Origin of the sequence: Thalassotalea sp. ND16A, assembly GCF_000764205.1 — a bacterium.
In the GTDB taxonomy this organism is placed as follows: Bacteria; Pseudomonadota; Gammaproteobacteria; order Enterobacterales; family Alteromonadaceae; genus Thalassotalea_A.
In genome coordinates this window covers 1-57671 of record NZ_JQDZ01000053.1, presented here as the reverse complement: position 1 = coordinate 57671, position 57671 = coordinate 1, and the positions used below count along the sequence as shown (strand labels likewise).

The following is a 57671-nucleotide window of genomic DNA, read 5'->3' as shown; positions in this document are numbered from 1 at the left end:
GTTTCAGTGAATCGCAAGGCTTAGTGGTAAATTATCAGGGCAAAGCGCAATGCTTTTATCCGGCATTTACCCCTAAATTGCCGATACTGCCGGCTTGGCGAATGCTAATTATGGTGGATGCCATTTTAGGGCAGGGGCTGTTGCAGGCCAAGCTAGATAAGCTTCAGCGAGGGAATGACAGAAGTTCTCAAATCCAAAACCTAGAGCAAAAGCAACGGTCAGGCACGGCCAATAGCAACGATTTTTGGCGAGTATTACAAAGCATTGAACCGCAATTTCCAGATACCTCGGTGTTTATTGCCGAACAATTTTTGCTAAAAACCGCAAGGCAAACGCATCGAGCTTCGGGCCGCACTGCGATGATGGCCAATCAAACGGTACATGAAAGCAAAGCCACCATAGATAATAATTCGCCCTATAAATTCTCAATGGAAGGCGCAGCTATTAGCAACAATAGCGCGGCAAGTAGTCTGGGGGGAAGTAGCGCCATGCCATTTACCTGGGCACCGGGGTGGAATTCCAATCAATCGGTCAGTAAATACCAACAACAAGTTGGCGCTGAATTAACCAATAAATCACCGGTTGTACAAATATTTGATCCCGCAGCTCCGAACACCATTAACCAGGGCGTTGACACCGCAGATAAAAAACAAATGGGGACGGAGCACGATACCAATAATGTGAACGACTCGCTAATTGGAGATCCCGGCTTAACCTTTGTGGCTGCAGCTCATATTTACGGTAATGATTATTTAGGGTTAAAAGGCAGTCAATTTAAACTGCTATCGCCCATCCCTTTCTTAAGCTTACATCCGCAAAATGCGGCGGCGTTACAATTAAGTGAATGCTCGCATATTTGCTTAACGGTGCAGCAGCAGTTATATGTTTGCCAGTTTAACACCAGCAATCGCCAAGCTGATAATTGCGCGATAGTGCATTTAGCTGAAAGCCCAGCCCAGCAATTTGACCTGGAAAGTCTGTCGGCAGCCAGTATTAGTCCAGCAAGTAATGAACAAATTCAACAGTTCAAGCAAGGCTTAAGCGAGCAATTGCAACAGGCTGAACTAGACCAGCAGCAGCTCCTGGAGCGATTACAACAAAATGATCAATTGATCCCCATTCGTTTAGTGGCCGGAGGTTTGGATGATCTTTAAGCTGATCGAAATTGCCGTTATTTTAGGCTTGCTAATTCCTATCGCCGCGATGTTGGTGTGGGTAGAACGGCGGATGATAGGAATTTGGCAAGACCGTAAAGGGCCAAACCGGGTTGGCCCGTTTGGCGTATTACAATCGTTGGCCGACTTATTAAAAATACTGGGAAAAGACGAATTCACCCCCAAATTTGCCGATACTTTCACCTTTATTGCCGCTCCTATTATTGCCGCGGCCACGGTGTTGATGAGCTTTGTGGTGGTGCCATTTTCTGACACTATCGGCATTTCTGATCTTAATATTGGCGTGTTGTTCTTTTTGGCGATGACCTCACTGGCCGTTTATGGAGTGGTACTGGCGGGTTGGGCGTCGAAAAATAAATACGCGCTATTAGGCAGCATGCGTGCCGCCGCGCAAACCATTAGTTATGAAGTCTTCATGGGTCTGTCGGTAATGGGCGTAGTGTTACTGAGCGGCAGTTTTAATTTACGCGATATTGTTATTGCCCAACAAGATGGCTGGTTTATCGGCTCACAATTTATTGGTTTTATCGTATTTTTAGTGGCGGGCATTGCCGAAAGTCACCGTTTGCCATTTGATTTACCCGAGGCCGAAACCGAGCTCACCGCCGGTTTTCACACCGAGTATTCCGGCTTAAAATTTGCCTTGTTTTTTTTAGGGGAGTACTTAGGCGTCACCTTAATTTCGGCAATGTCGGTTACCTTGTTTTTTGGTGGCTATTTAGCACCGGCATTTTTACCCGCAGACATTGGCCAGATGATCCCGGCAATGGTGTGGTTTATTGGCAAGGTGTTTGTGTTGATCATGTTCTTTATCTTGCTGCGTACCTCGCTGCCTCGGCCACGATTTGACCAATTACTCGAATTTGGCTGGAAGGTCATGTTGCCGTTAGCCTTGTTTAATTTATTACTCACCGCCGTATTGAAACTCACCGGTGTTATCGGCGGTATTAGTGGCGGTGGTGGTATGGGAGGTATTAGTGGTTAAGCTATTTTACACGCAATTTCGCACGATGTGGCTGGTGTTAAAACATACCTTCAGCAAAGCCGATACCGTGGAATACCCAGAGCAAAAACCGTATCTGGCACCACGTTATCGCGGCCGAATCGTGTTAACCCGTGATCCCGATGGTGAAGAGCGTTGTGTGGCCTGTAATTTATGTGCTGCCGCCTGTCCGGTGGACTGTATCGCCTTGCAGCAAACCATCGATGATGACGGCCGCAAGCGCGCCGAATTTTTTCGGATCAATTTTTCTCGTTGTATTTTATGTGGCTTTTGTGAAGAAGCGTGCCCAACGTATGCCATCCAATTAACGCCGGATATCGAACTGGCCGAATACGACAGACAAAACCTGGTGTACGAAAAAGAAAACTTATTGATCTCCGGCCCGGGTAAATACCCGGATTATAATTTTTATAAACAATCCGGCGTTGCCGCCGGAGTAAAAGCGAAAGGCACGGGGGAGCACGAGCAACCTCCGGTAGATGTAAAAGAGCTGATGCCGTAAGAAAGCTGCGGGCTAAAAATAAAAAGCTACGAGCTACGAGCTACGAGCTACGAGCTACGAGCAGCAAGCATTAGCGACGAGAAATGAGTAACGAATAAATAGAAACTAGCAACGAAAGGTTGTGGCTCAATTGAAACAATGGATGAAGATTAAGTAAGACGACATTAATTTAAACATTGCGATGAGTTAACACGGACTGCCAGCAGCTAATTGCCAGTGGCCCGTAGCCAATATTTTATGAATTAACACGGACTGCTAGTAGCTATTCGCCCGTAGCTCGTAGCGATGAATTAACACGGACTGCCAATAGCTATTTGCTCGCGGCCCGAAGCCATGAGTTACCACGGACTGCCCGCAGCTATTTGCCCGTAGCCCGTAGCTTTTGAACACAAAAAAGAGAATGATAAATGACCATTGAAATACCATTTTATCTTGCCGCTGGCATTGCCATCATTGCCTCAATACGGGTAGTGACCGGCGCCAATGCCATTCATGCCTTATTGTATTTAGTGGTATCGCTGTTGGCGGTCGCGGTATGTTTTTATTTTATGGGGGCCCCGTTTGCTGCCGGTTTGGAAGTTATCGTTTATGCCGGCGCCATTTTAGTGCTGTTTGTGTTTGCGGTGATGATGTTTGATTTACAAGGGGATAAAGATCCGGAGCACTATTATGGTGACAGTAACAGCGGCAATAATAGCAGCGGCAGCAGTCACAACAGTTGGTTTAGCCGTTGGTTCGGCCCGGTGTTGTTAGCGTCGGTATTACTCATTGAAGTCATTTATGTAATCATTAATTCCAGCAACAGCGAACAAAGCACATCAACCATTGTCAGTGCCAAACAAGTCGGCATCCTGCTCTATGGCCCCTATTTACTCGCCGTCGAAATTGCCTCTTTCCTACTGCTTGCCGGATTAATAGCCGGTTACCATTTTGCCAAAGGCCAAGACCTTCCCGGGAGAAATTTATGAGTCATATCCCCTTAAGCCACGCCTTTATTTTAGCGGGCATTTTATTTGTTATTGGTTTTATCGGCGTTATCGCCCGGCGCAATACCTTATTTATGCTGATGAGTTTAGAAGTGATGCTAAATTCTGTTGGCATCGCCTTTATCGCCGCAGGTTCAGCCTGGCAAGAAGCCGACGGACAAATCATGTTTATCTTAATCCTAACGCTGGCTGCTGCCGAAGTGGCGGTGGGCTTAGCCTTGCTCATTCGTTTACAGCAACAACGACAATCGCTTGATATCGACGAGCTCAGTGATATGAGGGGCTAACCATGCAAGCAACTATCGAGGCAACAATGAACCAGATGCAAGTGCTCGCCTATTTACCATTTTACCCCTTGCTCAGCTTTATTTTATTGGTGCTGTTCGCCAAACGCTTGTCTTGGCTTACAGCCAGTATCCTCTCAGTGGGGGCGGTGTTGTTAAGTGCGTTAAGTAGTGCGTACTTACTGCAAGTGGCAATGTTAACCCCCAACAGTGTGGTTGATGTTCATCTTTGGCAATGGTTCAAATTAGGCGATATGGCGGTTAATTTTGCCTTTCGTTTAGACAGTTTATCTATGGTGATGAGCTTGGTCGTTAGTGGCGTTGGCTTGTTAATTCATGCCTACGCTGCCGCTTACATGAAAGACGATGAAAACTTTTCCCGGTTTATGGCCTATATGAATTTGTTCATTGTTGCCATGTTGTTACTGGTGTTAGCCGACAATTTAGTGTTGCTCTATTTAGGTTGGGAAGGCGTAGGCTTGTGCAGTTTCTTGTTGATTGGTTTTTGGTATCAGGATAATGACAATGCCATGGCGGCGAAAAAAGCGTTCATTGTTACCCGGGTCGGCGATACCTTTTTGGCCATCGGCTTGTTCTTATTATTTAGAGAAACTGGCAGTTTGGCTATCAATGACATTACCGCGCTGGCCGGCAGTGGTGAAATTGCCAATGAAATGGCCTTTTGGATTTGTTTGCTGCTGGTGGGCGGTGCCGTGGGTAAATCGGCGCAATTGCCGCTGCAAACCTGGCTGCCCGATGCCATGGCCGGGCCAACCCCGGTTAGTGCCTTAATTCACGCGGCGACTATGGTTACCGCCGGTGTCTATCTGATCGCCAGAATGCAGGGGGTATTCGTACTTACCCCTGAGGTGATGACGATAGTTTCCTGGATCGGCGCATTAACCCTGTTATTGGCCGGTATTGCCGCGCTGGCGCAATCCGACATTAAGCGCGTGCTGGCTTATTCTACCATGAGCCAAATTGGTTATATGATGCTGGCCTTGGGGGCCGGAGCTTTCAGTGCCGGTGTGATGCATTTAATGACCCATGCATTTTTCAAGGCCCTGCTGTTTTTAACCGCAGGCTCGATTATATTGGCGCTGCACCATCAACAGAACATCTTTAAAATGGGCGGCCTATTTAAAAAATTGCCGCTGGTTAGCATCTTATTTTTTATTGGCATCGCCGCGCTAATTGCTTTTCCCGGTACTTCCGGCTTTGTTTCCAAAGAGGCGATACTGGCGGAGTTGTATTCGTCGAACACCGCCGGGCCAGTATTTTGGTGGCTGGCAATCATCGGCGCCTTAATCACCAGTATTTACAGTTTTCGCTTGTTGTTTATCACTTTTTTTGGCGACTATCGCGGTGACGTTAAGGTGCATCCGGTAACCGATAAACTGCAACTGTTGCCGCTTGTTATCTTGGCGCTGCTGGCGCTTGCGGGCGGCTTAATCGGCTTAAATTTAACGGCCCTTTTTCCGGCACCGCCAACCGAGCTTAATCTGGTAACCGGGCACAGTGATCCCGCCTGGTTACATAACGTCGCCATTGCCACGCCATTTGTCGGAATCGTGATCGCCTATTTACTTTACTTCCCTAAAACCGGACAAGCGGTTGTCGGGTCAGATTCGTCATTGACTAAATTCGCGCACGGCGGCCTGGGTTTTGACCGGTTGTACGAGTGGCTGTTAGTAAAACCGTTTGTCTTTATTGCCAAAGTAAATCGTCGTGATGTCATTGAGCAACTGGTAACAGGCATTAGCTGGAACGTACAAGCCTGGCATGAGGTGTTAAGAGCCAGTCAAAATGGTCAATTGCGCTGGTATGGCGCGGTGATCGGGGTGGGAGTGGTGATGTTGTTGGCGATATTGATCTTTAGCGGTACCAGCGAACCTTCCCTGCAGGTGATGAATGGGGGGGCGCAAGGATGATATTAACGCAGATGGTATTGGTGCTATTTGTTGGCGGTATTCTTGCCTGGGCCGGAGAAAATCATCGCCCTAATATGGGGCGCTGGATCAGCTTGATGGCGATAATTTTTGCTTTTGCCTTATTGCTCGATTTTGCCCACAGCAACAATGAATTGTTTCACCAATATCTCACCATCGCCAATATCCCCTGGATAACCACGTTTAACATTCACTATGCCACCGGTATTGACAGCTTAAGCTTTATCCTTATTGCCCTGACCTTATTGCTTGGCGTTATTTGCGTGTTGGTGTCATGGCAAGAAATTACCGACAACACCGGCTTTTATTACTTCAACCTGATGGCATCGATTGCCGGCATCGTTGGCGTTTTTATCGCCACCGACTTATTCCTGTTCTTCTTTTTCTGGGAAGCCATGCTGTTGCCGATGACCGCATTAATTGCCATCTGGGGCCATGAAAACCGTCATTATGCGGCGATCAAGTTCTTCATTTTCACTCAGGTGAGCAGTTTGCTAATGCTGATCGCCATTATCAGCCTGGCACTGATCCATCATCAACAAACCGGCAGTTACAGTTTCGATTATTTTGCGCTTAAGCAAATGCTGCTCAGCGCTGACGTAGAGTTTTATTTAATGTTGGCCTTCTTCATTGCCTTTGCGGTGAAGTTGCCGTCTTTTCCGGTGCATACCTGGTTACCCGATGCCCATACCCAGGCGCCTACCGCTGGCAGTGTGTTGCTGGCCGGGGTGTTATTAAAAACCGGTGCCTATGGCTTAATTCGTTTTGTCTTAGAGTTGTTCCCCAAGGCGAGTGCTGAATTTGCCAATGTTGCGGTACTGCTTGGTGTGATCAGTATTTTATACGGCGCCAAAATGGCCTTTGCCCAAACCGACTTTAAACGTTTGGTGGCCTACAGCTCTATTTCGCATATGGGTTTTGTCATGCTGGCATTATTTTCCTTCCAGCAAATTGCCTACCATGGCGCCTTATTAACCATAGTGGCCCATGGGCTTAGCAGCGCCGCGCTATTCTCCATGGCAGGCATGCTTTACAGCCGGTTGCACAGCCGCGACTTATCGCAAATGGGCGGTATGTTTAGCAGTGCACCGCGCATGGGCGGCATGTTACTGGCGTTTGTTGCCGCCGCGTTTGGTCTGCCCGGGTTATTAAATTTTGTCGGCGAATTTATGATTTTAACCGGCAGTTTTAAAGTCTACCCAACGTCGGTGATCTTTGCCGCCATTGGCCTTGTTGGCTCAGCCATTTATGGGATGTACCTGTTTCAACAAAGTTTTCAGGGGCCAAGCAAACAAGTGATTGTTGACTTGAGCAAACGTGAAATCATTATCTGTTTGTCATTATTGGCATTATTGATTTCCTTAGGTTTATTTCCGGAAACCTTGTTAATGCATTTTCCCGAGCAATACCGCGTAGCAGCTAATGCCACTGCGACTGCGACTGCTAGTGCGTTAGTGCCGGCTGATAGTGTCATCAACTTAGGAGCAAATTTATGAGCAGCTTAGAGTTATTCGCCATTGCCCCACAGCTGATATTGTCCCTGGCTATCGTATTGCAATTATTGTTAATTGCAGTGAAACGCAGCACGGCGTTAATCCAATATTTTACCGCCATCAGCATAGTGATTGCCGCCGGTGCCACCCCATTGGTATTGCCGGCGGTTAACACACAATCGACCATTTTATTTTATCTTGACGGCTTTTCTATTGGCGTTAACCTGCTGATTTTCCTGTCGGCGGTTATTGTTTGTTTGATCAGTGGCCGTTATCTCGCCATCAGCCAGGAAGTGCACGACGAATATTACGTATTGCTGTTACTGGTGGTGCTTGGCGCAAGTTTAGTCAGCATTGCCAACCATTTTGCCAGTGTATTTCTCGGCCTGGAATTACTGAGCATTGCCTTAATTGGCATGGTGGGCTATTTACGCAGTCGAACGCAATCGCTTGAAGCAGGGTTTAAATACCTGATCTTAAGCGCGACCGCGTCCAGTGTTTTATTGTTTGGCATGGCAATGATTTACGGCTTTAGCGGCGATATGCATTTTAATTACGTATCGTTAAGTTATACCGGCGCGGTAAATGAACAAATGCGGCTGTTGTTTAGTGCCGGCTCGGTGTTATTGATTGCCGGTATTGCCTTTAAATTGTCCCTGGTGCCGTTTCATTTTTGGACGCCTGATGTCTATCAGGGGGCACCTGCACCGGTAAGTATGCTACTGGCCACTGTCTCGAAAACCGCGATGTTTGCGGTATTGGTGAAATTTTGGTTCTTCGCCCAGTTATACGCCAATGAGCAATTAATGCTGATTATTACCGTGATCGCCTTTGCGTCGATGTTGGTGGGTAATCTACTGGCCTTGCAGCAAACCAATATCAAACGGTTATTGGCGTATTCATCAATAGCACATATGGGCTACTTGTTAGTCACCTTAAAAGTACTGGCGGCAAGCTCAACGCAACTTGCCTGGGAGTCAGCACTGTTTTATTTGTTGACCTATTGTCTTGCTAATTTACTCATTTTTACCTTTATCTGCCAAACCTCAAAAGCCAATGCCGGTGTTGATAATGATGACTGGCAACACTGGCGTGGTTTGTTTTGGCAATCACCAGTGCAAGCTTCCGCCCTCATTTTCGCCTTGCTCTCTCTTGCCGGTATCCCGTTAACCGCAGGCTTTATTGGTAAGTTTTACCTGTTAACTACGGCGGTAGATAATGGCTCCTGGCGGTTACTGGCCAGCCTGGTGGCCGGTAGTGGTATTGGCTTGTATTATTATTTGCGCATCATTTTTGTGATGTTCGCCAACGCCAATGTGCAACAAGCATTACCCTTAACTCGTTTATCACAAGCCTTGATAGTCAGCCTAAGTCTGCTGATCTTAGTGTTTGGTATCTTGCCAGATATTATCAGCGCCGAAGTGCGCTTGTTTGCGCTATCAAATTTTGGGTAGATTGATTGTTTTAAGCTGCCGCAAATCAATTTTTGTAACTAGTTGGCGAGGTATTAACCTCGCATCGTAACTTGCCGTAATTAACGTAACGCGGCTACCGCCAAAACGCGAGACTAAAGTCCCGCCAACCGAGGATCAGTACCGCTGGTTGGCGGGGTTTCAACCTCGCAGCGTAACTTGCCGTAATCAACATAACGTGGATACCGCCAACCTGCGAGACTGAAGTCCCGCAAACCTTGGAAACGTATGGTTGGCGGGGTTTTAACCTCGCATAATTTGAAAAATTGACCTGTCGTGGAGCAATGCCAAGTCTGCCCGAAGCCACAAGCACGAAGCCCTAGGCCTTTAGGGCACATTGTTAGTCACTATCCCCACTATTTAGTAATTATCACCACATGGGTTAAAGAATTTTTTTACCAAAAACAACTAATATCTTTAATAACAACAACTTACAAGGTTGGCCCGAATATTGATTGTATTTGCCTAATATTAAAAATTATTGAATAAAATTATTCAGCAAATTCAGGGAATACCATCATGAAAATCACCAAAGTAGCCGCACTATTATCCATGGCGTTAGTTTTACCCGGTTGTGTTATTCACGTTGGTGCACAAAGCGCCGATGTGCATTTGCAAGAAACACTGTCACTTAATGCCAGTGATTTAACCAGCTTAGAGGTTGAATCCGGCTCAGGGGTGTTGATCATTGCCGGTAAAGCAGGTGCTACAGAGATATCGGTACAAGCCGATATTGAAACCAGCAAAAAACGTAACTATGAATTAACCCTGGAAAAAGTTGGCTCAAAAGCGGTGCTTGTCGCCAAACATCAATCAACCAGTGGTTTCTGGAATGGCAATTCACCACAAATTAACCTGGAAATTACCGTGCCGCAACATTTGGCGTTAACTATTGATGATGGCTCTGGCGATATCAAAATTACCGATATCAATAACGCCGTAGACATAGAAGATGGTTCGGGCGAAATTATCGTAAAAAACGTGCAAGGTAACCTGCATCTAGATGATGGCTCTGGCGAGTTACAAGTAACTAACGTCAGTGGCGATGTAGCGATTAACGATGGCTCGGGTGAAATTTGGGTTGCCGATATTGCCGGCAGCGTAAATGTTGATGATGGCTCGGGAGATCTGACCTTACACAACATTGGCGGCATGGTGACTATTGATGATGGCTCAGGCGATATCGAAGTAAGAGATGCCGGCGGATTAACCATTACCGAAAGTGGCTCTGGCGGCTTAAACGTTAAAGCCGTAAGAGGCGAGTTTAATATTGATTCGTAAGCGATAAAGCAAACCATGATCTGTCAATGATAAAGCCCTGTTACTCCCGCAGGGCTTTTTTGATTCAAGCAGCGGGCTACTGGCTACGAGCTACGGGCAGCGAGTTGATGGCGTCAGGGTGAACGCTAGTTTCTAAGAACTGTAAGTTTTTCATTTCGACCATCCCTATTACAATATTAGAATATGTAAAATGCTATTCATTGAGCAAATATGCTGCTCGTAGCTCGTAGCCAGAGGCCAACAGCTTTGAATATTTAAAATCTTATCAATTGTTCAAATATGCTGCCCGAAGCTCGTTGCCCGCCGCCCGGAGCTTTCTTCTCATCGCTTTTTACCCATCTTCAACTATATTTTAGGGAGGTGAAATAGAGTCGATACAAACCAGCATGAAATCCTTTATTCTTATCCTTAGTTTGCTTAGCATTGTCTGTTTTGCCGATGAGCCAGGTGCCGCAATTGTAAAACCACAGGTAAATATTGATATCGAAGAATGGCTAGTGCCCTGGCCAAACACTCGGCCGCGTGATCCGGCGGTAGATTCAACTGGCAAGGTTTGGTTTTGCGGGCAAGGCGGCAATTACATTGCTGTACTTAACCCCACCAGCAAAACATTCAAACGCTTCGCACTTAGTGATGGAACGCACCCGCATAACCTGATCATCGACAATGATGATAATGTTTGGTACGCCGGAAATCGTAGCAATCACATTGGTAAGCTAAATCCAAAAACCGGCGACATTGAGAAATTTATCATGCCCGGTGATACCGCCATCGATCCACACACCTTAGTGTTTAATTCACAATATGACATTTGGTTTACCGCGCAATGGGGCAACAAGGTCGGCTTGTTAAAGCGAAAAACACAACATATCACCCTTGTTGATATGCCATTCGAGGGCAGCAGGCCGTACGGCATTAAAGTCGATCATGAAGATGTGCCCTGGGTGGTATTATTTGGCAGCAACCAATTGCTGAGTATTAATCCACAAAACTTTAGCACCAGCACTGTTGAATTAACCGATACGGCAGAGCGGCCAAGACGACTAGAGATAGGTCAAGATAATGATGTTTATTACCTTGATCACAAACTCGGGTATTTAGGCCGTTATGATCCTAATACCCAAACGTTCGAGCGCTGGCGCTTGCCTGAACAGAAAAATGCGAAGTTATATGGCTCCGCCATCGATAGTCAAAACCGGATCTGGCTGGCGGTAACAGGCACCAACCCCAATAAAATAAAAGTATTCGATAGCAAGACCAAGCAATTTATTGCCAGTGTCGAAGTCCCCAGCGGAGCAGGATCAATTCGTTATATGTATTATCACCCTAAAACCGATGAAGTATGGTTCGGCACCGATGCAAATACGATAGGGCGGGTGAGGATGAAAGAATCAAGATAAAAGGTACAGGATACGAGGTACAAGGTACAAGCAGTATGGTGGATGTTATTAGCGATGATGTCTTTTGGAGAATATCTAGTATTTACAAGTGATTAACCATCGAGGTGGGGATGAGCTGCTTCCATTACCAATCTTGAAACCCACTTCTTGAAACTCTAGAAAAAATATTCCGTCATTCCAAGCTTGTTTTGCAACCTCCCAAGTTGAAAGTGAGCGCTTGTATTTTTAACCATTTGCTCTGGTAGTAAGAAATTAGCCCAAAGTTAGTGTTGTAAACAAACATGGGGCTCAACAATGCTGCTTGTACCTTGTACCTTGTACCTTGTACCTTGTACCTTGTACCTTGTACCTTGTACCTTGTACCTTGTACCTTGTACCTCGGACACTTCCCTTTAAAATAAGCAGTGACTTCTAGTCGCTTGATTTAATAAGAAAAAGTACTTACCCTCACTTTTTTCTGACTATTTATTGCCCAATATTACTTGCAATAGTTTTAGAAAACGGTATGATGCGCCAACTTTCTTAAAACAGCTGTTTACCTAGCACTTAAGAATTACAATTCGCAAACATACAGAGAGTTTGCGAAATTGACACTAAAGAGTGGTTATTTCCGCCACCTGACTTGCCAAGAGCTAGCACAAACTGTTCATCAAGAGATTAACTCTAGAGCAGAATCGAATTAGCTATAGATCACCAACTGCCTGTGTATTGAGCATATCTACATAGCGCCACGATCTCGCCATAAGTCTTCCGCGGTTTAACTTTGAATTTTTTTGCAGTTATTACCGTATGGAACCAACTTAGGCGCCAATTGCCTGATATTTCCTATTGGTTATTAATCTGCTTATATTTAGAAGACACAATTAATGACTGAATTAAACAACGCTACTGTTAGCTTTGCCGACTTAGGTTTGCCTGAAGTTTTATTATCAACACTTACCGGCATGGGGTTTGAAAATCCTACTCCTATCCAAGAAAAAACCATTGGCCCTTTATTGGAAGGCCGCCATGTATTAGGTGAAGCGCAAACTGGTACTGGTAAAACCGCCGCTTTCGGTTTGCCTGCCCTTGCTAACATTGACGTTAAATTACGCAAACCACAAATGATGGTTTTAGCACCAACTCGTGAATTAGCGATTCAGGTAGCCGAAGCTATCGAAGAATTTGCGAAAGGGATGAAAGGTTTACGTGTTGCTACCCTTTACGGTGGTCAGTCTTACGGCCCACAATTGTCGCAACTTGAAAAAGGTGCACAGGTTGTTGTTGGTACTCCGGGTCGCTTAATGGACCATTTACGCCGTAAAACTCTAAAGCTTAACGAATTAACGTTTTGTGCATTAGACGAAGCCGATGAAATGCTAAACATGGGTTTCTTAGAAGACATCGAGTGGATCCTTGATCACTTGCCAGAGCAAACGCAAATGGCGTTGTTCTCTGCCACTATGCCAACACAAATCAAGAAAATTGCCGATCGTTTCTTAACCAACCCGGTACACGTTAAAATTGCCGCGAAAAAAGAATCGAAAAAGAACATCACCCAATTGGCGTGGAAAGTATCTGGTATCAGCAAAAATACTGCGATTGAGCGTATTGTTGAAACCTATGATTACGACGCCATGCTTGTTTTCGTGCGTACCCGTAACGACACCGTAACTATCTCTGAGCAATTAGAGCGTTTAGGTTATGCCAGTGCTGCCTTAAACGGTGACATGAATCAGGCACAGCGTGAACGTACTGTTGAGCAATTGAAAAACGGCAAGTTATCAATCATGGTCGCTACCGACGTTGTTGCCCGTGGTTTAGACATTCCACGCATCGACTTAGTGGTTAACTACGACTTACCGGGTGAAACTGAATCTTACGTTCACCGTATTGGTCGTACTGGTCGTGCCGGTCGTGAAGGTACTGCAATTTCATTTGTACGCCCACGTGAAATGTATAACTTACGTCATTACGAACGTGCCACATCAGGTGCTGTTAATACCTTTGAATTACCAACCATTCAAGAAATTGGCTTAAGCCGTATTGAACGTTGTCGTCAATCTCTTGTGACTTCTGTTGCTGATAAAGATTTAACCGCAATGCGTGAAATCTTAGAAAAAATGGCTGCCGACTCTGAACTGTCGATGACCGATTTAGCCGCTGCCTTATTGTTTGATAAACAATTAAAGCAACCGCTACAACCAAAAGAAGACGTACGTCCTCGTCGTGAACGTTCAGACCGTGACGCCCGTGGCCGTAACGATCGCAATGACCGTGGCTCACGTGATGAGCGTCGTGGCCGTGGTCGTGATGACAGAGACAATCGTGGTAATCGTGGTGAGCGTAGCGAACGTGGCAATGACCGTCGTCGTTCACAGGCACGCCCGGATGTAGATTGGCAAGCATACCGCATTGAAGTTGGTAAAGAGCACGGCGCACGCCCAGGCGATATCGTTGGTGCCATTGCCAATGAGATCTCATTAGACAGTGCCTACATTGGTCAAATTAACTTAAACGATAACCACACGATCGTTCAGTTGCCAAAAGGCATGCCAAAAGATGCGTTCAACAAACTACGTACCGTCCGTGTACGTCGCCAGCAACTGGATATCTCAGTATCTGACGCCCCCGTTGCCGCTGTTGCCCGTAAGCCACGTAAAGAACGTGCTGACCGTCAACACTAAGCATCAATTTTAAAACAAACGACAAGGGAAGCTATATGCTTCCCTTTTGTTTTAAGATACGGGGTACAAGGTACAGGGTACAAGCAGTCTGCGGAGGCTACTAGTGATGATATTTTTTTGTGATCCCAGTCGTTATCCACAACATATAATTAAATTACACTTTCTATTAATCCCAAATACACTGCCTGTACCTTGTACCTTGTACCTTGTACCCTGATCTTTTCCCTATAACCTTTCTCACTATCAAATAACGATATAATGTGTTTTAGTAATAAGATGGTGTAGTATCAGCCGCATAATTGTGGGATAATCCTGCCCATAAAAATCTTACAATCTTTTCATTCACTTTAATTAAATGGTTACCAATGAATTTAACACATTTAAAACAGCTGGAAGCTGAATCAATCCACATCATCAGGGAAGTGGCCGCAGAATTCGATAACCCGGTAATGCTTTACTCAGTAGGTAAAGACTCTGCCGTAATGTTGCATTTAGCCATGAAAGCATTTTTCCCGGCGAAGCCGCCATTTCCGTTAATGCACGTAGACACTACGTGGAAATTTAAAGAAATGATCGCCTTTCGCGATAAAATGGCAGAAAAATACGGCATGGATTTAATTGTTCACACCAATGAAGAAGGTCGTGCCGCCGGTATGAATCCATTTGATCACGGCAGTTCAAAATTTACCGATGTGATGAAAACCCAGGGCTTAAAACAAGCGCTGAATAAACATCAGTTTGATGCCGCCTTTGGTGGTGCTCGTCGCGATGAAGAAAAATCACGGGCGAAAGAACGAGTGTATTCATTCCGCGATAAAAACCATCGTTGGGACCCAAAAAGCCAGCGTCCAGAGTTATGGAATACCTACAACGGTAAAGTGAACCAAGGCGAAAGCATTCGGGTTTTCCCATTATCGAACTGGACCGAACTTGATATCTGGCAATATATCCATTTAGAAAATATCGACATTGTGCCGCTTTACTTGTCGGCAAAACGCCCGGTAGTTGAGCGTGATGGCACATTGATCATGGTAGATGATGACCGCATGCCATTAAAAGAGGGCGAAATACCAATGCAGAAAATGGTGCGTTTTCGAACTTTAGGTGATTACCCACTTACCGGTGCAGTAGAGTCTGAAGCGACGACATTGCCAGAAGTTATCCAGGAAATGCTATTAACCAAAACTTCTGAACGCCAGGGCCGAATGATCGATCACGACTCATCCGGTTCGATGGAAAAGAAGAAAATGGAAGGTTATTTCTAATTTAGGTACGAGGTACAAGGTACAAGGTACATGCACCTCGCGGCTTAAAATATAATGGTAATAATTAATAGATAATTTACGTAATAGCAGATAGATACACAAACAACTTGTACCTTGTACCTTGTACCTCGTACCTTTTAATCTGTATCTCTATTATGATAGGAAGCACCCATGAGTACAGAACAAGCTTTACTAGAAAACGATATTGAAGAATATCTAAAAGTACATGAAAACAAAGATATGCTGCGCTTTTTAACCTGCGGCAATGTTGATGACGGTAAATCTACCTTAATTGGTCGCTTGCTGCATGACTCAAAATTAATTTTTGAAGATCATTTAGATGCGATCAAAAACGATTCAAAAAAATTCAATACCACCAACGAAGAGTTCGATTTAGCGCTACTGGTTGATGGTTTGCAATCGGAACGTGAGCAAGGCATCACAATTGATGTCGCCTACCGTTATTTTGCTACCGAAAAACGCAAATTCATTATTGCGGATTGTCCAGGTCACGAGCAATACACTCGTAACATGGCCACAGGTGCATCAAATTGTGATTTGGCCATCGTGATGATCGATGCCCGATACGGCGTACAAACTCAAACCAAACGTCACAGTTACATTGCTTCATTACTTGGTATCAAGCACGTAATTGTTGCGGTAAACAAAATGGATTTAGTCGATTTCAGTCAAGACGAATACCGTAAGATTAAAGAAGATTATCGTACATTTGCTAATGAGTTGAACATCCCAGACGTACGTTTCGTGCCAATTTCAGCGTTAAAAGGTGACAACGTAGTAAACAAGTCGGAAGCGATGGAATGGTACCCAGGTGCCACCTTAATGGCCCTATTGGATACGGTTAAGATTGATGATGACAAGAATTTAGAAGACTTTCGTTTTCCAGTGCAATACGTAACTCGTCCAAACCTCGATTTTCGCGGTTTTTGTGGCACCGTTGCTGGCGGCGTAATCAATATTGGTGATGTGATCACCGCGTTACCTTCGGGTAAAACCTCTTCAGTGAAAAGCATTGTAACCGCCGATGGTGAGTTAGAATCCGCGTTTGTTGGCCAGGCGGTGACCTTAACCCTTAACGATGAAATTGATGTTTCTCGTGGCGACGTAATCGTTCGCTCCAATAAATTGGCAACGGTTACCGACAAATTTGAAGCCTCTATCGTGTGGATGAGTGAAGCCGCGCTACAACCGGGTAAAGAATACGAGCTTAAAATAGGTAGCAAAAATACCTATGCTCGTATTGAAAACATCAATTACCGGGTAGATGTGAATACTTTAGAGCATGTGCAAGAAGACGAGATGAAGCTGAACGAAATTGCATCTTGTAATATTGCCACCACCAACCCTGTGGTTGTCGATGGCTATCAAAGTGTTGAAGGCACGGGCTCTTTTGTCATTATCGACCGTTTAACCAACATTACTGTGGGCGCCGGTATGATCACCAAAACTCAAGTCGACGGTGAAAATATTGTAGAAGAGTTAAGACAATACAGCGCAACCGAAGTTGAGCTGAATGCCTTTATTCGTAAAAACTTCCCTGAGTGGAACTGTAAAACGGTTTAAAGCGCAATAGCTACGGGCTAAAAGAAGCTACGAGCTACGGGCTGAACGGTTGAAGCAATCTGGATAATTGGATTTTACCACCTCAGCTTGTGGCTTAAATGCTAGCGCTAACTAAAAAGTCGGGAATGCCCGACTTTTTTTAATCCTTCCTTGCTAGAAAAAATAGCTTGGTATATGTTTATAAAATAATGATAAAAAGTTATCAGCGACAAGCTTTTAGCAACGAGCCACCAGTTTAATGCACCAACAAACGTATATTAACGTAAGAATTGCTGCAGGTTAATACTGTCTGCCCGTAGCTCGTAGCACGATGCTTATAGCACAAGAAAAGGCCCTCAATGCTCAACATTGATCAATGGTTGATGCTAGCAATATTTGCCGGCACCTTAGTCGGATTGGTGAAGTACCAACATAGCCCGGAACGTGTCTTTGCGGCTGCGACCATGGCATGTTTGGTGTTATCTTTTGTCTCCACCGAGCAAATCTTCGATAACGCCATTAACCCGGGATTATTAACGTTAATTCTATTAATCAATTGCTCGTTTGCCTTTGAACGCACCAGCTTTTTACGGGTTTTGGCCAGTAAGTTAATCAATAAATCTCCGCTTCGCTCTTATCTGAGAACCTTACTAACCACCGCATTTGCCTCGGCAATTTTAAATAATACCGCTGTGGTGGCAACCTTAATATCACCGATAAAAAATAATAAATTTATTAACCCCGGCCGATTACTCTTACCCCTGTCTTACGCGGCAATATTAGGCGGTACATTAACGCTGGTCGGCACCTCAACCAACCTTATTGTTAACTCTATGTTGATTGAGCGCGGCCTGCCGAGTTTAAAATTTTTTGATTTTACCCTGGTCGGTTTAGCGGCAATGGGCGCCTGTTTATTGGTGTTGTTTATTCGTATTCGTACCTTGCCGAAAACGGAGGCCGACCCGAAAGATGACAAGCATTATTTCGTTGAAGCGGAAGTGACTGGCGACTCTAAGTTGATTGGCAGTTCCATTGAAGAAAATGGCTTACGTTCGATGGACTCATTATTTCTTATTGAAATAATCCGTCATGGCCATTTAATTTCACCGGTAACGCCAGAAGAATACATTCAGCCGGGTGACAAGCTTATTTTTACCGGCGATATTTCAAAAGTATTTGTGCTGCAACAGTTTGACGGCTTGCAATTGTTTGCCGAGCAAGACGGCTTGTTACGCGACAACTTAACCGAAGTGTTGATCAAACCGGGCTCTGCCATTATCGGTTTAACGTTAAAGAAAGCCGGCTTTCGGGCGCGTTTTGACGCTGCCGTGGTTGCCATTAGACGCGAAGGTTCTACCTTGTCGGGTAAACTCGGTGATTTGGTGATCCAGTCGGGGGATTTTCTGGTATTAGCGGTTGGTAATGACTTTGTTAGCCGGACTAACTTAACCAAAAATTTCTTTATCTTAACCGGGGTTGAGCCGGAAGATATGCTTTCCGGCTGGCGCGACAAATTCACCCTTATCGGCTTTCTCGCCGCCATTGGTTCGTCGGTGTTTTTTGAAGTCGCGTTATTAAAATGCTTAATGTTTTACATGGCCGCCTTATTTGCCTTTAACTGTTTGTCGATCAATGAAATCAAACGCCGTTTCCCGTTAGAAATCTGGTTAATTGTGGTCAGTGCTTTAACCTTGGCCACGGCGTTAGAAAGCACCGGCATATCGCTGGTAATCGCCGATTTGGTGCATAGTTTCTTGCAAGATAAAAGCGTGATGATCGCCTTTGTTGCGGTGTTCATTATCACCTTGATACTGACTGAGGTGATCACCAACAATGCCGCCGCGGCATTAGTTTTTCCTATCGCCTATAATATTGCGATAGGTTTAGAGGCGAACCCATTACCCTTTATTATGGCGGTAGCGTTTGGCGCCAGTGGTAGCTTTATCAGTCCCTATGGTTATCAAACCAACGTTATGGTGTTTAACGCCGGTAACTATCGCTTGAAAGATTTTGTCAAAGTTGGTGTACCAGTATCAATAACCTACAGTGCCGTGGTGCTGTATATGATCCCTCTCGTATTTCCGTTTTAAGAGCCGGATACGAGGTACAGGGTACAAGGTACAGGCAGTATGGTTGGAATAATATCAACAGTGTAAATTATGGGGTGTGCGGGCTACTAATTAAGAGCTTAGGCTACAAGGTACAAACAGCGTATTTGATCTTATGAGAAAAGTGTAATTTAATTATTTTTTGCGGGTAGCGTCTGAGATCACAAAAGATATCATCGCTAGTAACATCCAGCATACTGCTTGTACCTCGTACCCTGTATCTTGTACCCACAGTTTTAAGGTACAGGTAGATGGGTTTAAATTTTTGTTACATTGTTTTAGCGCTATAATATAGTGTTTGAATAAGTATTAAACAAGGATTGTTGAATGCATTTTAAAGAGCTAGAAGTTTGGCAAAAGAGTTATCAACTCTGTGTCGATATTTATAAAGAATTTAGTCATAATCGTGATTATGGCTTTAAAGACCAAATAACCCGTTCCGCATTATCAGTGCCAAGTAATATTGCTGAAGGGTTTGAGAGATCTTCTTTAAAAGAGAAAATTAGATTTGTCAGTATTGCCAAAGGGTCTGCGGGTGAGTTGACTACACAATTGATGATTGCAAAAGATATAAATTACTTAGCCCCAAAATTGGCTGATGTTTACCTAGTAGAAAATGAACTAATAACAAAGATGTTAGGCGCTTTAATTCAAAAATTAAGCCTCTCGTTAAAAAATAATACCAATTTATAATTATACAAATGACTGCTTGTACCTTGTACCTTGTACCTCGTATCTTCAGTCCGAAGGACTCTTATGAAAACAGAAAACACCGTTTGGCATGCTCATCAAGTAACCAAAACTGAAAGAGCCGATTTAAAAGGGCAAAAGCCTTGTTTACTTTGGTACACCGGCTTAAGCGGCTCAGGAAAATCTACCGTGGCCAATGCCGTCGATGATCTTTTGTTTCAACGCAAATGCCACACCTACCTGCTCGACGGTGACAATGTACGCCATGGCTTAAATGGCGATTTAGGTTTTTCAGACGAAGACCGAGTGGAAAATATTCGCCGCATTAGCCAAGTAGGTAAATTGTTTGTCGACTCAGGCTTAATTTGTAGCACCGCATTTATTTCGCCGTTTCAATCGGACCGGGATATGGCCAGAGAGATGCTGGAGCAGGGGGAGTTTATCGAAGTATTCATCGACACCCCAATTGAAATTTGTGAGCAACGCGACCCAAAAGGTTTGTACAAAATGGCTCGTGCTGGCGAAATAAAAGATTTTACCGGTATTGATTCGGCTTACGACATTCCGCAAACCCCTGAGATCCATGTGCAAACTGCAGATCTCAGCATTGAGCAATGTGCGCTGCAAATCGTCAATTATCTACAGCAAAACGGTTATATCAATTAACGGGCAAAGTGCCGACAACCATAACTTTTGTCGAACTAATTTACACTACGAAAATGACAGAACCTTAACTTGTTGAAAAGTCAGGCTAAATAAAGTTGGCCTAATATGTGCTTTGTTAACTATAAGTTTGAACCCCCATTCAAACTTGAAATTTCAAATGCTCGCACATTTCGAAAAAGGTTTTTGGACGCCGCCTGGCGTCTTTTTTTTCGCAAAAAATAAAGCTACTGGCTACGGGCGAATAGCTGCGGGCAGCCCGTGGAAAATCATAAGAATCTTTATAATTCTAACAATTAAATCAATGCAGCCTTGGCGGTATGGTCAAACATGCTGTCCGCTGCTTCCAATTTAATTTACACTGTTCCGGTTTTATCAAACATGCTGCCCGTAGCTTTCTTTTCACTGCCCGCTGCCTTCAGTTCATTAATACCACTCCTGATTTTATCAAGCACGCTGCTCGTAGCCCGAAGCTTTCTTTCCATTGCCCGTAGCTATTCACTTTTTCGCCAATAATTCTTTACGTATAGTTTCTCATCAACATGTAACAAAACATGAATCTTGCTTGTTATGACTAGATCTTGCTTTTAAATCCCCGTACTATCAAATGCGAAAAATACCCAAATAGTATTAAAATAATATCAAGGTAAATCGTCTCGCAGCACATGCAGCGGTTTAATTTCAGGAAAAATCTATGAAATCTTTATTAACGGGCGTTGTATGCTCGTCTCTACTTTTATTAGCCGGTTGTAATGATTCGGCTACCACTACAGAGTCATCTGCAGCGGTAGAAACACAAAAAACTGTATTAGCCTCAGGCATCGAACGCGCTAATATGAACACTGAAATTCGTCCACAAGACGATTTTTACATGCACATCAATGGCGGTTGGTTAGACGCCAATGCCATACCTGCTGACAAAACATCGATTGGTTCTTTCTATGACTTGCGCGATAAATCAGACGATGATGTAAATGCCATTATTGAAGAATTAGCCGCGGCTAAAAACTTAACCGTTGGCACCGATGAGCAAAAAGTAGCCGATTTATTCAGTTCGTTTATGGATACTGAGAAACTTAATGCCTTGGGTATTAAGCCGATTGAGCCATTTTTAGCGGAAGTTGCCGCGCTTGCATCAAAAGATGACTTAGCCAAGTTTTTTGCCAAGGCACAAAAAATTGGTTTAGATTCTCCGTTGTACTACTACGTCAGTGTTGATGCGAAAAATTCAAGCACCTACGCTGGCCATGTATGGCATTCAGGGTTAGGTCTTCCCGACAGAGATTATTACTTCAAAGAAGACGAACGTTTTGTTGAAATGCGCGCGGCCTATGTTGCTCACATCGCTAAAATGTTTGAACTAGCCGGTCAAGAAAACCCGCAAGCTGCAGCAGAAACTATCATGGCGCTAGAAACCAAGATGGCTAAATTGCATTGGACCCGTGTACAAACCCGTGACAGTGAAAAACGCTACAACAAATTTGCCACCAGCGATTTAAAGAACGTAACCAACAACTTCAACTGGACTGTCTGGTTAGAAACGTTAGGCGTTAGTGACCAGCAAAATATCATCCTTAACCAACCCGATTTCGTTGCTGGTTTTGGTGACATTGTTGCCAATACCGACATGGCTACCTGGAAAACTTTCCTTAACTGGCAAGTTATTGGTGGTTTTGCTTCTAATTTAAGTGAAGATATTGCCGCTCAAAGTTTTGATTTCTACGGAAAAACCATTAACGGCCAGCAAGAGCAAAAACCTCGCTGGAAACGTGGTGTAAGCTTAGTTAACGGCAACTTGGGTGAAGTTATTGGTAAAGTGTATGTTAAACGTCATTTCCCTACTGAAGCGAAAGGCCGGATGACGACGCTGGTTGAAAATTTACGTAGCGCCTACGGCGAGTCAATTGATGCGCTAGAATGGATGTCAGGCGACACCAAAAAAGCAGCACGGGTAAAATTAGCCGCGTTTACGCCTAAAATTGGTTACCCGGACCGCTGGGAAGATTACTCGGCAATTGAAATTTCTGCCGATGATCTCATTGCCAACTTGATCAGTGCCGACGCTGACGGTTTTGCCAAAGGCGTTGCCAAGTTAGGTGGTCCAATTCACACGTGGGAATGGGGCATGACACCACAAACGGTTAATGCTTACTACAATCCAACGGTAAACGAAATTGTATTTCCCGCCGCTATTTTACAACCGCCATTCTTCAACTTAGAAGCTGACGAAGCGGTAAACTACGGTGGTATTGGCGCCGTTATTGGCCATGAAATGGGTCACGGTTTTGATGACCAGGGCAGCAAGTACGATGCCGAAGGTAACATGAAAAACTGGTGGACTGAGCAAGACTTGGCTGAATTTAAAAAGCGTTCGTCGCAACTGGTTGAGCAATACAATGGTTACTCAATGTTTGGCGATGCACAGATCAATGGTGAGTTAACTTTAGGTGAGAACATCGGTGATTTATCGGGTTTAACCATTGCTTACCGCGCTTACCAAAACTCACTTAACGGTGCCGAAGCGCCAGTAATTGATGGCTTAACCGGTGATCAACGCTTCTTCATGGGTTACGCGCAAATCTGGCGTCAAAAGCACACCGAGAAAGCGCAACGCGAACGCATTGCCACTGACTCACATTCGCCAGGTCACTTCCGCGCATTAGGTTCATTATCAAACATGAACGAGTTCTATGAAGCCTACGGCATCAAAGAAGGCGACAAAATGTACATCGCCCCGGAAAAACGCGTAAAAATCTGGTAATCAAGAAGGCGGCGATCAAGTATCGCCGCATAATCCAAGAGCAAACGCGTAAAAATCTGGTAACCCGGTTGGCGATTCAAATCGCCGCATAACCAAGAGCAAACGCGTAATAGGTTGGCGGGGTTTCAACCTCGCATAATTACCGCAACGCGGTAACCTAAACCAAGGTTAATTTCGCGTTATAAAAAAGGAGCTTCGGCTCCTTTTTTTGTCTAATCGCCCCAAAACCAAAACCAAAACCAAAACCAAAACTAACCCGGTTGGCTGGGTTTCCAACCTCGCGTTATACCTCAGCGCGGTAAAAAAACTTACCTGCGGTAATCACGCGAGAATGAATTCCCGCCAACCAAAATCATCAATTCTCGCCAACCAAAACAAACAATTATCGTCTCCAAAATTAAAAAATGGTTGGCGTGTTGGGAGCTAAAATTGGAGAGGGCTTTAACCTAATATTAAAGTTTTTAACATAGAAAATTCATAACAAAAAATTAATATTTCAATCGAGAAAAATTCGTGAGGAGCTCTTTTCTAAATGTTTGATTTTGTGTTATATTGCAATATATCTGTAAGCTGGTTATACCAGTCATTAACAGATATACAGTTTAACTAAAAAATAACAATAAAAAGACTCGTTCGAACAGTTAACGACCTTTCTATTAAAAGCCCATTTTAATTGGGCTTAAAGTTGTTTGTTGGTGAATTAAGTGCCACGGATTTGTGTGCTTTTTCGCCTTTAATTAATGTTGTTAATTTAATGGAGTTATTCTACTTGCAGAGCAGTAGAATGTAATGGATTGAAAAGAAATTTAGCAATAATAAAAATAACACTAAATTTACTGCAAAAATGTTCACGTTTTGGCTGTAGAATTTTTGCACCCTTTTTTCTATTGTTTACGCTATGTTCTTTCCCTGCCTTTTCAGGTACTGAAGTAGAATTAAGAGACGAACTTGGCTGGGCTGGCAATGGTAACTTTGTCGGCACGGCGGGCTCATTTCGTACATCTGCCACTCAATGTGGACTTACCACTTCGGCCACCGGGCAACTGCATGGCATTCCGGCCGGTGCAACTGTAGCCAAAGCCCATCTTTACTGGGCATCATCCGGCGTAACACCTGACTATACGATAACCTTTTCGGGCAGTTCGATAACTTCTGAAGTAAATGCAGCTGCTGATCGCCAGTATACCGAAGTGATAAAAGATTATGATTATCCTTATTTTTCGGGGGCAGCCGACGTTACGGCCTTAGTGCAAAGCATGATAGGTGTTGCCAATGGTGGCTCCTACTCGTTCACCTTAACCGATTTAAATATACAGCAACCACCAAGCTTATGTGGTTATTTATTGATGGCTGGCTGGTCATTAATTGTTATCTATGAAGAGCCAAATGAACCGTTAAGACTGATCAACGTATTTGAGGGTTTTGACGAATTCTGGAATGAATCACTGACCTTAACGCCAAAAAACTTCCGGGTACCGGCGAATGCTGATTTGCCTGGCGCTGGGGTCAATCGCGGCAAACATGCACACATTACCTGGGAAGGTGATGAAAACAGAACCGATGTCGATGAAAATTTAGTCTTTGAAGGGCAAGCATTAAGCTTTAGCCCGATTAACCCAAACAATAATCAGTTCAATTCCACCATTGCCGATGAAACCTTGTCTTCAACTACCTGGCAAACCAATGTATATGGAGTAGACCTAGATATTTACGACATTACGTCGTTAGTAAGCGCAGATGCTATGCAGGTAACAACGGTGTATAAATCGGGTGAAGACATGGTGCTGTTAAGTGCCGAAGTGCTCAGTATTTTAAACGTAAATGTTGCCGATTTGGAAGTTATCCAAGGGGTATCTGCAAATCCAATCTCGTCTCGCGATACAAGCGCCGAGATCAGAGTCGTTATCGATAATCACGGGCCTTTTGCTACTGCGGGTAATTTAACCGCAACGGTATTGCTGCCAACCGATTTAACCTTAAATGGCGCAACTACATTTAGCAGCAATGGCTGGAGTTGTACGTTAACTATTGCGCCTAGTACCATCGAATGTACGCAATCTGTCAACTATGCCAATGGCAGTCAAGATTATTTTGATGTCCCTGTTTCGGTCAGTGCAAGCGCAACAACTAATTTTTCTGTCGATGTCTCTATTCCGGGCACCGTTGACGACCCTTATCCAATTGTTGGCGGCGAGTTTGACAACGTCACCAGCAATAACAGTCAAACCTTTAGTTATACCTTGTTAAGTGGCGACCTCTCCACTTCAACAAAATTTTATACCGATACCAATGCTGGTGTTGCTGAAGCCGGTGACCAAATAAAGTACACCATTACCTTAACGGAAACTGCCGGTTATGATGTTATCGGTGTTTCGATAGTTGACAACATTGTTGCTGATTTAGAGAATCTCAACATTACCTTGTTACCTGCAGGCGCAATGGACAACTCAACTGCAAGTCAGGTTAATATCAGTAATATTACGGTGCCAGCCGGAGCTGAAGTTATCATTGAATACACGGTTGATATACTAGACGCAACGTCCGCTGGCACAGTGATAACCAATACCGCTACCCTAAGTTCTGCCTATATGGCCAGTGATGTTGTCGTAACCAGCAATTTCACAGTGATCCAGTTAACCCCGTTAACCACAATAAAGCAGCTGTATTTATGGGGCGATAATACGACGGCAACCAATGCTGCCTCTAGCACTACGCGGCCACATTTATCACGCAACCCGCCTACCAGTGACAATGGCACCATAAGCATTGCAAGAAATGCTGGCAGTGCAAATTGTTTAGCCAACTTAGCGGCAAATTATTGCCATGTGTGGACCTTAGACCCTAACTTGGTGACTGACTTTACCGTAGACCTGGTGAACTTAGAATTGTATCTCGACCGTACTGGAAATTGGCGTACCGGTAATGTAAATATGGGCTTTGCCTTGCTCGATGACAATAATAATATCGTTGCACAATGGAATCTTGATGGTAGTCAAGGCAATACATGGATTAGCAGCAGCCCGGGCTTAGAGCAATTTTCTTTAGTTGTTGATACTAACTTCAACACTTTAGATCCTGCCCTGGATAAAACCTTAAAGCTGCTGGTACAAAATAATGACGTTGACTACGCTTTTAATTTAACCCCGTATGTTAATGGCAATCAAATATCACAAGTTCAAATTGACACCCCAACGGTGATTGCTGTCGATCAAATTAATTTTTTCAGCACGGCATACGTTGACGGACAAACTAGCACCAGCGGCAGTAGCGCGAGTAGTATTGAACCCGGAAATACTATGTATGGTAGGGCTATCATTAGCGATCCATTTGGCACCTTCGATATATCATCAGTCGATTTTATCCTCACCGATAGCGCCTCAGCAGTAAAAACACCTCTGCTTTCACAAGCGCAAAAAGACAACGTCACAGTAATCGATTTAACGGCAGCACAAGTCATGGTTGAGTTTTCATACGATGTGCTATTAGCCGACCCCCAAGGAAACTGGCAAATACAGGTGACAGCAAATGAAGGTAGTGAAGGTACAATTTGGGATATCGAATTTGCCACCATCCCGGTCATTATTCCCCCGGAACTCACCGTTACCAAAGAAGTATTTCTGTTTTCTAATCCGGGTACGCCAATTGTGCAGGCAAAAATTGGTGATTTATTGCAGTACCAAATTCTAATCGAAAATAACAGTGAGGGTGATGCCGAAACCGTCAGTGTCAGTGACAATATTAGCCCGTACAGTGCTTTTATTTTTAATAGCAATAATAGCTTAGACGATAGCCTCATTTGTCTTGATTGCGCCGCCGCGGGCTTAACTTATGTTGAACCAAGTTATTCCGCCAATGATGGCATTAGTTATACCCATCCGGTGGTTATTACTCAAGATGGTACTAACAACAATATCGATGAAAATATTACCAATTTTAAACTTGATTTAACCGGCTCTTTTGTGGCCGGCGATAGCATTATTTTTACTTACCAGGTCGTGGTTAAGTAATTATTTAATAGGAGTAAAAATGAATATATTGAAAAAACTGATCGCATTTAATCTGGCCTTGTTGCCATGCGTATTAATGGCTGCGCCTAAGGTTGAGATTCAGCAAGTCGTAGAAAAAGACCTGATAATTGAGCAAAACGGACAGCAAACGACCCAGCGCGTTGCGGCAACCGAAATTGCCGCCGGTGAAACCTTATTTTTCACTTTGTCTTATCAAAATTCCGGTGATGAAATCGCCACCAATGTGGCCATCGATTCACCGGTTCCACCAGGAACCACATACGTTTTAGGGAGTGCCGCAGGAGACGGCACACAAATTTTAGTGAAAGTGAGCAACGATACGGAGTATCAAGCTGCTGACTCTGCCACGGTAACCATTAAAGGAGGAGAAACAATATCTGCACAAGCTAGTGATATCAGTGCATTGCGCTGGGTTGTTAAAGATATTCCAGCAACTAGCACTGGTCAGGTAAGTTTTCAGGTTGTCGTTAATCAATAACACCATCGCCGAAAACAAAACTAGCTAACCTGCCTTTATTGTTATCAAAGGCAAAGTAAAAATTTAACAGAAACAACAGAAATTTAATTAAACAGAGAGGTAAGGTTATGAAAAATAATAACTTAAAAACCAAACTTACTACAGCCGCGGCAATAGTTGCGATGACTGTAGGAGTGAACCAGGCATTTGCAAACACAAGTGCTAAAACGACAATATTCAACAAAGTAGATGTCACCTATACTTCCGTTAATAGTAGCACACCAAAAACGGCGACAGATGTAGTAAGTGTTGATGTCGCCTTTGTTGATGCTGCTGCAATTTTAACGCCTTCAGAATTAACGGATGGGTCTCTTAGTGGCCTTTATCAAACAATCTACACCATTGATGCACAAGCTAACGGCTCCAGTGACTATCTTCTCTCTTCAACTCCAGTTGAAGGTATAAACATTGAAGCTAATTCGGCATCGTCAAGTCTTCATTTAGTGACTAGCGCAACCGATGCTGTTACCGCTGCTCCGGTTACTGGAGTGACTCTAGGTAGTGCAGTAATAGTAGACATAAATGATACAACAGACACCTTAACTTTCCCTGGCGGTACTTTAGAAGGGTTTGCTGATGATGATACTGTTGTTGTTTATGTTAGTGGTACAGCCACTGTATTTGAAGTTGTCAGCTTTGTCGTCGGCAATGCTCCAAGTTATAACGCAGGCACTGAGGTATTAACTGCAGAGATACAAGATACCATGGTATTAAGGACCGTAGGTGGTGGTGCCGCTGATTTATCAACGCTATCTGTAGGTGACGTTATTGGTGAGCGTAAATTTTTACGTCTAGATACAACGGCCATTAACTCACATGATACGGATGATGGCATAGTAACTGCAGATTTAAATGTTGAAACGGATGAAGCTGGAGATGGTAGTGGTGGTGGCTTAACTGGCACAGGTGCAGATCAAACATTAACCTATAAAGCTTCTAGCGTAACGGTTGACAAATTGGTGAAATTATCAACGGAACCAGATACCAGTTACGCTATTACTGTAGCCGATGGTGCGTCTCCTGGTAATACCCTTGATTATAAAGTAACGGTATCAGTAACAGCTGGTTTAGCAGAATCATCTGCGGTGACAGTCACAGATATTTTACCTCTTTACACTAAATATGTTCCTTTATCATTAGCTGTAAATTATACAAATACACCTGATACTTTAGATGCCGATGCAACAAACACTCTTGATGTTGTTTCAGGTACACAAGTTGAAGGTGAGTATGATGATAATGGCACCGCTTCAGACTACACAGATGACACGATTGTAATCCATTTAGGCAATGGTGCAACGACTTCAGCTGGTGGTGTTATGAAGGGAAGTGACGTGGTAACCATTACTTACTCTGTAACCGTAGACTAATTCAAATCTATTTTAAGTTAATAACAATAACAAGGAGTAGAACATGGGATTATTAAAAGTAAATAAATGGCTGAAACTTTGTGCCATTATTGCTGTTGGCATACTGTTCGTTGATACCGCTTATGCCAGCACCGGTGCCCAGGCTACCATACATTCGAGTGCAAAACTGACTTATAACGGTGGCTCGGCCTATGCCTCTGCCACGGTAAAAGTCAAACTGGTTGCGGCGGCTATAGATATTAGTGTCAATAGCACCACGGCTACGGTTGAGGCCGGGCAAAATGTGCAGTTTACCTACACCTTTGCCGCCAATGCCAACGGTAAGGACACTTATACTTTAGCCACAGAAAACCTGCAAAACGATGGCGTAGATACCCCTACCATCAGTTTTGCCGGCGGCAACTCGGTTGAGCTTGGTGCCAGTATTATGAGTGCGCCAATGGACAGCAATAATGTGTTGAAAATACCAGCCGCTACCCAGGATATGTTTGACGATAACGACATTATACGTTTATCGGATGGCAACGGTACTTACCCAGGTACCTACCGGGTGATATCTCGAACTGCCGGAACGATTGCCACTACCGACGGTAACGGTAATACCATTCCGGAATCTCCGGCGCTAATCACCCTGCAAACGGTAACTGGCTCTGATCTGACCAACGTACCGGCAGGTGTGCAGATTGGTGAGGTGAAAGATGTTGTAGTAACCGTTACCACGGGTACGGTGAATGGTGGTGCAGCAAATCCAGCACATACCATTAATTTCTCGGTTACCTCTGACACCGATGCGAATGCAAAAAGCACCACATCAGACGGTGGTAACAATGAGATAGTGATCAGTGTCACCGTACCTTCAACCTTGGTATTTAGCAAAGAAGTGAAATTATCGTCGGCAGCTGACAGCACCTATGTGACTTTCATGGAAGCAAGCCCTGGCGATGCTCTAACTTATCGTATAACCGTATCGAATAATTCAGCGGCAATAGTAACCGGTGCAAAAGTGATGGACGTAATTCCTAACTTTACCATTTATATTGCTGACTCGATTGAATTAAACGATGCAGCTTATAGCGGTGACTTACCTTGGTCGGTAAACACCATGCCGGTAAAAAGTACCAATGCGGTAAACGATGGCGATATTCTTGCCAACGAAACTGCCGTGGTGACTTACCAGGTAACGATCAATTAGTGCTTAGCTCTAATTGAACGCGATACGTTAGATACGGTATGAAGTTGTTACAGATTTTGTTAACCACAATGAAAAAGTTTGCTGGCGTTAATGCTGGTGAAACGCTTTTGTGTGCAACAAAGTCTGTAACACTTATTGGTATTTTAACTCAAATTTTTAATGGCACAGTTAACGGAATAACTAACACCATGTACAATAATTTAAAGCAGAACATAGGCAAAAGCATGCATGCCAGCGTGCTTTTGCCTATGTTTTCGCTCATGCTTATATTAGGCGCTTTGCCGGCAAACGCTGCTGATCGCCTTGCGCAAAATGGCGAGCAAGTCACCAATCAGGCGATTTTAAGCTTTAATGGCGGTGAATTAACGGCAGAAACCACGGTTAAAGTGGTGTTTACCGAGAGCCCGAACAAAACCCCGTCAATTATCGAGTTTTATCAGTTTAACTCTGTTGATAACAACAATAGCACCGCCTTTGATCTTGAGCTGTTGCAATACTCAAGCAATGGTGGCGAACTTGGCCCTTATATTGACGATAATTCGCCGGTGCCAGCCGGCTCTAGAGCCATAGACCATGACGACTTGGTGTTTCCAACCACGCTTAACTTAAATGAAACCAGCAGTTACGCGCCGGCCGATCCGATATTCATAAAGGTTACCGATTTAGATCAAAATCGCAATGACGCGGTTAAAGAAACCATAATTATTACCATTTCTACCGATCTGGGCAGCGATGCCGAGGTGCTCATACTCACCGAAACTGGCGTCAATACCGGGGTGTTCATTGGTTATATTGCTTCTATCTATAGCAGTAGCGAAGATATTGATGGCCGTTTAAGTGTATTACCGAACAGCAGAATTGAAGCCAGCTATACCGACCGCTTCGATCAATCGGATGTGTCGGCGACCGCGGCGTTAATTGACCCGTTCGGGTTTATTTTTAATTCGGCTACCGGCGAGGGCATTAATGACATTGCTATCACTTTAATCAATGCCGACACCGAACAGCCGGCCGAAGTGTTCTCCCCTGATGGCGTTACGGCTTACCCTTCGAGCATCGTGTCCGGTCAAGAGGTAATAGATAGCGCTGGCAATATTTACCAGTTGGGGCAGGGGGCTTACTACTTCCCGTTGGTCGCTGCGGGCAATTACCGTTTACAAATTGAGACTCCCGATGGCTACCTGGCAGGGCCAACCAGTAAAACCGATGAAGAACTAGCACAATTGAGTAATGGTGACGAACTCACTCTGGTGCTTGGTTCTCGCTTTGAAACGTTTGCCGTAGTGCCTGGCCCGGCACTAGAGATAGACGTACCGATTGACCCGATTGCCACCGACCCATTTATCAGCAAACGCAGCAACAAATCCTCTGCGGCACTCGGCGATTTTGTCCAGTTTACGGTTGAAGTCAGTAACCCGTCGATATTAAGCCCTAGTGATGCCGACATCATCATTGACACCTTGCCCATTGGTTTTCGCTACGTCAAAGACAGCTTAACCATTAATGAGCAAGTGGTAGACAACCCACAAATCAGCGACGATGGCCGCACCATGCAAATTGCCATTAACGCGGTGGATGTTGAAGACAGCTTAACGGTGAAATACGTAACGCAAGTCACCGCGGCCACGCCATTAGGGCAAGCAATCAATGTTGCCGAGCTATTGTCACAGCAACACCGTGACGCCAGCGCATTAGCGTCATTGACCATAGTGGAAGACTTATTCAGCTCGAAATCGATTTTAATGGGCCGGGTTATCTGGGATGACTGTAACGCCGATTTAGACTCGCCCATCGAGCAACGCCCAGGTGTTCAAGGCGTACGTATCTATATGGAAGACGGTACCTTTGTCAATACCGACAGTAACGGCCAATGGCACATCGAAGGGGTGAAACCGGGAAGCCACGTAGTACAACTCGACGTTGACAGCCTGCCGGATCACCTGGAAGTGGTGGAATGTACCCAGAGCAGCCGCCGGGCCGGCACAGCGTTCTCTGAATTTGTCGAAGTGCAGGGCGGCACATTGTGGCGCACTAACTTCCACTTGCGCCAAAAAATTGCCGCGGTTGGGCAAATGCGCATTGAGCAAAGCATCAGCACACGCCAAACCTGGAAAGTAGAGTTGCAGGTAAACTTTGATCATGACAAATCGACAGTGAAAGCGCAGTACTACCCGGAAGTACAAAAACTCGCCGAATACTTAATCGCTAATCCCGACTCTAACGTCACCATTACCGGCCATACTTCAACGTTAGGCTCGTCAAAATACAACTTTAGGTTATCGCATCGCCGTGCCACGGCTATTGCCAAGGTGTTGGCGGCAGAGTTTGCTATAGCACCAACGCGAATTGCCACCAAAGGTTATGGTGAAACCCGGCCAATAAACTTAGCCGAAGATGAACAAGCGCATGCCGATAACCGCCGTATTATTGCCATTATCAGCCACAATCCAGACAGCCAGTATGCCCCGAAAAAGCTGCAAGTTGAATTGGCAGTGAATTTGGACCTTGATACGAACTCACGCCGTAACCTGCACAATGTAATGGCCTCCTACCAACCGCCAGTGGGTTGGAAACTTATGCCAGGCACGGGCCGGGTTAATGGTAAGCAAATTCCGCCACAACAGCGCAGCGCCGATAACAGCCAGTCCAATAGCCAGTCCAATAGCCAAAAGAGCAGCCAACAGACCCGTCATAATGACACCATCATTTGGCCGTTAACGAACGAGAAACAGCAAACGGTGGCATTTACCTTAACGCCAACCGCAGAGCTTGAGCAGAGTATCGATTATAGCGGTGTTGCCCGGGCCCAGGTGAGTTATCAACTGCTAAACAGTGATGATGGCAATACGGTTCACACAACCGGCAGCAGTGATATTTCAATCACTAAGTTATTATTGGCAAAAAGCAACCAGGTGCAATTTGGTGAGCCCAATGCCAGCAACACTTATCGTGGCGAAATGTTATCCAAATCCAGTTCAACTTCTGCCACTGGTACTGCTTATGGCTATCAGGTAAGTCGCCAGCAAGTACTGGAAAGCGCGAAAGTGAAAGTTGATTTGACCCCGGGAATACAATCCCTGAGCGATGGCCAGTACGTATCTCGTACCCATACCGCGATACGCTTTCAGTTAGACTCACGCTTAACGCCAGTGCTTAGCATTGACAATAAGCCAGTAGCAGAAGACAGACAGGCGTTTAAAGCGGTCGACAGTGAAAATGGCATTACCAGCTATAACTACATTGGCGTAGAAATTGGTGAACAGGGTGAACATACGGTAAAACTGCAAGGTATGGGCCCATTTGGCAATGCCCGTTTTACTGAAGAAATAACCGTAATTCGTACCGGTGAAGTGCAAAAAGTGCGCTTGCTAGCCAGCGATGGCAACTTTGCCGATGGCAAAACGCCAGTAAAAATTCAGTTGGGCTTACTCGATAACCAGGGCAACCACATTCCGGCCGAAGTGAAATTAACTCTGGAAAATTCCGAGTTAAGCCCGTATGAAAGCGAGTACGATAGGGCCGTGCTGGAGAAGAAAACCGATCAAATTACCATGTCGCCAGATGGCACCGTATTATTTAACCCGGTCGCCAAGGCGGGTATGTACAACGCCGAAATCATTTACGATGACAAAGTCTCTGAAAAAATTAAATTTTACGTGAAACCGCATTTGCGCGACTGGATCTTGGTCGGTTTTGCCGAAGGAACCCTTGGCTACAACCATTTAACTGGCAATCAACAAGCATTAACGGCGAATGATTTTGAAAACGACTTGTACCAGGACGGACAAGTGAAGTTTTACGCCAAAGGTAAAGTCAAAGGCGATTGGTTATTAACCATGGCGTATGACACCACCAAGCGTGAAGACGAAGAGATCTTAAATCAAACCATTACCCCGGGCGCTTATTATACTTTATATGGTGATGCGTCTACTCAGGAACACGATGCGGCGAGTCGAAAGAAGTTGTACTTACGTATTGAAAAAGATCAGTACTACGCCTTATTTGGTGATTTTAACACCGGCTTAAGTGCGGCAGAGCTGACCAGTTACAACCGTAACTTAACCGGGGTTAAGGCCGAATATAATGGTGAGCATTACAATGTCACCATGTTTGCTGCCGAAACCGAACAAGCCTTTGTGCGCGATGAAATACAAGGCGAAGGGGTTTCCGGCCTGTATTACTTAAGCAATAACGATGTCTTAGTTAACTCTGAAACCATCACCATAGAAACCCGTGACCGTTTCCAAAGCCAGGAAATTATTGAAGAGCGACAATTGTCGCGCTTTGTTGACTACAACATCGACTACGTCGCCGGTACGTTATTCTTTAAACAGCCAATTTTTAGTCGCGACAGAGAAAACAACCCGATTTACATCGTCGCCGAGTATGAAACCGAAAGTGATACCGGCAAGGACGATTTAGTCGCCGGTGGTCGAGTGGGCATTATTCTGCCGGGCTTCAATGGTGAAGCCGAGGCCGGCGAAGTGGGCATTACTCATATCTCCGAAGGCGATTCTGGCCGCAGCGGTACCTTAACCGGTGTCGATGTTAAATATAACCTGAGCGAGCAAGTGCGCATTAGCGCCGAAGTGGCCAGCAGCGATACCGACTTTGAAGGGGAGGAGCACAGTGGTGAAGCCTATATTGTTGAAGTGGAACACCAGGGCGAGCAATTAGACGGCAAAGTCTATGTGCGCGAGCAGCGCGCAAACTTTGGTTTGGGCCAGCAAAGCGAAAGCGAAGAAGCGATGCGCAAAGTGGGCACACAAGGTCGTTACAACTTTACCGACGAGTGGGAGCTTGAGGTAGAACTGTTCCAGCAAAAAGACTTAGCCACCACCCGCAAGCGAGATGTGGCCGAAACCCGCATTGAATACGATGAGAAAGATTCTAATTACTATGCCGGCTTGCGCACGGCCAAAGACAGTGGTGGCGCCAGTAGCCAGCAAGAGCAGAAATCTGATCAAATCATTCTAGGTACCCGACAAAACTTCTTCGATAACGACTTAACGCTAACCACAGATTTTGAGAATACCTTCTCTGATGATGAAAACCAGGATTACCCAACGCGCATTCGTGTTGGCGCCGATTATGATATCACCGACGCCATTACCTTAAATGCCGACCAGGAGTTTGCCCAGGGCGATGAAGGTAATGAGCAAATGACATTGTTAGGGGTAACGGCAAGACCGTGGACCGGGATGAACATAGGCAGTAGCCTGCAACAAGATCAAAGCGAAAATGGCGACCGGGTGTTTGCCAATTATGGTTTATTCCAAACGATTGAGTTATCGCCGAGCTGGGACGTAAATTTTGGTTTAGACCGTGCGCAATTACTAAGTGATGACAGCAAAGCGGCGAACACCCCGGCTAACACCCAAGAGAGTCCGGATGATGAAACCGACTTTAATCAAGATAATATCAATTCGGAAGACTTTACTGCGGTATCTCTGGGGGCCAATTACAATCAGGACGCCTGGGGCTGGGACAGCTTATTAGAATACCGCACCAGTGACATGGACGATAAGTGGAATTTGCTCAGCTCAACCGTGCACGATTTAGCCGAAGGTATTGTACTGGCAGGTAAAGTTGAGCTAATGACTTTAGATTCAAACATCGACGATAATAACAGCTTAACCAGTAGCATCAGCTTAGCTTTCGCCTACCGTCCTATTGTCAGTCGTTGGATAGTGCTTGATCGGCTGGAAATTAAATATGACGAAGACGAAACGGAATTTAACCGCTTAAAAAGTCGTCGCTTGATCAACAATACCAACGTTAACTATTTGCTCGATAACGACACCCAAATAGCGCTGCAATACAGCTTTAAGTACGTATTAGAAACCATCGATGAGGAAGAATACGACGGCTTTACCGACTTAATTGGTACCGAGATTCGTCACAATCTCAGCCCCCAGTGGGACTTTGGTGTACACGCCAACATGCTTCATTCCTGGGATGCCGATATAGTCGATTACTCTTATGGCGCATCCATAGGCTACAGCCCGGAGAAAAACGTATGGGTAAGTGTAGGCTTTAACATCGACGGTTTTGAAGACGACGATTTCAGCGGCAGCGAATACACTGCCAAAGGCGCCTTCCTGCGTTTTAGAATTAAAGCCGACCAGGAAACCTTCAAAACCCTCTTCGGCGACTAACCCGAACGCGAGGTTGAAACCCCGCCAACCAAGAGCTACTCGGTTGGCGGGGTTTCAACCTCGCGTAATTACCGCAACGCGGTAACAAAAGCAAAAATAAAACAGGGCTAACCACGCCCCACGCCCTTACGCGAGACTGAAGTCCCGCCAACCCAACTTCCAGGTTACCCAGAGAAGGAGCAAGAAGCAGTCATGTTCCTGGTTCCTAAGCCGAAAATCGAGCATTGGTTTGACACTGCACAACTTATACGTATACTTATATTTAATGGGTACGTATATTGATTGGAGGGAGGCAGTAATGCAAACAAAATTAACCTTGAGTGTAGAAGAAACACTTATCCAACAAGCTAAAAGTTATGCCAAGGCAAATGGCAAGTCAGTTTCTCAAATTGTGGCAGAGTTTTTTACCGTTATCTCGTCTACGTCAACCGATAACCGTAAAGTGAAAGCAAAACCAGTAACTGAAAAGTTGTTAGGCTGCATGGCTACGTCGAATATTGATGAAAACGATTATAAAGAGTATTTGCAAAGTAAATACAAATGAATATTTTATTTGATACAAATGTTCTTCTTGATGTGTTGCAGCAGCGCAGTAATTTTGTAGATAATGCCGTTCAACTTTTTAATGCCGTTGAAGAGTCTACGATTAATGGCTACATATGCGCAAATTCAATATCAACCATAGCGTATTTATTACAACGCCATAAAGATAAAAAGTTTGCTGTTAAAAATATTGGCTTGCTATTGGAAATGTTTGAAATAGCCCCAGTAAATCGAATTACTATTCAAGATTCTTTAACCTCGAATTTTACTGATTTTGACGATGCTATTATTTATAACTCGGCATTACATGTTAATGCCAATGGTATCGTTACTCGTAATGTAAAAGACTTTAAAACCGCTAAAATAAACATCTATCAACCACATGAATTAATAGCCGCTTTAGCGACATAGTCCAAAAAAATACTGAGCAGAATTCAATTATTAATGATCCAAGACAAAATGGAACGTTGAACATACCTTGTCAGAGATTCTGTTTCTTGCCGTTTTTGCTGTTATTGCTGGCGTCGAAGGATGGGAAAAGATAGTTCAGTACGTTATTATATAAGCTCAGCAAAACTTAGCGCAAGTCCTTACTGGACAGTATATTTTGCAATCTTCCCATGCCCGGTTACCCTATGGTTGGCGGGGTTTCCAACCTCGCGTAATTAGCGCAAAGCGGTAACCAAAATCAGGGCTAACTCCGCCCTAACGCGAGACTGAAGTCCCGCCAACCAGGACAAAAAATTGATCAATCAAGTTATTTCTTGCTAAGTAACTAAACCGTAACCGTTTTTTAATATTCTGCCGAATTTGAACTAATAATGGTTGTAAATTGCTAACTAAAAAATAATTGAAAAGCTCGCTACGTCAATACCCTAAAGGAATGTGCGATTTTGTTAACGGTATGTAACCGAATTGTTATGTATTCGAAAAAGATTATTAATTAGCGGCTTTTTACTGTTTTAACGTTTAAAAAGGTGCTAGTTTTAGCGCTCTGTTAACTTTCTATTAGCTTGTGTATTCGACAGATTGACAAAGCTATGCTTGAATTGAAGTATTCATTTAGAAATTAACCGCAAGAACCTCTGCTTAGCTAACCGGTTTTTTGCCCGGGTAAAAACTAAAATAATAACTAAAGGCGCTAACATCCTATGCATTTATTACTGCAATTTTTTAAATCTTCGTTATTAACCGCTATTTGTCTTTTATCAATGGCTTTTTCGGTTAGTGCCGAAAGCAATCCCAAGGTACAGGTTGCCACTGCATTTATAAACATGCATACCGGCCCCAGTGCTGAGCAGCCAATATTTTATGTTGCCGAACAAGGCGAATGGATAACGGTTGAGTCTCGTCGTACCGGTTATTTTAAAATTATTAGTAGCGACGGCACCGCCGGTTGGATAAGTTTTGCCGATATGGCCAATACTCTGGACGTTGACGGCAATAAAGTGGTGATTACCCCTGCTGGCCTTGCCGGTATATTAGCTAAATTTGGCTGAGCTAGGCGTCAGTCAAAATGCTTTTAATAGCGAAGTGAAATACGAGTGTAAATTATCAGTGTTGGCAGTAAGCAGACACTCAAGAATAAGAATAAATTATCGCCTGAAATAGGCAACAAAGGAGCTATACGTGGTGAATGTGAAATCTAAAGTGTGTTTGTTGGCGGCTATGCTGGCTTTTAGTCAAGGTGGCGTAGCAGCAACACAAGGCAGTGAAACCGATATTATTGAGCCGGTAATTGCCCGGCAAGCGATAGACGTTGATTTGCATTCGGCCGATTGGGAAATTGGCGTTTTTGCCGGTGCAGTAAATTTAGATACCGGCAGCAGTAATGCGGTAACCGGCGGCCGTTTTGCCTACCATTTAAATGAGAATTTTTTTGCCGAGCTTTCTTATTCAGAGACTAACCACACTCCTGCAGTAAAATATTTCAATGGCGTACTCGGCTATAACGTTCATCAAAATACCTTTATTGCCTCAAACCTTAGTGCCAAGTCATCAATATTTTTCGTTGCCGGTATTGGTGACATAGAAATTGAAGGCAGCAGCTTAAATAGCGTCGTTGCCGGTGCCGGTTACCGGTTAATGATTACGGACTCTTTTTCGCTACGGTTTGATTTACGTGGTCATGTTCATCATGAATTTGGCAATGATGATGAGTGGGCGATAGATACCGAAGCAAACGCCGGTGTTGCGTATTTTTTCTAAGCCCTAATTGAATTAACAGGTAATTGCATGAAACAACTTATGAAGGCCAACTCTACCCTTGCCACCTTTTGGATGGCGCTTTTTTCCATCAGCACTTTTTCCATCAGCGCTGCGGCGGCGGAAAATGTCGAGCAACAATTACAACAGTTAAAAGCCGATGTGGTGGATATTGCCAGCGAGTTGCAGTTGCTGGAAGAGCAAATGCTATACCCGCAAACTGAACAGCTGGCGGTGTATGTATCGATAGATGCGGGCAACAGTTTTACCCTTAGTGCAGTTAAGTTAGTCATTGATGGCGAAAACGTGGCGACCAGCCAGTATGATGACATTCAGATAGATGCCCTGCAGCGCGGTGGTATTGATCGCATGTTTATGGGCGAAATCGATGTTGGCGAACATGTGGTTACCGCGTTCTTTAGCGGCACCGACAGCCAGGGCAATAAGTTAAAACGCGGGTTGAGCACAACGGTGCACAAAACCAGCGCGGCCAATGCGCTAGAGTTAAAAATAGGCTATAACGCTACCGCCTTGCAACCCCAGTTTGTTGCTGTAGAGCTGTAATGCGGATGAGAGTTGCGATGAGACAAGCACAGACAAGCCAGCCTGTTAAGCAAACAAACAGGGCCGGTATCGGCAGCAGTATAGGTACCAACTTAAGTAAAAGTGGCATGTTAACTGTTGGCTTTGTTGCCTGTTTAGCGGTGAGCACGTTGTCGCCGTTAACGACCGCCTTTGCTAAAACCAATGCCCTTAGCGCTGAAACTAACAAGGCTGCGACTGCAGAAAACCTTGTCCGCGTCAGCAAAGGCATGGCCATCTATCAATATTACCAGGGCAACAACTTTGCTGCGTTAACGCAGCTGGCAATAAATCACAAAAAAGCCATTGTTGATCTTAGCGGTAACAGCGAGCTATTCAAAGCCGGCCTGCAATTGCATTTTCAAATGGATATGGCCGCCGACGATATATTTTCGCAGGAGCAGCTACAACAAGCGAACGTCAGTGGTAACTTGCCGTACCGCGATTTGGTCTATTTAAGCTTTGCCAAAGCGCTGTATAAAAAACAGCACTACCAACAAGCCAAACAAGCGCTTGCGCTAATGGGCAATCATTTAGCCGCACAACATCAAGACGATTATCATTTTTTAAACGCACAATTGTTGTTAAAATTTGGTGACATTAATGGCGCCAGTGCTGCACAGCAACAGATCGGCGCGGCCTCGGTATACCACCGTTATTTAGCCTTTAATCAGGCAATGCTGTTAATTGCCAATGAACAAACCGAACAAGCAATAAGCGCCTTAGCCAAGGTGACGCAGATCCAGCCGCCAGTGCGAAGCAAAGCCGATGGCGATGAAGAACAAGCGGTTATTGAAATCGTCATTACCGACGAACTTGAAGCCTTGCTGGATAGAGCCAATTTGGCCCTCGCGTATTTATCGCTTGAACAAGGCCAAAATCGCCAGGCCATTGACGCCTTTAAACGGGTCAGATTAGACGGCATTGACAGTGAAGCGGCAATGCTGGGTTACGGCTGGGCAGCGGCCAATAGCGATGATTATCAAACCGCGCTGATGGTATGGCAACAATTGAGCAGCCACGAGCTGCTTACCCCTTATGTCCTTGAAGCGTATCTTGCTATTGGTTATGCGTATCAGCAATTGCACGACAGTAAAAGCGCCTATGCCGCGTATCATCTGGCCATTACTAAATTTAACCAGCAGCAACAATTGCTCACTGCAGAGTTGGCAAACATTTATGGCAGCCCAGCGGGTAATGAAGATGGCATTGACGATACCCAGAGCGTGAGCAACGCAAGCAACGATTATATTTTGTCTTTGTTACAGCCAGTAAAAGCTAAAGTAACAACCACAACGGCTGGGTTAAGCAAACCTTCGCCTGGCAATCTTATCGGCGAACAGGTTGGATTAGTGTTACCGCCAACCATTAACACCTTTGCGGTGGTTGCCAGTAATGAATTTCAGCAACAGCTTGACGATTTAAACAGTGTCAATGCCAGCATCACTCTGCTTAATGACTGGCAACAGCAACTGACGCAACTGGCGGATAAATTTTATGGTGAAAAGCCACCGGCTGCTACCCGCGAAACTTCAGTAACTGCAGTAACGACGGCAACATTTACGGCAACCTCGCCATTGAGCCAGGCAGACGAAAGCCAGTTGCGCGCAGCGCAATTGGCAGAGTTAGCGAGTAACTACCAGGCCAGTAATGCCAAATTGAATCAACTGGCATCCGTCATGGTTGGCAAATTGTTTAAAGCCGACCCGGTTTTGGGCCAGCGACAGCAATTACAGCATTCATATTCACAGTACCAGAGGTTAAGCCGCAAACTAGCCGAGCAGCAACAACATGACAACTACCCGGCTTTAAAAGCCCGCTTAGACCGACTTGCTGGCCTATTGTTATGGCAAATTGGTGATTACTATTTAGATAATGATGGCCAGCGTGCTAAATTATTCGCCAATAATGCCGCGCTAAAGCTGCAGCAATCGCAACAGTTGGGGCTATCTCCGGTGACCGATATGCAGTATAACGTTGCCAATAAATTGGCGGTTGCCAGCAGCTTGCAGCAGCGGTTATTGAGCAACTTGCAAACCAGTTTAGCGCAGTCTTTGGCCGAGCAACGCCATGGTTTAGCGACTTATCTGGAGAAAGCGAAAACCGCAATTGTCCAATTGAATGACGAAGTGTTCATTAATCAACAACACATTGACGAACTCAGGCAACCAATAAGCTCAGATGCAGAACCCGCAAATGAATACGACGAAGGGGCTAATGATGAATCATAAGCTATTGGCGCTATCGATCAGTGCCCTGTTGAGTACCACCTTGTTAAACGGTTGTTCGTTAGTGGAGCAAGAGCCGGCACCGGCAAGACAGCGTAGTGCCACTTTGGCCAGCCTTGAGTTAAAACCGTCAGCAGAAGTGAAAATGGAATTGCCGAGTCTTAGCCTGAGAGAGTTAAATACGGCCTATAAAGAGTTGCTTAACAGCGTTAACGACCCGGTAATACGCGCACAAGTTCAGCAGCGTATCGCGGTATTGGATGTGCTGCAAGGTGAACAGGCGCAAATGTACGGCAGCATTGAAGACAACGACTATTATCGTGATGCGATTGTGACCTTAGAAAGCTTTATTGAACAAAACCCACAAGGCGAAGGCAGCGACAAATTATTATACCAACTGGCCAAGGCTTATGACCTGCAAGGCGAGCAAGATAAAAGTTTAGTGGTGATTGAACGCTTAATTACTGAGCACCCAAACAATGAGTTTATGCTGGAAGTGCAATTTAGGCGCGCCGAGATTTTGTTTTCAAAGCAGCGCTATGTTGCCGCCCTGACCAGCTATGATTATGTGATAAACCATAATGTCGCGGATGATGAAAATGTTGCCCGTGCGCTGAACCCGTATTATAACATTGCCAGTTACATGCGCGGCTGGAGTTATTTTAAAGTTGAGCAACATCAGCAAGCATTGAACTCGTTCAGTGCCATTTTAGATAAGCTAATTCCTTACAAATTGATGGCAACTTCGAATAGCCAGGCCGAGTTATTAAGCCAGTTAAACCGCAAAGATCACCAGCTCGTTAGCGAAACGTTGAAGATCATGACCTTGATTTTTTCCAGTAACGAAAATGATTATGATGGCCAGGCCATTAGTCGTCATTATCAGCAATTGGGGCAACGTCCGTACGAGTACCTTAATTATCAATTACTGGCTGAATTTTATTTAACGAAACAACGCTATAGCGACGCTGTTGCGGTATACAACCAATTTGTCAGTGTATACCCTAACCATCAGGTAGCACCGCTGGCGTCGATAAGCAAAATGGCCGTGCTTGAACAAGGCGGTTTTCCCGGCGAACTGGCCGAGGAAAAACAGCGTTTTGTTGAGCACTATCAATTCGACCACGACTATTGGCAACAGGTAAATCCGAGAGCCAAAAATCACACCAAAGCACAAGTGACCCCGGTGTTGGTTAATATTTTGCGTGAGTTGTCGCAAGATGCCCATGCTAACGCTCAGCAGCAACGTCGATTACTGGCGAGCGGCGAGCATACGGTAAGTAAAACCGAGCAAAAAGCATTAGTAAAAGCCGCGTACAGCGATACTGCCCATTGGTACCAGACATTTTTGGCAAATTTTCCCCGTACCATTGCCGCCAGTAACATTAAGTTTTATCTGGCCGAGAGTTTCTATGAAACCGGCCAATACCTCAAAGCGGCTGAATTTTATCAACAAGTAGCCTATGACCAGGTGACTGCGGTTAATGACACTGCGGCAATTGCCGGCGCTGCCAGCCAGAAAGCGGGAATTGGGGCGAATGAAAACGTTAGCCAAAATAAGGAAAGCACGGTAAGCCGAGCCGCCAAACTTAACGATGCCCCGGCTCCGGTTATCGATGAGAGTGATATTGAACTCGTTGATTATCGCAGTGAAGCCGCTTATGCGCTTATTCTGCTCTATGATAAGCTGCTTAGCGCTGAGACCAACCAAGCCAAAAAAGCCGATTTATTGCTTGCACAATTGGATGTTAAAGCCCGGTTTGTTGCCACTTTTCCCGGAGACCTGCGAACTTCAACGGTGCAACAAGACTTGTTTCAGCAATACTTTAAAGCCGGCGAACATAAACATGCTATCGATTATGCCAAACAAACCCTTAACAGTAATAGTGAGTTAACTGCGGAGCAGAAATTATCAGCGTTGCTGGTGATTGCCCACAGTGAATTTTATCAACAAGATTACCCGGCCGCCGAGCTAAGCTATCAGCGGGTATTGGCAAACTTAGCAACCACCGATAATCGTTATGCCGACATGCAAGACCGTTTGGCAGCGACGATTTACCGTCAGGGTGAAATAGCGGCCAACGCCGAACCGGCAGATTTGGCCTTGGCCGTAACACAATTTGCCCGAGTGTTAAGCAAAACCCCGGACTCAAAAATTCGTCTCAATGCGCAGTACGACATGGCCACGCATTTGTTAACGTTAGGGCGTTATCAACAGGCGATAGAGCAACTGCTGGATTTCAAACAGCGTTACCCAGAGCATACACTGAGCAATACCATAGCGCCGAAACTGGCTTATGCGTACCAGCAAAGTGAGCAATGGCAGCAAGCTGCAGCGTATTTAAAAATGAGTTGGGCAGTGCAGCCAAAATCGGCTGAAACCAGACAGTTTTTATGGTTAGCAGCACAAACCTATCTTAAGGCCGGCAATAAAGCTGAAGCACTGGACGCCTACCGTACCTATGCACACACCTACGCAGCACCATTTGCGACCTTAGTGGAAGCGCAATTTATGATGAGTGAATTTTATCGTAAAGGCAGCGAACACAGTATCAGCAGCAATGGCGAACCGCGAAAGTATAAGTTTTGGCTACGAAAAATGATCGATAGCGACCGTAATGCTGACGAGCAGCGCAGTGAGCGCTCGCGCTATTTAGCGGCGCAGGCATCGCTATTTTTTGCCGACGAAACCATGAGCAATTTTAAACGCCGTAAACTCACTCTGCCGTTAAACAAAAGCCTGAGCAAAAAACGTGACTTGCTCGAGCAAACACTAACCGCCTATAACAAAACGGTAAAATATCAGGTGGCCGAATTCACCACCGTTGCCAATTATCGTATTGGCGAGGTGTACAGCCAGTTGTCGAAAGATTTAATGGCGTCAGAACGGCCGGATAACCTGAATGAATTAGAGCTTGAGCAATACGACATATTACTCGAAGAGCAATCGTTTCCGTTTGAAGATAAAGCCATCGCCGTGCATGAAGCGAATGCCAGACGCAGCGTTGATGGCACCTATGATCAATGGGTGCAAAAGAGCTTTCGCGATTTAGCCCAACTATTGCCTGGCCGCTATAACAAAGTCGAACAAATTGTTGAGGTAGTAAATGAAATTTATTAATCTTTGTTGCACGCCAACCACTTTAGTTACATTGAGGGTAGAGACATTGCGGAGAGCCCCGAAGGGAGTTATCGCATTGGCCCTGGCGCTAATGATAGCTGGTTGTAGCACCTCACCAGAAGTGGTTGAGTTACCTGGTGCGGCAGAGCCGCAGGTTGGCGAACACGTCCAAGCCGGTGCCGGCAAAACCGTTGACGCGAAAACAGTCGATCCCAAAGCGGCAGAACGTCAACGCCTGTTAGCATTACCCAACCTGTACAAACAAGGTGCGGTGCCAGTGCCTGCCGTAATAAAGGCCAGCGTTAACGCGGCGTTAGCATTAAAGGCCGATGGTGATATTGCTGGTGCAACGGCACGTTTAACCGCCATCAGCGCGGCTAACCGCAGCTTGTCTGGGGTAGCACTGCACCTGGGCGATATTGCCCTTGAATCTGGCGATATTGAGCAAGCCACTCGCTATTACCAGCAAGCCACTCATGCCAATAGTAATAACTATTTTGCTTATAACCGCTTAGGCAGTGTGTATCGCCGCCAGGGGCAATTTATGCAGGCAAAAGCGAGTTACCAGGCGGCACTTGCCAGTTGGGGCGGGTTTGCCGAGGCACACTTAAACCTGGGCATTTTATTAGACATTTATTTAGGTGAGAAACAACAAGCCTTGGCTTACTACCAAAGCTATCAACTTCTTACCGATGAGAAAAACCGCAAAGTAAAGGGCTGGATAGCCGATATTTCAATGCAACTGAGGGCTGTTGATAATGGTTAATAACATAGTTAATAACACGGTAAATCAAGCCGCCGCAACGGTTGCGACTGGCGTATTTGGCCTACTTGGCTCTTTGCTTTTGTCTGGTTTTGTTGGAGCAGCACCAATGTTATCTGAGCAGGAAGCAAGCAGTGAACCAGTGCTAGAAACAATTGACGTTAACAACAACGCCATACCTGGCAAAGCGTTAACGACGACGGTTCCTAGTCAAGTTACTAGCACTACTGCTGCTAGCGCTCCTGTTGCCAATGGGCAACAAAGTAGCGATGACGATAATACTGGGCAACTGGCAAAGGGCGATGAGCCTCAAGCTAAGCAAGTTGCGTCAACAATCCAAAAACGTTCGGTGATCACGCTTGAATCAACCATAGTGGGTGATAAAGAGCAGCCAACCGTTTTAACCCTGGTGCCATGGCAAAAGCCAGAGCACGAAAGTGTAATATCGAAACCGGTTAGCCGGCAAATCGAAATGAAGTTTACCGCGCTTGAGGTGGACAGCCTGAAGCGTGAACTTCACTATTACCAAAAATCTAAGCAGTAGCATTACGACGAAAGCGCAAAGTGCTTGTACCAATACTGTAACTATTATTTAAAATTTAACGCTTTTTACGCCCTTGGCAAAATTAGCAATACAACACAAAAAAGGCAGAAAACCCTATGTTTGACACAATTATTCGTTTTTTCCAGGAAGGGGGCACCTTCATGTTCCCAATCGCCATCGTGCTGGCAATAGGTTTAGCCATTGCCATCGAGCGGGCGCTGTATTTATTTAAAATGTCAAAAGCCAATGGTAGTGCGATGAATGCCATTACGCCTTTGCTTAAGCAAGCCGATTTTGACAGTATTGCCAGGGTTAATAGTGACGCCTCCATTGCCACTATTTTCAAAGCCGGGGTGTCACGAATGAGCCAAACGACACGCCGTGATGAAATTGAATCTGCGATGGAAGAAGGCGTAATGGAAGCATTACCGCGTTTAGAAAAACGTACCGCCTATTTAGCCACATTAGCCAACATCTCTACCTTGCTTGGCTTACTGGGTACCATTATTGGTTTAATCGCCGCTTTCTCTGCCGTAGCCAGTGCCGATCCCGCAGAAAAAGCGTCGTTGTTATCTGATTCAATTTCAGTGGCGATGAACACCACCGCGTTTGGTTTGATTGCCGCCATTCCGTTATTGCTATGTCATTCAGTATTGCAAACCAAAACCACTGAAATTGTCGATAACCTGGAAATGGCTGGCATTAAGTTTTTAAACCTGATCGGCCGTGAAGATACAATTTCAACAAAATCTCGTTCCACTGATTAATACGGGCAGATATTATGTTAAGAAAACCCCGGATCAAGCGTCAGGAAGCTGAACTCGATATCACCTCGTTTATGAACTTGATGATCGTGTTAGTGCCGGTGCTTTTGATGATGATGGTATTTTCACATATTACCGTTTTAGATCTTAAGTTACCGGAATTAACCGACCCGAGTGTACAAAGCGAAGCTGATAGCGAAGCAGAAAAACAACTCGAGCTGATGGTTAGAGATAACCAAATTGAAGTGTATTACCCGCAAAGCTATTTGTTAAAAACCATTGTTTCCACTGACGAAGGCTACGATTACGACACGTTAGTAAAAACCTTACAGCAAGTGAAGCAATTGCTGCATGAGCAGGGCATAGATAAAAAAGACTTGTCTTTGTTGCTAGAGCCGCAAATTGATTATCAAACCATAGTGACCTTAATGGATAAAGTACGCTCTTATAAAGCGGTGGTTGTGGCCTCGGTGGTAGATGCTGAGTTATTCCCTGAAGTGTCTTTAGGCGATGCCTTAACCGTAGCAAATGCAGACGCTTTGGCCGGATTAAGCAATGCGCAAGGAGATAACCCATGAAGCAGTCGGTAAGAGCTAAACGGATGCAGCGCCATCACGAGCGTTCATCAAAAACTTCGAAGTTATCGTTAGTGTCATTAATGGATATTTTTACCATTTTGGTATTCTTTTTAATGGTCAATGCCTCTGATGTGCAAGTGCTGCAAAACAATAAAGAAATTGAGTTGCCACAATCGCTGTCGAAGGAAAGCGCGCAAGATAATTTAATTATCACCATTAATAGCAATGATGTCATTTTGCAAGGCAGAAAGATCATTTCAGTAAGTGAGTTAGCAACGCGCCCTGGCGTTATTGTCAAAGAGCTTAGTGATGAATTGGCCTACCAGGCAGCGAAACGACAATTAACCGAAGCCGAGCTGGAACTTGGTCGCAGCATTAATATTATGGCCGATAAATCGGTACCTTATGAACAGCTGAAAAAGATCATGCAAACATCGGCCACTGCCGGCTACACCAATATTTCATTGGCGGTAGCGCAAATGCAAGGGCTAAGCGATGCCGAGCTGCTTAATGCTGCGAAAAGGGCGAACCAAACGGCCACGGCTAGCGCTGACCGCGCTGCCGGTAATGGAGTAGCGGCAACGAACACGGAGGCAGAATCATTGTGACTTTGATTGAACAACACGACCTGCCAACCTGGCAGCAAAACGGTGACAATGGTCTTTTTCATCGTATCGCGCTGGGTTTTTTAGCAGCAACAGTGGCGTTTACTGTGCTCGTTAAAATGGTTGACTTACCAGAAGAAAGTCGGGCAGAAAAAGAAAAACTGCCGCCGCAGCTGGTTAAGATCCAAGAGCGCAAGGTGATCGTAGAGCCTGAGCCCGAACCTGAGCCAATTGCCGTGGCAGAACCTGAGCCGGTGCCGGAAGTTGAACCGGAGCCAGAGCCTGAAATTGTCGCCGTACAAGAACCAGAGCCAGAGCCAGAACCAAGCCCAGAAGAGCTACAGCAGGAGCAACAGCAACAGGCAAAAGAAAAAGCGCAAAGCTCGGGACTGTTGGCATTAGCGGATGAACTCAGTGCAATGCGCGAAACCGTAGACGTGGACAGCCTGGCCAGTAACGACTTGGTTGCCGGTGCCGGAGAAGCAGAAGAAACCGAGCGAGTATTACTGGGCAAAGTTACTACCGGCACCAGTGGCGGAGTGAAAGCGGGGTCGTTATCAGCCGATGTGGGCTCTGGCACCGAACTGGCTGGTCGTAAAACCACCGAGTTTACTGCACGAGTAGCAACCACCGGTGGCGGCGAAGCAGAACAGGCGGAACAAGTATCGGCGAGCGAAGTTGCCAGTGGTAGCCGTACGACCGAGTCGATTCGCAAAGTGTTCGATAAAAACAAAGGGGCGTTATACTCCATTTATCGTCGCGCGTTACGCCAGGACCCGAGTTTGCAGGGTAAGGTCACGGTGAGCCTAATTATTATGCCAAATGGCGCCGTGCAAGCGGTGAACATTATTAACAGCGATTTAGCGCATCAAAGCTTTATCAATAAACTGCTGGCGCGAATCAAGTTAATTAACTTTGGTGGCAAAGACGTAAACGAAGCGGAACTGAACTATACCTTCAACTTCCTGCCGTTTTAATGGCAACACCAACCTCACGGTTGGCGGGGTTTCAACCTCGCATAATTACCGCAACGCAGTAACCAAAATACCAGGCATCGCCTGGTATTTTTATTTCCACTCTTCGGTTGGCGGGGTTTTCAACCTCGCGTAATTACCGCAACGCGGTAACAAAACTAGGGCTAACCACGCCCTAACGCGAGAATAAATTCCCGCCAACCAAACCGCTTAAGTTTCACCTCTACGGTTGGCGGGGTTTCCAACCTCGCGTAATTACCGCGACGCGGTAACAAAAACTAGGGCTAACCACGCCCTAACGCGAGAATAAATTCCCGCCAACCAAACCGCTTAAATTTCACCTCCAAGGTTGGCGGGGTTTCCAACCTCGCGTAATTACCGCAACGCGGTAACAAAAACTAGGGCTAACGCCCTAACGCGAGAATAAATTCCCGCCAACCAAACCGCTTAAATTTCACCTCTGCGGTTGGCGGGGTTTTCAACCTCGCGTAATTACCGCAACGCGGTAACAAAAAATAGGGCTAACCACGCCCTAACGCGAGAATAAATTCCCGCCAACCAAACCGCTTAAATTTCACCTCTGCGGTTGGCGGGGTTTCAACCTCGCGTAATTACCGCAACGTGGTAACCAAAAAATAGGCTGCTATTTGGCTTTAATTACTAACTTGTAATACACTGTAGTACAAGTTAATACAGTGTATTCAATGGTGATAATATGACCGTAACCAGCATTAGATTAAAAGCTGAAATTGAAGAGCCATTAGAAGCCTTGGCAAAAAAATTAGACAGAAGTAAAAATTATTTGATTAACCAGGCAATTAAAGAGTTTGTTATCAAAGAGTCGATGGCAGACTATCGCTGGCAACAAACAATTCCGGCATTAACGGCAGTAAAAGACAACGATGTTATTGATGAGTCTTCAGTAACTTCCTGGTTAGAAAGTTGGGGGTCAGATAAAGAACTGAAAGCCCCCTCTAAATGAAAATAACCTACACACCACAGGCCATAGAAGACCTGCAGCGTTTACGTGAGTTTATTGAAATTAAAAATCCAGCCGCCGCAAAGCAAATAGCACAGCAGCTGTTAATGGCGATAAATAGATTGAAAACGTTTCCACAAATAGGCTTACCTGTGCGTGAAGCGCCAACCTCTGAGTACCTTCGAGACTTATTTATTAATAAATATACAATTCGTTATCTACTTAAAGATAATAATATTTATATTTTAAGGCTTTGGCACGATAAAGAAGACCGTAAATAAGTTCAACTCCCCGGTTGGCGGGGTTTTCAACCTCGCGTAATTACCGCAACGCGGTAACCAAAACCAAGGCTAACGTAACGGCCTAACGCGATACTCAAACCGTTTAAGGTTTCTATTGTTAAATTCAAGTCCCGCCAACCAAAAACCTCAGGCTTCACCCCTTCGGTTGGCGGGGTTTTCAACCTCACGCAATTACCGCAACGCGGTAAAAAACTTACCTCGTGCTAATTACGCGAGAATAAATTCCCGCCAACCAAACCAATTAGGTTTCACATTCACCATACTCTCCATTAATTGCTAGTATTATAGCAATTATTGTGTTTTATAGCTTTTATTGCTACTATGTTAGCAGTTTGATGGATTGAGGTATGCCGATGTTTTCACTACTCACACCCTATGATACACAAATAGAACTGGCGAGCTTTGTAAAAAAAGCCCGCAAGAAAAAAGGCTACAGCTGTGAAGCGTTTTCGGTGAAAACAGGCGTGCCCGATAGCACTATCCGCAGGTTTGAAAAAACAGGTGAGATCTCCTTACGACAGTTTTTAATGATTTACGCTGAAGTAGGAAAACTGACTGACATTCAACAACTGACTCGACCGGCCGAATCCCCTAAAAGTCTTGATGAGGTGATCAATAATGCTTAATCACAAACTCATTGTGAACAGACGTCTATCTAACGGCAGCAGCATTAGAGTAGGGGAGTTGGCCGAAAACAATTCAGGCATTTACTTCCAGTATGACGAAAATTATTTAAACCAACACACAACCATTTCTCCGTTCGCTTTAGAGGCCTCCACAGGTATCCAAGCGGGTCCCGCAACACCCCATAAGAAACTACACGGGGTATTCGCCGATAGCTTGCCTGATGGCTGGGGGCTTTACTTGATGGATAGAATCTTCAGAAAAAACGGCTACAACCACAAAACAATAACACAACTGGAAAGACTCGCCTTTATTGGCGACAACTGCTTAGGCGCACTCAATTTCGAGCCAACTATGACGCTAGCTGGTGAGCAACAAAAAAAAGATATATCCATTCAAGAACTGGGCAAAAAAGCAATTGATGAATTTGAAGGAACTGAAACGGAACTTGTTGAACAGTTAATGGATACAGCAGGCTCTGGCGGGGCGAGACCTAAAGTCAACGCCATTCTTTTACCCGACGGTTCATACACAACAGATCGCCACGCATCAGGCAAACACTGTTTAATAAAGCTTACATCAGACAAGTTCGACCTTAAACACGATGAGAGTTTAGTGGAGTTTTGCTGCATGACGCTAGCGAACCAGTGCGGTATCGAAACCGCCAGTTTTGACTTGTTAAATGCCAGCAATAACAGGTACTGGCTGCGCCAGGAGAGATTCGATTGTGTCGGTGATAAGGGGAGGCTGCATATGATTTCAGCCAGCGGTTTACTTGATGCATCATTTCGAGAACCATCATTAGACTATGTTGACCTGGTTAAAGCTACACACGTTATGTGCGGCGCAACTGAGGCAAAAAAGGTTATTCAAAGGGCGCTATTTAATTTCCTTATTTGCAACCAAGATGATCACGCAAAGAACTTTGCCTTTCTCTGTGACGATAAAGATAACTGGACTCTGTCGCCTTTTTACGATGTCGTCTATTCACCTTCTCTTTATGGCGAACACATGACTGCCTTTAACGGAGACGGAAGCAGACCAAACAAACAAGCGCTAGAATTAATGGCTAAGCATGCCGGCATCAATCCAAAAGAACCACTGCGAATGGCTGATGAAATTATGGAAAATATTTCTAACGCGAGCACACTGTTAAAAGGCGCAGGCGTTTCATCGAGCATAACCAGCACCATCACCTCGACAATTGCGGGCAAATGGAGACTACTTCACCAATAGGTTTAACCCTTCGGTTGACGGGGTTTTCAACCTCGCGTAATTACCGCAACGCGGTAACCAAAGCCGGGGCTAACGCCCTAACGCGAGACTCAAGTCCCGCCAACCCAAAGCAAAAGTCACCACCCTGGTTGGCGGGGTTTTCAACCTCGCAATTACCGCAACGCGGTAACCAAAATAGGGGCTAACGCCCTAACGCGAGACTCAAGTCCCGCCAAGCCAAAGCAAAAGTCACCACCCCGGTTGGCGGGGTTTTCAACCTCGCGTAATTACCGCAACGCAGTAACCAAAACCGGGGCTAATGCCCTAACGCGAGACTCAAGTCCCGCCAACCAAAAGCAAAAGTCACCACCGTGGTTGGCGGGGTTTTCAACCTCGCGCAATTACCGCAGCGCGGTAACCAAAACCAGGGTTAACTCCACCTAGGCCAACCCAAAGCAAAAATTAACAAACCTGGTTGACAAAGTTTGCCAATATTTGCCATGATAATTAATAGTAAAACCTTTAGGAGTTAAATGATGGCCACACTTAATATTTCAATACCTAGTGAAATGCGCCAATGGATAGATTTACAGGTAGAAAGTGGACACTTTGCCAATGCCAGTGATTACATTCGTGATTTAATACGTCATAACCAAGGTGAAAAACAAGCAATTAATCTGGCTTTGCTTGAAGGTGAGGCGAGTGGCGAAAGTACTTTAACGGTAAGTGATATTATTCGCCAACAAAAAAAGCATTTGTTAAATGAGTGAATACACTCTGTCCAATCGAGCTGTAGATGATCTTACCCGTATTTATCAATATACTGTGGCAGACTTTGGCATTGAACAAGCTGATGCCTATTTGAATGGGATGCAAGAATGTTTTAACTTACTAGCATCTAAGCCAAAAATAGCAAACAATGTTACTGACATCAGGGCTGGCTACTTACGCTATTTATATAGAAAACATAGTATTTTCTTTAAAGTGAGAACTAAAGACATATTTATTGTTCGTGTCTTGCATCAGCAAATGAAATATGAACTGCATTTAACAAGTTAAGAAAAATTACCCAAAACAATTCAACGATCTCACTCCATCGGTTGGCGGGGTTTCAACCTCGCAATTACCGCAACGCGGTAACCAAACCAAGGCTAACGCCCTAACGCGAGACTCAAGTCCCGCCAACCCAAAGCAAAAGTCACCACCCTGGTTGGCGGGGTTTCAACCTCGCAATTACCGCAACGCGGTAACCAAACCAAGGCTAACGCCCTAACGCGAGACTAAAGTCCCGCCAACCCAAAGCAAAAGTCACCACCCCGGTTGGCGGGGTTTTCAACCTCGCGTAATTACCGCAACGCGGTAACCCAAATCAAGGCTAATCACGCCCTAACGCGAGACTCAAGTCCCGCCAACCAAAAGCAAAATCCACCACCCTGGTTGGCGGGGTTTCAACCTCGCAATTACCGCAACGCGGTAACCAAAACCGGGGCTAACGCCCTAACGCGAGACTGAAGTCCCGCCAACCAAAAGCAAAAGTCACCACCCTGGTTGGCGGGGTTTTCAACCTCGCGTAATTACCGCAACGCGGTAACCCAAATAAGGGCTAATCACGCCCTAATGCGAGGCTAAAATTCCGCCAACCAAACCACTTAAATATTCGTATGAAGTTGACAACAAACAAATATCGGCCACAATTAATAACTCATACAAAAGGATTTGTGAGTTTTCTCAGGTTATATTTCGACAAATAAACCAATCAAAAATCACCCAACCATCCAGAGTATGCAGAACTAGGCTTAACGCCTTATTACTACTTAACGCAATCAAAAGGAAATTGAACTATGCGTGAATTAACTTTTAATGAAACAAACCAAATCAGCGGCGCTTTAACTGGCTGTGAAACTATTTCTATAACGGAAGGCTCAGGTGGCGGAGCCGCAATTGGAGCCGCAGCCGGAGGCGCTGTTGGGGCTCTAGCTGGAGCAGGTTTAGGAGCCTCATTCACTTTTGGATGGAATATTGGCGTCTATATAAATAGCATGCTTGGACAATGTGACGCTGATTAAAATTATTACCGTTTCTATCTAATAGAAACGGTTTTTTAGGAGAAATTTATGCTTGATTCAGTAGCAACAATAACCTTTATGATCAGCTTATTAATGATCGGTGCGGGTTATAGCAGAATTGAACTAACAAAAATATCATCAAAAGAGTATAGAAAAACTTATAACAGTTCATTAACAGAGAAAGAAAAAAAACTATTGATCATAGGTTCTATCTTATTTTTGTTTTCACTCGCCTATGGTGAAACTATCGCTATCTAAATCATGATAGAGGTATATGCCAAAGTTTGACTTAAAGACTCTTAGCTCCATTAACTCAAGGATTTAACAAATAAACATGATTGAAATATTTTTGCCGATAACTTTCATGGTTAGTTTATTACTGATTTCCATTGGTTTAAGTAAGCTTGATTTGACCAAAGCATTAACCATGAAAAATATTGAGGAATACAATCGTTCTTTAACGTTAAAAGAAAGTCGCTTTTTAATGCTTGGCGTGGTTTTGTTTATATTTGCTCTTGTCATCGGAGTTCCGATAGTTTTTTACTAAACGAATGGGCATAAAATTTAGTTGAATCGTTAACCAACCTTAAGGCTAATCACGCCGTAGCGAGAGATTAAAATTACGCCAACAAAACCGCTTCAGTTGGTCACCTATAGTTGGCGGGGTTTTAACCTCGCGTAATTACCGCAACGCGCTAACCAATAAGATGAACTTTATCGATCTAAATCAATAAATCTATACGTCCATCTATCTCATATGCTATACTGTTTTTGCCTACGGTGCTGGTTTGACCAGTTCTGAGTGGGTATAAACCACGCTTAAAATGTCAATCTAAACGGATTTGTGAATTTGCTTAAGTGTTCGTCGTGCATAATTCATAGTGGAATAATTTTTTGACCTATAATAACTTTCAATATAGCTCTGAACAAGGTCAGTCTGAATCAGCAAAGCCAGAACTAAGCGAGCAACAAATTCGTCGTCAATTTATCGCTAAATTTGGAAAAATGGCTGCCATCACACCAATAGCCCTAACCGCGTTAATGTCACCGAAAACCTCTGCAGCACCTAAATCGGATTTTTGTAAAAAAAATCCATGGCATAAAAAGTGTAAGACTACAGCCAATAATAAAAAGAACGGTTTTTAAGTTTGCATTGTTAGGTTCAATTCAAGCTAGCCTTATTTACGATTATTGTAGGGCGACATCTGCCGCATGATCTTTTAACCTAAACATTTGTTGAAAATGCGCTTGCCCACATTTACGTTAAACGCTATTATCAATTTTACGATACTAACCAAAAGATCGGTTTAAAGTGTGGTAAAACATTGATGAATGATAGCAACAACCAGCTAGACTCCGAAGAACGCCAATCTGAGCCAACACTGTCAGAGCTGAGTGAACAACAAATTCGTCGTCAATTTATCGCTAAATTTGGCAAGCTGGCAGCCATTACGCCAATAGCCTTAACCGCGTTAATGTCACCAAAAACATCTGCTGCACCAAGCTCAAAAGCTTGTTCCAAACCGAATCCACCACCAGGTTGTCCTGCTGCTAAAAATCCCAGTAGCTTTTAAATCAACATTCAGTGTCATTCAATAATCCAATATTTACTCTGTTTAACCTTTCACTGTAAAGTAAGATTTGTTTCAATCAGATGCATTTATAAATTTTTTTGGGGGAAATCTAATTGCCCGCATTTGCATTAAACGCTATGATGCAATTTCATGATACGAGTCAAAGCTCAGTAATTAATAGTAGGGATACTAAATGAAAGATAATATTTTCATTTGTCAGCATGACAGTGAGTCAAACACGCCTGAGCCGACAAAGCCTGAACTGAGTGAACAACAAATTCGACGTCAATTTATTGCTAAGTTTGGTAAGTTGGCCGCGATTACACCAATTGCCTTAACCGCATTAATGTCACCAAAAACATCTGTTGCGCAGAGTTCAAGGGCTTGTCAAAATAAAAACCCTCCGAAATGGTGCAATGAGAACAATAATAAAAAAAACGGTTTTTAAGTCACAACTCAGTAATATTCTATTTAGCAATATTTGAAAAGCTTTGTTTATCCTCCCTAAATAAAGCAAAAAGATATCCCCTTATGCTTTTCTAGCTTGCGCTTCATTACTTTGTTAGACTGAAATTAATTAAACAACAAAAATCTCCACGCAGGGCTTGTTCATGAGACGGAAAACCACAGCATCGTTGCTTTCATTATTTTTTGTCACCTCGGTTATTGCCGTTTCGGCAGTAAAGACCAACAGAAATAGCGATGACTTAGCTCAACATCAACCGTTAACCGAAGATAAAACCCTCACTGTAAGCCCGCAAATAAATGAGCAAGCACCAACTTTAGCTGCTCTCGCCTTACCCGAAAGGAACGAAGAGCAGCAGGTTTTACCACAAAGCAATGAACCTACTGAGGAACTTGCACAACCATTTACTGAAGTTATTAAGCAACCAGCCAGCGATGAATTAATCGCCCAAAAGTCTGATAATGCTCAACCAGCACCAATAAAAGATGCTGAGCCAATGGTGGTAACTCCCGCTAAAAAGCTTGATGTGAACGAGCTCCCTGCGGTTGAACAAACGGGTAGTGAGGAAAATAAAGAACTTGTTGCACAACTGCCGCCAGTGGTAAGCACTGAAGATGAAATGGAGCAGCAACGCAAAGCGTTGGATTTATCACCACCGATACCACCCGGAACGCTGGGCGGCGGCAATGGTAATGGCGGCCCCGGCGCAGGCAATCCAAGCGCCTCGAAAAATTAAAAAGATCAAGGTTGGCGGAGTTTCAACCTAGCTTTGTTGGCGGGGTTTCAACCTCGCGTAATTACCGCAGCGCGCTAAAAAAAACCAGGGCTAACGTCGCCCTAATGCGAGACTGAAGTCCCGCCAACCAAAACCAAACTCGGTTGGCGGGGTTTCAACCTGAAGGATCCCCACAAGTTTAATCTCACGTTTCATTAACTAATTCAGTTAGAGCGAGCCTAAGTTCGCTCTTCGTTAGTCGATATTGCCTTCCTTGGTGCTGCAATAATCTCAATG

At 44.7% G+C, this 57671-nt stretch carries 48 protein-coding genes and 1 pseudogene (1 of these 49 running past the window's edge); all 49 read left to right on the top strand.

From position 1 onward, the window contains the following. Nucleotides 1-1154, top strand: the 3' portion of a protein-coding gene (nuoG, locus tag ND16A_RS0119200) for an NADH-quinone oxidoreductase subunit NuoG (RefSeq protein WP_052073065.1). Its footprint begins 2056 nt before the window's first position; the window shows 1154 of its 3210 coding nt (coding positions 2057-3210); its start codon lies beyond the left edge, outside the window; its stop codon occupies nucleotides 1152-1154. Further along, on the top strand, nucleotides 1144-2160 hold the full coding sequence (gene nuoH, locus ND16A_RS09450; RefSeq protein ID WP_052073064.1) for an NADH-quinone oxidoreductase subunit NuoH: 1017 nt from the start codon (nucleotides 1144-1146) through the stop codon (nucleotides 2158-2160). Before nuoG ends, nuoH begins: the two co-directional genes overlap by 11 nt. A gap of 25 nt (nucleotides 2161-2185) precedes the next feature. Continuing rightward, nucleotides 2186-2680 carry an NADH-quinone oxidoreductase subunit NuoI gene (nuoI, locus tag ND16A_RS09455; protein WP_033077599.1) on the top strand — a complete coding sequence of 165 codons (495 nt, stop codon included), beginning with the start codon at nucleotides 2186-2188 and terminating at the stop codon, nucleotides 2678-2680. Nucleotides 2681-3087: 407 nt separating this feature from the next. After that, a complete protein-coding gene (nuoJ, locus tag ND16A_RS09460; protein WP_052073063.1) occupies nucleotides 3088-3648 on the top strand; it encodes an NADH-quinone oxidoreductase subunit J in 561 nt (186 codons plus the stop codon). Continuing rightward, nucleotides 3645-3953, top strand: a complete 309-nt coding sequence (gene nuoK / locus ND16A_RS09465) for an NADH-quinone oxidoreductase subunit NuoK (RefSeq protein WP_033077573.1) — start codon at nucleotides 3645-3647, stop codon at nucleotides 3951-3953. The genes nuoJ and nuoK overlap by 4 nt, the downstream gene beginning before the upstream one ends. A 2-nt stretch (nucleotides 3954-3955) precedes the next feature. Then, nucleotides 3956-5881 (top strand): NADH-quinone oxidoreductase subunit L, encoded by a 1926-nt coding sequence (nuoL, locus tag ND16A_RS09470; protein ID WP_235282099.1) that lies wholly within the window; start codon nucleotides 3956-3958, stop codon nucleotides 5879-5881. Further along, nucleotides 5878-7395 (top strand): complex I subunit 4 family protein, encoded by a 1518-nt coding sequence (locus ND16A_RS09475; protein ID WP_033077572.1) that lies wholly within the window; start codon nucleotides 5878-5880, stop codon nucleotides 7393-7395. Before nuoL ends, ND16A_RS09475 begins: the two co-directional genes overlap by 4 nt. After that, the gene (locus tag ND16A_RS09480) at nucleotides 7392-8846 is read left to right on the top strand and encodes an NADH-quinone oxidoreductase subunit N (RefSeq protein WP_033077571.1); all 1455 of its coding nucleotides are present in this window, start codon (nucleotides 7392-7394) and stop codon (nucleotides 8844-8846) included. Before ND16A_RS09475 ends, ND16A_RS09480 begins: the two co-directional genes overlap by 4 nt. 537 nt (nucleotides 8847-9383) lie before the next feature. Beyond that, complete coding sequence (locus ND16A_RS09485; protein ID WP_033077570.1) at nucleotides 9384-10145, top strand: DUF4097 family beta strand repeat protein; 762 nt, start codon at nucleotides 9384-9386, stop codon at nucleotides 10143-10145. Nucleotides 10146-10531: 386 nt separating this feature from the next. Next, nucleotides 10532-11545, top strand: coding sequence for a Vgb family protein (locus tag ND16A_RS09490; RefSeq protein ID WP_052073062.1), 1014 nt, complete (start codon nucleotides 10532-10534; stop codon nucleotides 11543-11545). An 866-nt stretch (nucleotides 11546-12411) separates the two neighbouring features. Next, nucleotides 12412-14211, top strand: coding sequence for a DEAD/DEAH box helicase (locus ND16A_RS09495; RefSeq protein ID WP_033077569.1), 1800 nt, complete (start codon nucleotides 12412-12414; stop codon nucleotides 14209-14211). Between the two features lie 365 nt (nucleotides 14212-14576). Then, on the top strand, nucleotides 14577-15476 hold the full coding sequence (cysD, locus tag ND16A_RS09500; protein WP_033077568.1) for a sulfate adenylyltransferase subunit CysD: 900 nt from the start codon (nucleotides 14577-14579) through the stop codon (nucleotides 15474-15476). Nucleotides 15477-15647: 171 nt separating this feature from the next. Beyond that, on the top strand, nucleotides 15648-17060 hold the full coding sequence (gene cysN, locus ND16A_RS09505; protein WP_033077567.1) for a sulfate adenylyltransferase subunit CysN: 1413 nt from the start codon (nucleotides 15648-15650) through the stop codon (nucleotides 17058-17060). A 338-nt stretch (nucleotides 17061-17398) separates the two neighbouring features. Next, a complete protein-coding gene (locus ND16A_RS09510) occupies nucleotides 17399-19129 on the top strand; it encodes an SLC13 family permease (RefSeq protein WP_033077566.1) in 1731 nt (576 codons plus the stop codon). Nucleotides 19130-19474: 345 nt separating this feature from the next. Beyond that, complete coding sequence (locus ND16A_RS09515) at nucleotides 19475-19840, top strand: four helix bundle protein (RefSeq protein ID WP_033077565.1); 366 nt, start codon at nucleotides 19475-19477, stop codon at nucleotides 19838-19840. A gap of 63 nt (nucleotides 19841-19903) precedes the next feature. Then, on the top strand, nucleotides 19904-20503 hold the full coding sequence (gene cysC / locus ND16A_RS09520) for an adenylyl-sulfate kinase (protein ID WP_033077564.1): 600 nt from the start codon (nucleotides 19904-19906) through the stop codon (nucleotides 20501-20503). Between the two features lie 691 nt (nucleotides 20504-21194). Continuing rightward, the gene (locus tag ND16A_RS09525; RefSeq protein WP_033077563.1) at nucleotides 21195-23261 is read left to right on the top strand and encodes a M13 family metallopeptidase; all 2067 of its coding nucleotides are present in this window, start codon (nucleotides 21195-21197) and stop codon (nucleotides 23259-23261) included. A 794-nt stretch (nucleotides 23262-24055) separates the two neighbouring features. Then, nucleotides 24056-27268, top strand: a complete 3213-nt coding sequence (locus tag ND16A_RS09530; protein WP_033077561.1) for a DUF11 domain-containing protein — start codon at nucleotides 24056-24058, stop codon at nucleotides 27266-27268. Nucleotides 27269-27287: 19 nt separating this feature from the next. Next, on the top strand, nucleotides 27288-27767 hold the full coding sequence (locus ND16A_RS09535; RefSeq protein WP_033077560.1) for a DUF11 domain-containing protein: 480 nt from the start codon (nucleotides 27288-27290) through the stop codon (nucleotides 27765-27767). Between the two features lie 107 nt (nucleotides 27768-27874). Next, entirely contained in the window at nucleotides 27875-29176 is a 1302-nt protein-coding gene (locus ND16A_RS09540) for a hypothetical protein (RefSeq protein ID WP_033077559.1), read from the top strand. Between the two features lie 43 nt (nucleotides 29177-29219). Beyond that, nucleotides 29220-30368, top strand: a complete 1149-nt coding sequence (locus tag ND16A_RS09545) for a DUF11 domain-containing protein (RefSeq protein ID WP_033077558.1) — start codon at nucleotides 29220-29222, stop codon at nucleotides 30366-30368. A 38-nt stretch (nucleotides 30369-30406) separates the two neighbouring features. After that, nucleotides 30407-36526, top strand: coding sequence for an OmpA family protein (locus ND16A_RS09550; RefSeq protein ID WP_033077557.1), 6120 nt, complete (start codon nucleotides 30407-30409; stop codon nucleotides 36524-36526). Between the two features lie 298 nt (nucleotides 36527-36824). Further along, a complete protein-coding gene (locus tag ND16A_RS09555) occupies nucleotides 36825-37070 on the top strand; it encodes a DUF6364 family protein (protein ID WP_033077556.1) in 246 nt (81 codons plus the stop codon). Then, nucleotides 37067-37480, top strand: a complete 414-nt coding sequence (locus tag ND16A_RS09560) for a PIN domain-containing protein (protein ID WP_033077555.1) — start codon at nucleotides 37067-37069, stop codon at nucleotides 37478-37480. The genes ND16A_RS09555 and ND16A_RS09560 overlap by 4 nt, the downstream gene beginning before the upstream one ends. A 55-nt stretch (nucleotides 37481-37535) precedes the next feature. After that, nucleotides 37536-37634: pseudogene (locus ND16A_RS21995) on the top strand (hypothetical protein); the annotation flags it as partial. Between the two features lie 586 nt (nucleotides 37635-38220). Continuing rightward, on the top strand, nucleotides 38221-38568 hold the full coding sequence (locus ND16A_RS09565) for an SH3 domain-containing protein (protein ID WP_033077554.1): 348 nt from the start codon (nucleotides 38221-38223) through the stop codon (nucleotides 38566-38568). 130 nt (nucleotides 38569-38698) lie between these two features. Continuing rightward, nucleotides 38699-39277 (top strand): hypothetical protein, encoded by a 579-nt coding sequence (locus ND16A_RS09570; RefSeq protein ID WP_033077553.1) that lies wholly within the window; start codon nucleotides 38699-38701, stop codon nucleotides 39275-39277. A 27-nt stretch (nucleotides 39278-39304) separates the two neighbouring features. Continuing rightward, nucleotides 39305-39838: a hypothetical protein gene (locus tag ND16A_RS09575; protein ID WP_052073061.1), complete on the top strand. Its 534-nt coding sequence runs from the start codon at nucleotides 39305-39307 to the stop codon at nucleotides 39836-39838. A gap of 17 nt (nucleotides 39839-39855) precedes the next feature. Further along, the gene (locus tag ND16A_RS09580) at nucleotides 39856-42087 is read left to right on the top strand and encodes a hypothetical protein (RefSeq protein ID WP_152593856.1); all 2232 of its coding nucleotides are present in this window, start codon (nucleotides 39856-39858) and stop codon (nucleotides 42085-42087) included. Continuing rightward, nucleotides 42074-45205, top strand: a complete 3132-nt coding sequence (locus ND16A_RS19930; RefSeq protein ID WP_160173505.1) for a tetratricopeptide repeat protein — start codon at nucleotides 42074-42076, stop codon at nucleotides 45203-45205. The genes ND16A_RS09580 and ND16A_RS19930 overlap by 14 nt, the downstream gene beginning before the upstream one ends. Beyond that, the gene (locus ND16A_RS0119185) at nucleotides 45192-45971 is read left to right on the top strand and encodes a tetratricopeptide repeat protein (protein WP_081945562.1); all 780 of its coding nucleotides are present in this window, start codon (nucleotides 45192-45194) and stop codon (nucleotides 45969-45971) included. Before ND16A_RS19930 ends, ND16A_RS0119185 begins: the two co-directional genes overlap by 14 nt. Beyond that, on the top strand, nucleotides 45964-46512 hold the full coding sequence (locus ND16A_RS20225) for a hypothetical protein (protein ID WP_052073059.1): 549 nt from the start codon (nucleotides 45964-45966) through the stop codon (nucleotides 46510-46512). The genes ND16A_RS0119185 and ND16A_RS20225 overlap by 8 nt, the downstream gene beginning before the upstream one ends. Before the next feature lie 116 nt (nucleotides 46513-46628). Beyond that, entirely contained in the window at nucleotides 46629-47279 is a 651-nt protein-coding gene (locus ND16A_RS09585; RefSeq protein WP_033077551.1) for a MotA/TolQ/ExbB proton channel family protein, read from the top strand. A 14-nt stretch (nucleotides 47280-47293) separates the two neighbouring features. Further along, nucleotides 47294-47854 (top strand): ExbD/TolR family protein, encoded by a 561-nt coding sequence (locus tag ND16A_RS09590; RefSeq protein ID WP_033077550.1) that lies wholly within the window; start codon nucleotides 47294-47296, stop codon nucleotides 47852-47854. Then, nucleotides 47851-48462 carry an ExbD/TolR family protein gene (locus ND16A_RS09595; RefSeq protein WP_081945561.1) on the top strand — a complete coding sequence of 204 codons (612 nt, stop codon included), beginning with the start codon at nucleotides 47851-47853 and terminating at the stop codon, nucleotides 48460-48462. The genes ND16A_RS09590 and ND16A_RS09595 overlap by 4 nt, the downstream gene beginning before the upstream one ends. After that, nucleotides 48459-49436 carry an AgmX/PglI C-terminal domain-containing protein gene (locus ND16A_RS21035; protein ID WP_052073058.1) on the top strand — a complete coding sequence of 326 codons (978 nt, stop codon included), beginning with the start codon at nucleotides 48459-48461 and terminating at the stop codon, nucleotides 49434-49436. The genes ND16A_RS09595 and ND16A_RS21035 overlap by 4 nt, the downstream gene beginning before the upstream one ends. Before the next feature lie 712 nt (nucleotides 49437-50148). Beyond that, a complete protein-coding gene (locus tag ND16A_RS09605) occupies nucleotides 50149-50415 on the top strand; it encodes a ribbon-helix-helix protein, CopG family (RefSeq protein WP_033077548.1) in 267 nt (88 codons plus the stop codon). Then, on the top strand, nucleotides 50412-50693 hold the full coding sequence (locus ND16A_RS09610; RefSeq protein ID WP_033077547.1) for a type II toxin-antitoxin system RelE/ParE family toxin: 282 nt from the start codon (nucleotides 50412-50414) through the stop codon (nucleotides 50691-50693). Before ND16A_RS09605 ends, ND16A_RS09610 begins: the two co-directional genes overlap by 4 nt. A 374-nt stretch (nucleotides 50694-51067) precedes the next feature. Next, nucleotides 51068-51340 carry a helix-turn-helix transcriptional regulator gene (locus tag ND16A_RS09615; RefSeq protein ID WP_033077546.1) on the top strand — a complete coding sequence of 91 codons (273 nt, stop codon included), beginning with the start codon at nucleotides 51068-51070 and terminating at the stop codon, nucleotides 51338-51340. Next, the gene (locus ND16A_RS09620; RefSeq protein ID WP_033077545.1) at nucleotides 51333-52574 is read left to right on the top strand and encodes a type II toxin-antitoxin system HipA family toxin; all 1242 of its coding nucleotides are present in this window, start codon (nucleotides 51333-51335) and stop codon (nucleotides 52572-52574) included. Before ND16A_RS09615 ends, ND16A_RS09620 begins: the two co-directional genes overlap by 8 nt. A 512-nt stretch (nucleotides 52575-53086) precedes the next feature. Next, nucleotides 53087-53323, top strand: a complete 237-nt coding sequence (locus ND16A_RS09625) for a type II toxin-antitoxin system ParD family antitoxin (RefSeq protein WP_235282098.1) — start codon at nucleotides 53087-53089, stop codon at nucleotides 53321-53323. Further along, on the top strand, nucleotides 53316-53612 hold the full coding sequence (locus ND16A_RS09630) for a type II toxin-antitoxin system RelE/ParE family toxin (RefSeq protein WP_033077542.1): 297 nt from the start codon (nucleotides 53316-53318) through the stop codon (nucleotides 53610-53612). The genes ND16A_RS09625 and ND16A_RS09630 overlap by 8 nt, the downstream gene beginning before the upstream one ends. Nucleotides 53613-54394: 782 nt before the next feature. Further along, nucleotides 54395-54619, top strand: coding sequence for a hypothetical protein (locus ND16A_RS09635; RefSeq protein WP_033077540.1), 225 nt, complete (start codon nucleotides 54395-54397; stop codon nucleotides 54617-54619). A 48-nt stretch (nucleotides 54620-54667) separates the two neighbouring features. Beyond that, entirely contained in the window at nucleotides 54668-54877 is a 210-nt protein-coding gene (locus tag ND16A_RS09640) for a hypothetical protein (RefSeq protein WP_033077539.1), read from the top strand. Nucleotides 54878-54953: 76 nt separating this feature from the next. Further along, nucleotides 54954-55166 (top strand): hypothetical protein, encoded by a 213-nt coding sequence (locus tag ND16A_RS09645; protein ID WP_033077538.1) that lies wholly within the window; start codon nucleotides 54954-54956, stop codon nucleotides 55164-55166. A gap of 347 nt (nucleotides 55167-55513) precedes the next feature. Further along, nucleotides 55514-55765, top strand: a complete 252-nt coding sequence (locus ND16A_RS09650) for a hypothetical protein (RefSeq protein WP_033077537.1) — start codon at nucleotides 55514-55516, stop codon at nucleotides 55763-55765. A gap of 182 nt (nucleotides 55766-55947) precedes the next feature. After that, nucleotides 55948-56193 (top strand): hypothetical protein, encoded by a 246-nt coding sequence (locus ND16A_RS09655; protein WP_033077536.1) that lies wholly within the window; start codon nucleotides 55948-55950, stop codon nucleotides 56191-56193. 193 nt (nucleotides 56194-56386) lie between these two features. After that, nucleotides 56387-56641 (top strand): hypothetical protein, encoded by a 255-nt coding sequence (locus tag ND16A_RS09660; RefSeq protein WP_033077535.1) that lies wholly within the window; start codon nucleotides 56387-56389, stop codon nucleotides 56639-56641. Between the two features lie 163 nt (nucleotides 56642-56804). Beyond that, nucleotides 56805-57395 carry a hypothetical protein gene (locus ND16A_RS09665; protein WP_033077534.1) on the top strand — a complete coding sequence of 197 codons (591 nt, stop codon included), beginning with the start codon at nucleotides 56805-56807 and terminating at the stop codon, nucleotides 57393-57395. The last annotated feature ends 276 nt before the right edge of the window (nucleotides 57396-57671 follow it).

What these genes read in the sequence shown, in the direction of transcription:
- ND16A_RS09635 (WP_033077540.1), top strand. Translation starts at nt 54,395, where the DNA reads ATGCGTGAATTAACTTTTAATGAAACAAACCAAATCAGCGGCGCTTTA.
- ND16A_RS09555 (WP_033077556.1), top strand. Translation starts at nt 36,825, where the DNA reads ATGCAAACAAAATTAACCTTGAGTGTAGAAGAAACACTTATCCAACAA.
- ND16A_RS09665 (WP_033077534.1), top strand. Translation starts at nt 56,805, where the DNA reads ATGAGACGGAAAACCACAGCATCGTTGCTTTCATTATTTTTTGTCACC.
- ND16A_RS09625 (WP_235282098.1), top strand. Translation starts at nt 53,087, where the DNA reads ATGATGGCCACACTTAATATTTCAATACCTAGTGAAATGCGCCAATGG.
- ND16A_RS09510 (WP_033077566.1), top strand. Translation starts at nt 17,399, where the DNA reads ATGCTCAACATTGATCAATGGTTGATGCTAGCAATATTTGCCGGCACC.
- ND16A_RS19930 (WP_160173505.1), top strand. Translation starts at nt 42,074, where the DNA reads ATGATGAATCATAAGCTATTGGCGCTATCGATCAGTGCCCTGTTGAGT.
- ND16A_RS09515 (WP_033077565.1), top strand. Translation starts at nt 19,475, where the DNA reads ATGCATTTTAAAGAGCTAGAAGTTTGGCAAAAGAGTTATCAACTCTGT.
- ND16A_RS09490 (WP_052073062.1), top strand. Translation starts at nt 10,532, where the DNA reads ATGAAATCCTTTATTCTTATCCTTAGTTTGCTTAGCATTGTCTGTTTT.
- ND16A_RS09660 (WP_033077535.1), top strand. Translation starts at nt 56,387, where the DNA reads ATGAAAGATAATATTTTCATTTGTCAGCATGACAGTGAGTCAAACACG.
- ND16A_RS09615 (WP_033077546.1), top strand. Translation starts at nt 51,068, where the DNA reads ATGTTTTCACTACTCACACCCTATGATACACAAATAGAACTGGCGAGC.
- nuoH (WP_052073064.1), top strand. Translation starts at nt 1,144, where the DNA reads ATGATCTTTAAGCTGATCGAAATTGCCGTTATTTTAGGCTTGCTAATT.
- ND16A_RS09475 (WP_033077572.1), top strand. Translation starts at nt 5,878, where the DNA reads ATGATATTAACGCAGATGGTATTGGTGCTATTTGTTGGCGGTATTCTT.
- ND16A_RS09545 (WP_033077558.1), top strand. Translation starts at nt 29,220, where the DNA reads ATGGGATTATTAAAAGTAAATAAATGGCTGAAACTTTGTGCCATTATT.
- ND16A_RS09575 (WP_052073061.1), top strand. Translation starts at nt 39,305, where the DNA reads ATGAAACAACTTATGAAGGCCAACTCTACCCTTGCCACCTTTTGGATG.
- nuoJ (WP_052073063.1), top strand. Translation starts at nt 3,088, where the DNA reads ATGACCATTGAAATACCATTTTATCTTGCCGCTGGCATTGCCATCATT.
- ND16A_RS09655 (WP_033077536.1), top strand. Translation starts at nt 55,948, where the DNA reads ATGAATGATAGCAACAACCAGCTAGACTCCGAAGAACGCCAATCTGAG.
- cysN (WP_033077567.1), top strand. Translation starts at nt 15,648, where the DNA reads ATGAGTACAGAACAAGCTTTACTAGAAAACGATATTGAAGAATATCTA.
- ND16A_RS20225 (WP_052073059.1), top strand. Translation starts at nt 45,964, where the DNA reads ATGGTTAATAACATAGTTAATAACACGGTAAATCAAGCCGCCGCAACG.
- ND16A_RS09585 (WP_033077551.1), top strand. Translation starts at nt 46,629, where the DNA reads ATGTTTGACACAATTATTCGTTTTTTCCAGGAAGGGGGCACCTTCATG.
- ND16A_RS09560 (WP_033077555.1), top strand. Translation starts at nt 37,067, where the DNA reads ATGAATATTTTATTTGATACAAATGTTCTTCTTGATGTGTTGCAGCAG.
- ND16A_RS09620 (WP_033077545.1), top strand. Translation starts at nt 51,333, where the DNA reads ATGCTTAATCACAAACTCATTGTGAACAGACGTCTATCTAACGGCAGC.
- ND16A_RS09565 (WP_033077554.1), top strand. Translation starts at nt 38,221, where the DNA reads ATGCATTTATTACTGCAATTTTTTAAATCTTCGTTATTAACCGCTATT.
- ND16A_RS09480 (WP_033077571.1), top strand. Translation starts at nt 7,392, where the DNA reads ATGAGCAGCTTAGAGTTATTCGCCATTGCCCCACAGCTGATATTGTCC.
- nuoI (WP_033077599.1), top strand. Translation starts at nt 2,186, where the DNA reads ATGTGGCTGGTGTTAAAACATACCTTCAGCAAAGCCGATACCGTGGAA.
- ND16A_RS09630 (WP_033077542.1), top strand. Translation starts at nt 53,316, where the DNA reads ATGAGTGAATACACTCTGTCCAATCGAGCTGTAGATGATCTTACCCGT.
- ND16A_RS09605 (WP_033077548.1), top strand. Translation starts at nt 50,149, where the DNA reads ATGACCGTAACCAGCATTAGATTAAAAGCTGAAATTGAAGAGCCATTA.
- ND16A_RS09485 (WP_033077570.1), top strand. Translation starts at nt 9,384, where the DNA reads ATGAAAATCACCAAAGTAGCCGCACTATTATCCATGGCGTTAGTTTTA.
- ND16A_RS0119185 (WP_081945562.1), top strand. Translation starts at nt 45,192, where the DNA reads ATGAAATTTATTAATCTTTGTTGCACGCCAACCACTTTAGTTACATTG.
- cysC (WP_033077564.1), top strand. Translation starts at nt 19,904, where the DNA reads ATGAAAACAGAAAACACCGTTTGGCATGCTCATCAAGTAACCAAAACT.
- ND16A_RS09580 (WP_152593856.1), top strand. Translation starts at nt 39,856, where the DNA reads ATGAGACAAGCACAGACAAGCCAGCCTGTTAAGCAAACAAACAGGGCC.
- ND16A_RS09595 (WP_081945561.1), top strand. Translation starts at nt 47,851, where the DNA reads ATGAAGCAGTCGGTAAGAGCTAAACGGATGCAGCGCCATCACGAGCGT.
- cysD (WP_033077568.1), top strand. Translation starts at nt 14,577, where the DNA reads ATGAATTTAACACATTTAAAACAGCTGGAAGCTGAATCAATCCACATC.
- ND16A_RS09610 (WP_033077547.1), top strand. Translation starts at nt 50,412, where the DNA reads ATGAAAATAACCTACACACCACAGGCCATAGAAGACCTGCAGCGTTTA.
- ND16A_RS09495 (WP_033077569.1), top strand. Translation starts at nt 12,412, where the DNA reads ATGACTGAATTAAACAACGCTACTGTTAGCTTTGCCGACTTAGGTTTG.
- ND16A_RS09540 (WP_033077559.1), top strand. Translation starts at nt 27,875, where the DNA reads ATGAAAAATAATAACTTAAAAACCAAACTTACTACAGCCGCGGCAATA.
- ND16A_RS09525 (WP_033077563.1), top strand. Translation starts at nt 21,195, where the DNA reads ATGAAATCTTTATTAACGGGCGTTGTATGCTCGTCTCTACTTTTATTA.
- ND16A_RS09550 (WP_033077557.1), top strand. Translation starts at nt 30,407, where the DNA reads ATGAAGTTGTTACAGATTTTGTTAACCACAATGAAAAAGTTTGCTGGC.
- ND16A_RS09590 (WP_033077550.1), top strand. Translation starts at nt 47,294, where the DNA reads ATGTTAAGAAAACCCCGGATCAAGCGTCAGGAAGCTGAACTCGATATC.
- nuoK (WP_033077573.1), top strand. Translation starts at nt 3,645, where the DNA reads ATGAGTCATATCCCCTTAAGCCACGCCTTTATTTTAGCGGGCATTTTA.
- ND16A_RS09640 (WP_033077539.1), top strand. Translation starts at nt 54,668, where the DNA reads ATGCTTGATTCAGTAGCAACAATAACCTTTATGATCAGCTTATTAATG.
- ND16A_RS09535 (WP_033077560.1), top strand. Translation starts at nt 27,288, where the DNA reads ATGAATATATTGAAAAAACTGATCGCATTTAATCTGGCCTTGTTGCCA.
- nuoL (WP_235282099.1), top strand. Translation starts at nt 3,956, where the DNA reads ATGCAAGCAACTATCGAGGCAACAATGAACCAGATGCAAGTGCTCGCC.
- ND16A_RS09645 (WP_033077538.1), top strand. Translation starts at nt 54,954, where the DNA reads ATGATTGAAATATTTTTGCCGATAACTTTCATGGTTAGTTTATTACTG.